47 protein-coding genes, 1 tRNA gene and 1 CRISPR repeat array (2 of these 49 cut by a window edge) are annotated in these 57,671 nt (G+C 65.7%); of the genes, 16 read left to right on the top strand and 32 right to left on the bottom strand.

Annotation, left to right across the window (positions count from 1 at the left end; genetic code table 11):
• Positions 1-357, bottom strand: the 5' portion of a protein-coding gene (locus IB227_RS16450) for a hypothetical protein (RefSeq protein WP_192288277.1). The gene continues 132 nt to the left of window position 1, outside the view; the window shows 357 of its 489 coding nt (coding positions 1-357); the start codon lies at positions 355-357; the stop codon falls past the left edge of the window.
• 87 nt (positions 358-444) lie between these two features.
• Here IB227_RS16450 and IB227_RS16445 point away from each other — a divergent pair, with 87 nt between their 5' ends.
• Positions 445-948: a hypothetical protein gene (locus IB227_RS16445; RefSeq protein WP_192288276.1), complete on the top strand. Its 504-nt coding sequence runs from the start codon at positions 445-447 to the stop codon at positions 946-948.
• Between the two features lie 8 nt (positions 949-956).
• Here the strand turns inward: IB227_RS16445 and IB227_RS16440 are convergent, their stop codons facing one another.
• From IB227_RS16440 to IB227_RS16380, 11 genes are all read right to left on the bottom strand, one after another.
• Positions 957-1,220: a DUF2695 domain-containing protein gene (locus IB227_RS16440; RefSeq protein WP_225591932.1), complete on the bottom strand. Its 264-nt coding sequence runs from the start codon at positions 1,218-1,220 to the stop codon at positions 957-959.
• 492 nt (positions 1,221-1,712) lie between these two features.
• Complete coding sequence (locus IB227_RS16435; RefSeq protein WP_192288275.1) at positions 1,713-2,153, bottom strand: hypothetical protein; 441 nt, start codon at positions 2,151-2,153, stop codon at positions 1,713-1,715.
• Positions 2,154-2,610: 457 nt separating this feature from the next.
• On the bottom strand, positions 2,611-2,922 hold the full coding sequence (locus IB227_RS16425) for a DUF5076 domain-containing protein (protein ID WP_192288273.1): 312 nt from the start codon (positions 2,920-2,922) through the stop codon (positions 2,611-2,613).
• Between the two features lie 59 nt (positions 2,923-2,981).
• Positions 2,982-3,269 (bottom strand): hypothetical protein, encoded by a 288-nt coding sequence (locus IB227_RS16420; RefSeq protein WP_192288272.1) that lies wholly within the window; start codon positions 3,267-3,269, stop codon positions 2,982-2,984.
• A gap of 54 nt (positions 3,270-3,323) precedes the next feature.
• Complete coding sequence (locus IB227_RS16415; RefSeq protein ID WP_192288271.1) at positions 3,324-3,599, bottom strand: hypothetical protein; 276 nt, start codon at positions 3,597-3,599, stop codon at positions 3,324-3,326.
• Positions 3,600-3,991: 392 nt separating this feature from the next.
• Positions 3,992-4,858, bottom strand: coding sequence for a DUF1570 domain-containing protein (locus IB227_RS16410; protein ID WP_192288270.1), 867 nt, complete (start codon positions 4,856-4,858; stop codon positions 3,992-3,994).
• 523 nt (positions 4,859-5,381) lie between these two features.
• The gene (locus IB227_RS16405; RefSeq protein WP_225591931.1) at positions 5,382-5,909 is read right to left on the bottom strand and encodes a demethoxyubiquinone hydroxylase family protein; all 528 of its coding nucleotides are present in this window, start codon (positions 5,907-5,909) and stop codon (positions 5,382-5,384) included.
• A gap of 1,291 nt (positions 5,910-7,200) precedes the next feature.
• Positions 7,201-7,512, bottom strand: coding sequence for a DUF5076 domain-containing protein (locus IB227_RS16395; RefSeq protein ID WP_192288267.1), 312 nt, complete (start codon positions 7,510-7,512; stop codon positions 7,201-7,203).
• A gap of 66 nt (positions 7,513-7,578) precedes the next feature.
• Positions 7,579-7,998 carry a DUF4279 domain-containing protein gene (locus IB227_RS16390; protein WP_192288266.1) on the bottom strand — a complete coding sequence of 140 codons (420 nt, stop codon included), beginning with the start codon at positions 7,996-7,998 and terminating at the stop codon, positions 7,579-7,581.
• A 1,676-nt stretch (positions 7,999-9,674) separates the two neighbouring features.
• On the bottom strand, positions 9,675-9,959 hold the full coding sequence (locus IB227_RS16385) for a hypothetical protein (protein ID WP_192288265.1): 285 nt from the start codon (positions 9,957-9,959) through the stop codon (positions 9,675-9,677).
• A 428-nt stretch (positions 9,960-10,387) separates the two neighbouring features.
• Entirely contained in the window at positions 10,388-10,672 is a 285-nt protein-coding gene (locus IB227_RS16380; protein ID WP_192288264.1) for a hypothetical protein, read from the bottom strand.
• Between the two features lie 512 nt (positions 10,673-11,184).
• On the opposite strand from IB227_RS16380, the gene IB227_RS16375 reads away from it, so the two are divergent.
• Positions 11,185-12,264 carry an integron integrase gene (locus tag IB227_RS16375; RefSeq protein ID WP_192288263.1) on the top strand — a complete coding sequence of 360 codons (1,080 nt, stop codon included), beginning with the start codon at positions 11,185-11,187 and terminating at the stop codon, positions 12,262-12,264.
• Here IB227_RS16375 and IB227_RS16370 read toward each other — a convergent pair.
• Both IB227_RS16370 and ilvD read right to left on the bottom strand, forming a co-directional pair.
• Positions 12,225-12,821: a hypothetical protein gene (locus IB227_RS16370; RefSeq protein WP_192288262.1), complete on the bottom strand. Its 597-nt coding sequence runs from the start codon at positions 12,819-12,821 to the stop codon at positions 12,225-12,227. The two genes, IB227_RS16375 and IB227_RS16370, sit on opposite strands and share 40 nt — an antisense overlap.
• 30 nt (positions 12,822-12,851) lie before the next feature.
• Positions 12,852-14,690, bottom strand: a complete 1,839-nt coding sequence (gene ilvD, locus IB227_RS16365) for a dihydroxy-acid dehydratase (protein WP_192288261.1) — start codon at positions 14,688-14,690, stop codon at positions 12,852-12,854.
• A gap of 340 nt (positions 14,691-15,030) precedes the next feature.
• Here ilvD and IB227_RS16360 point away from each other — a divergent pair, with 340 nt between their 5' ends.
• Complete coding sequence (locus IB227_RS16360) at positions 15,031-15,591, top strand: DUF1190 domain-containing protein (RefSeq protein ID WP_192288260.1); 561 nt, start codon at positions 15,031-15,033, stop codon at positions 15,589-15,591.
• 4 nt (positions 15,592-15,595) lie between these two features.
• Entirely contained in the window at positions 15,596-16,783 is a 1,188-nt protein-coding gene (locus tag IB227_RS16355; RefSeq protein ID WP_192288259.1) for a glutathionylspermidine synthase family protein, read from the top strand.
• A 282-nt stretch (positions 16,784-17,065) separates the two neighbouring features.
• Here the strand turns inward: IB227_RS16355 and IB227_RS16350 are convergent, their stop codons facing one another.
• The 12 genes from IB227_RS16350 to IB227_RS16295 form a co-directional block, all read right to left on the bottom strand.
• A complete protein-coding gene (locus tag IB227_RS16350; RefSeq protein ID WP_192288258.1) occupies positions 17,066-18,364 on the bottom strand; it encodes a DUF58 domain-containing protein in 1,299 nt (432 codons plus the stop codon).
• A 127-nt stretch (positions 18,365-18,491) separates the two neighbouring features.
• Positions 18,492-19,535: a MoxR family ATPase gene (locus tag IB227_RS16345; protein ID WP_132862407.1), complete on the bottom strand. Its 1,044-nt coding sequence runs from the start codon at positions 19,533-19,535 to the stop codon at positions 18,492-18,494.
• Positions 19,532-20,680, bottom strand: a complete 1,149-nt coding sequence (locus IB227_RS16340; RefSeq protein ID WP_192288257.1) for a DUF4350 domain-containing protein — start codon at positions 20,678-20,680, stop codon at positions 19,532-19,534. The genes IB227_RS16345 and IB227_RS16340 overlap by 4 nt, the downstream gene beginning before the upstream one ends.
• A complete protein-coding gene (locus IB227_RS16335; RefSeq protein WP_192288256.1) occupies positions 20,677-22,245 on the bottom strand; it encodes a DUF4129 domain-containing protein in 1,569 nt (522 codons plus the stop codon). The genes IB227_RS16340 and IB227_RS16335 overlap by 4 nt, the downstream gene beginning before the upstream one ends.
• Positions 22,235-23,227: a stage II sporulation protein M gene (locus IB227_RS16330; RefSeq protein WP_132862410.1), complete on the bottom strand. Its 993-nt coding sequence runs from the start codon at positions 23,225-23,227 to the stop codon at positions 22,235-22,237. The genes IB227_RS16335 and IB227_RS16330 overlap by 11 nt, the downstream gene beginning before the upstream one ends.
• The gene (locus tag IB227_RS16325; RefSeq protein WP_132862411.1) at positions 23,224-23,901 is read right to left on the bottom strand and encodes an RDD family protein; all 678 of its coding nucleotides are present in this window, start codon (positions 23,899-23,901) and stop codon (positions 23,224-23,226) included. Before IB227_RS16325 ends, IB227_RS16330 begins: the two co-directional genes overlap by 4 nt.
• Before the next feature lie 199 nt (positions 23,902-24,100).
• Positions 24,101-25,009: a DUF2167 domain-containing protein gene (locus IB227_RS16320; RefSeq protein ID WP_132862412.1), complete on the bottom strand. Its 909-nt coding sequence runs from the start codon at positions 25,007-25,009 to the stop codon at positions 24,101-24,103.
• An 82-nt stretch (positions 25,010-25,091) separates the two neighbouring features.
• The gene (locus IB227_RS16315) at positions 25,092-25,631 is read right to left on the bottom strand and encodes a gamma carbonic anhydrase family protein (RefSeq protein WP_192288255.1); all 540 of its coding nucleotides are present in this window, start codon (positions 25,629-25,631) and stop codon (positions 25,092-25,094) included.
• A 265-nt stretch (positions 25,632-25,896) separates the two neighbouring features.
• Positions 25,897-27,484: a CRISPR direct-repeat array (repeat unit 28 nt; unit sequence TTTCTGAGCTGCCTACGCGGCAGCGAAC).
• 69 nt (positions 27,485-27,553) lie between these two features.
• On the bottom strand, positions 27,554-30,922 hold the full coding sequence (cas3f, locus tag IB227_RS16310; protein ID WP_192288254.1) for a type I-F CRISPR-associated helicase Cas3f: 3,369 nt from the start codon (positions 30,920-30,922) through the stop codon (positions 27,554-27,556).
• A complete protein-coding gene (gene cas1f / locus IB227_RS16305) occupies positions 30,919-31,896 on the bottom strand; it encodes a type I-F CRISPR-associated endonuclease Cas1f (RefSeq protein ID WP_192288253.1) in 978 nt (325 codons plus the stop codon). The genes cas3f and cas1f overlap by 4 nt, the downstream gene beginning before the upstream one ends.
• A gap of 233 nt (positions 31,897-32,129) precedes the next feature.
• Positions 32,130-34,019, bottom strand: coding sequence for a tRNA uridine-5-carboxymethylaminomethyl(34) synthesis enzyme MnmG (gene mnmG / locus IB227_RS16300; RefSeq protein WP_192288252.1), 1,890 nt, complete (start codon positions 34,017-34,019; stop codon positions 32,130-32,132).
• A 500-nt stretch (positions 34,020-34,519) separates the two neighbouring features.
• The gene (locus IB227_RS16295; protein WP_192288251.1) at positions 34,520-35,089 is read right to left on the bottom strand and encodes a hypothetical protein; all 570 of its coding nucleotides are present in this window, start codon (positions 35,087-35,089) and stop codon (positions 34,520-34,522) included.
• Between the two features lie 140 nt (positions 35,090-35,229).
• Here IB227_RS16295 and IB227_RS16290 point away from each other — a divergent pair, with 140 nt between their 5' ends.
• From IB227_RS16290 to IB227_RS16280, 3 genes are read left to right on the top strand one after another with little or no spacing between them, the layout of a single operon-like run.
• Positions 35,230-36,192, top strand: a complete 963-nt coding sequence (locus tag IB227_RS16290; protein ID WP_192288250.1) for a pyridoxal-phosphate dependent enzyme — start codon at positions 35,230-35,232, stop codon at positions 36,190-36,192.
• Positions 36,177-36,794 (top strand): YdcF family protein, encoded by a 618-nt coding sequence (locus tag IB227_RS16285; protein ID WP_165931091.1) that lies wholly within the window; start codon positions 36,177-36,179, stop codon positions 36,792-36,794. The genes IB227_RS16290 and IB227_RS16285 overlap by 16 nt, the downstream gene beginning before the upstream one ends.
• Before the next feature lie 36 nt (positions 36,795-36,830).
• On the top strand, positions 36,831-37,256 hold the full coding sequence (locus tag IB227_RS16280; protein ID WP_192288249.1) for a ketosteroid isomerase-related protein: 426 nt from the start codon (positions 36,831-36,833) through the stop codon (positions 37,254-37,256).
• Positions 37,257-37,331: 75 nt separating this feature from the next.
• On the opposite strand, the gene bioC is transcribed toward IB227_RS16280, so the two are convergent.
• The 5 genes from bioC to bioB all read right to left on the bottom strand — a co-directional run bounded on the left by bioC (position 37,332) and on the right by bioB (position 42,173).
• The gene (bioC, locus tag IB227_RS16275; protein ID WP_132862419.1) at positions 37,332-38,213 is read right to left on the bottom strand and encodes a malonyl-ACP O-methyltransferase BioC; all 882 of its coding nucleotides are present in this window, start codon (positions 38,211-38,213) and stop codon (positions 37,332-37,334) included.
• A 26-nt stretch (positions 38,214-38,239) separates the two neighbouring features.
• Positions 38,240-39,022 (bottom strand): SDR family oxidoreductase, encoded by a 783-nt coding sequence (locus tag IB227_RS16270; RefSeq protein WP_192288248.1) that lies wholly within the window; start codon positions 39,020-39,022, stop codon positions 38,240-38,242.
• A gap of 46 nt (positions 39,023-39,068) precedes the next feature.
• The gene (bioH, locus tag IB227_RS16265; protein ID WP_192288247.1) at positions 39,069-39,836 is read right to left on the bottom strand and encodes a pimeloyl-ACP methyl ester esterase BioH; all 768 of its coding nucleotides are present in this window, start codon (positions 39,834-39,836) and stop codon (positions 39,069-39,071) included.
• 16 nt (positions 39,837-39,852) lie between these two features.
• Positions 39,853-41,064 (bottom strand): 8-amino-7-oxononanoate synthase, encoded by a 1,212-nt coding sequence (gene bioF / locus IB227_RS16260; protein WP_132862422.1) that lies wholly within the window; start codon positions 41,062-41,064, stop codon positions 39,853-39,855.
• Positions 41,065-41,144: 80 nt separating this feature from the next.
• Positions 41,145-42,173 carry a biotin synthase BioB gene (gene bioB, locus IB227_RS16255; protein ID WP_192288246.1) on the bottom strand — a complete coding sequence of 343 codons (1,029 nt, stop codon included), beginning with the start codon at positions 42,171-42,173 and terminating at the stop codon, positions 41,145-41,147.
• 49 nt (positions 42,174-42,222) lie between these two features.
• Between bioB and IB227_RS16250 the strand changes: the two genes are divergently transcribed.
• Complete coding sequence (locus IB227_RS16250; RefSeq protein ID WP_192288245.1) at positions 42,223-42,948, top strand: ComF family protein; 726 nt, start codon at positions 42,223-42,225, stop codon at positions 42,946-42,948.
• Between the two features lie 79 nt (positions 42,949-43,027).
• Positions 43,028-43,594, top strand: a complete 567-nt coding sequence (locus tag IB227_RS16245) for a DUF308 domain-containing protein (RefSeq protein ID WP_192288244.1) — start codon at positions 43,028-43,030, stop codon at positions 43,592-43,594.
• Positions 43,595-43,733: 139 nt separating this feature from the next.
• Here the strand turns inward: IB227_RS16245 and ubiA are convergent, their stop codons facing one another.
• Positions 43,734-44,630 carry a 4-hydroxybenzoate octaprenyltransferase gene (ubiA, locus tag IB227_RS16240; RefSeq protein ID WP_192288243.1) on the bottom strand — a complete coding sequence of 299 codons (897 nt, stop codon included), beginning with the start codon at positions 44,628-44,630 and terminating at the stop codon, positions 43,734-43,736.
• A 126-nt stretch (positions 44,631-44,756) separates the two neighbouring features.
• On the opposite strand from ubiA, the gene IB227_RS16235 reads away from it, so the two are divergent.
• The 7 genes from IB227_RS16235 to IB227_RS16205 all read left to right on the top strand — a co-directional run.
• Positions 44,757-44,833, top strand: a tRNA-Arg gene (locus IB227_RS16235).
• 199 nt (positions 44,834-45,032) lie between these two features.
• Positions 45,033-45,548 carry an RNA polymerase sigma factor gene (locus IB227_RS16230; protein WP_132862589.1) on the top strand — a complete coding sequence of 172 codons (516 nt, stop codon included), beginning with the start codon at positions 45,033-45,035 and terminating at the stop codon, positions 45,546-45,548.
• On the top strand, positions 45,545-46,558 hold the full coding sequence (locus tag IB227_RS16225) for a FecR domain-containing protein (protein ID WP_192288242.1): 1,014 nt from the start codon (positions 45,545-45,547) through the stop codon (positions 46,556-46,558). Before IB227_RS16230 ends, IB227_RS16225 begins: the two co-directional genes overlap by 4 nt.
• A 128-nt stretch (positions 46,559-46,686) precedes the next feature.
• Entirely contained in the window at positions 46,687-49,626 is a 2,940-nt protein-coding gene (locus tag IB227_RS16220; protein ID WP_192288241.1) for a TonB-dependent receptor, read from the top strand.
• An 11-nt stretch (positions 49,627-49,637) separates the two neighbouring features.
• Entirely contained in the window at positions 49,638-51,233 is a 1,596-nt protein-coding gene (locus IB227_RS16215) for an alkaline phosphatase D family protein (protein WP_192288240.1), read from the top strand.
• A gap of 95 nt (positions 51,234-51,328) precedes the next feature.
• Complete coding sequence (locus IB227_RS16210) at positions 51,329-51,892, top strand: flavin reductase family protein (RefSeq protein ID WP_192288239.1); 564 nt, start codon at positions 51,329-51,331, stop codon at positions 51,890-51,892.
• A 618-nt stretch (positions 51,893-52,510) separates the two neighbouring features.
• A protein-coding gene (locus tag IB227_RS16205) for an Ig-like domain-containing protein (RefSeq protein WP_192288238.1) crosses the window boundary here: on the top strand, positions 52,511-57,671 show its 5' portion. Its footprint extends 1,496 nt past the window's final position; only the first 5,161 of its 6,657 coding nucleotides appear in the window; the start codon lies at positions 52,511-52,513; its stop codon lies beyond the right edge, outside the window.

The raw sequence follows: 57,671 nt of genomic DNA, 5'->3' as shown, positions 1-57,671 counted from the left end.
CACGGCGGCCAGGACATCCCAGGAGACGGCGTCCGTGAACGCCTTGCCTAGCCCCTGTTGCTCTGCGAACGGGCGCCAGATCAGATCGCACACCGACGCATCGATGCGTGACTTCGCAGCGGCGGCGATGTGGTTCCATTGCTGGTACGCATCACGATGACGCGTGTGCAGGAACCGCGTCAGCCGGTTCCTGGCCTCGAGGGTGACGTCCTCCCACGCTTGGTCACTGCACAGGCTGAGGGCCTGTGACCAGCCCGAGACCTGCGCGACGGGAAAGGGCAGTGACAGCGGGAGTGGTTGCCCGCAGGACTGGAACCAACGGATGCCTTCGAGTTCCCTTGCGAATGATTCGTCCATGTCGCTGTAAGTACCAAGGCCTCAGCCTATCCGCGCTGCGGGATCGGCCTGAATGAATTGCTAGGCCAAGGCCTATGGATGTGCTGCATGATGGATGCGCAGGGCTTCATCTTTGTCACTCAATGGACGCATGAAAACACCGGGCTTCACACCGACAAAGTCGTTGCCTTCAAGGAGCACGAGCCGGGCAGCCGTATCGCCGTCATGTGCGTCAGCGATCTGTCCGAGCCGGTAATGCAGATGGCTTGCCAGTGGCACCGGCAGAACGTTCGGCACAGTGGCGACATTTGTGACAAGAACCTCATCCACCGCAATGAGGAGCCTGATGGTGTTATCGAGCCCGGGGCCAGTCGCTGCCTCTCTGTCCAGGACGGCCTCGCCTCTGCTGTTGATCATGTCAACGCCGATGATGCGACCAATCAGAATGTGATCCGCGCCCTCAGCCATCTCCTCAAGCGTAGCCTCGAAGGGAAGCCCGGCGAAGGAGGTGGATGGAATCAGCACGGCAAGCAGAACTATCAGTATGCATTTCATGCTTTTCCTCGGCCTGGCTCTGGTATCACGCTGCGCCGCGGAGCGGCGTCGACCTGACTGAGCTGTCAGGCGTCGTCCTCGTCTGGTGGGGTGTAGCCAACGGCGTCCTCCCATTCCGGGCAAACATTGAAGATCACTTCGCAATCGCAGCCCGCGCCGTTCTCCCCAAGCCATTCGAGCGTCGCCTCGACGGGCAGATTGTTCTTCTGCAGGAAGGTACTTGTGAGCGCAAAAGTATGATCACACTCGTAGCCGGTCATGCTCGTACGGTCCAGGTGATCGAAGATGTCCCTGAGGGAAGAGAGAGGGATGGGGGGCGCGTCTGTCATGTGATGTGTCCGATTGCGAGTTGCGAGTTGCGAGTTGCCGGAACCATGTCCGGCCACGAAGCAGCTTCGGCCCGACTGAACTGCCAAGCCTTGGTCCATGAGAAGCATATTTCACCAAGGCGACAGCACGTGTGATGCCCGGGTACAGAGCCTGCCGGCACCGTGAAGCGGCTCGGCTTGAATGAGCTGTCAGGCCGCTGCCCGTGACAACTACCAAACATGGGCCGAGTCCTCTATGTAAAGCGGGAGGTCATTCTCTGCGCACCATTGGCTGAGTTGTGTCTGGAGTGCGGTCCAGTACCCTTTCGTCCAGCTCGGTGCTTTGACGGGCCATTGATCCTGTGATGGCAGATATACAGAGGCAATTCCCATCGGCATCTCCAGGACGAACGAACCTTCGGAGCAGGAACATAGCAGCTCCTCTTTCCAGCGGGGTTGGAATGTAAAGACTGGATCGCTCATGGCGATGACTATTTTTGTCTAACGCCAGAGTTAAGGCGCGTCGTGGAGCGACGTCGGCTTGGATGAATTTTCAGGCTTGGTGTCCATGCGCCCAGCAGTGGCGACGTAAGAGACGAGAGATAGAGGTACTGTTGTCACCGAGAACACAAGAGAGAATGGATTGGAAGACTTGGAAAGCATGATCGCCAAGGCTATCAAGATGCACGACATGAAAATTGTTGTGAGGGGCCACCTGAATGAAAACCTGTTCTTCGCAAGCAGGTAAGTAACAACCAGGGCGACCAAATGCATAGGAAGGACGATGGTCATTACAAAAATGACCATCCATCCGGCGAACTCGCCGGTTACGTTGACGTTTGGTGCAATCATGCCGTTCAGAAGCAGGCCTATAAGCACAAATATGGGTACGACAACAGCGCAGATAAGAAATCGCGCTGTTTGATTCATCGGCGGTTGTTTTGACATATCCATGGAAGTCTAACTATGGAATTAAGCCGACCCGCGAAGCGGGTTCGGCTTGAATGAACTGTCAGGCGGCTAAGGACTGCCAACCTGGAAGTCGAAAGGAACCTTTCGTGTACGAGAAGCCGAATCCGCCGAATAGCGCCACTTTGCCACCGCGGATTGTGCGGCGCTAGGCCAAGCTGAGTGGCCAGATGATGAAAGTACCGTGGAGGAACGAACTGAACCGTCCGGATCGATCTGCAGCTCCCGTGTAACTGTGCGACCACGCAGCTCTGCAATACGAGGTGCTTCTGGCGCCGGGCAATAGATGAGCTCTGGGTCTGACGACATGCATGAGTTGTGGGGCGTGGTAGCGCCCGCCGTTGCCAGTGAAAGGAGCAACCAGTGGAAGTTCATAGCCGCCTAATGCCTGAATTGAGCCGCGCCGCGAAGCGGCGTCGGTTTGAATGACCTATCAGGCCGGTTACCCATGGCCATGACTAAAGGAGCCTTTGGCATCAGAAGTTGGATCGCTCAGCTCATCATGGAGCGATTCCATGATTGCGGAAATGGTGTCAGATGCAGGCTGCCCATACTGCTCTTGAAGCGCATTAGCTATGTGCCGAATGGTGTCTGCAAGGAAAATACCCCATGCAGGGGCCTCATCACGGCCGCTGTCCTGCCAAAGTCCCACCTTGATCGCGCAGTGTTGGCCTTGCTCAGCAATCCAAGCACTGAGCATCTGGATCGCTTTGTCGTCACGTTGCGCTGCAGGTGGGATTACTAGTGGCTTCATAGTGGGTCTAACTCCGGGATTAAGCTGGCGCGCGGAGTGGGATCGACTTGAATGAGCTGTTAGGCATCAAGCCGACACCAGAATGCCAGTGAGTACCTACCCATGTCGATTGATTCCCAATCAGAGGACTCATGGATTGGCATCTTAAGAACGATTGTTTTGAGGTCAGCATGTGTCGGGAACTCTGAAAGAACAACATCCGCCGCCTCCTGCCCCAGCTTGTGAGTGATTTTGAACAGCGGGGAATAGCTTGCGAGCTCGGCGACACCGACGCGGAAGCTGCTACGGTTCATTAGTTCGTCGCCGTCAAAGAGGGCTAAGTCAACGCGCACAGATCTGTCCTTCATGCCTAACTCTGGAGTTAAGCCGACCCGCGAAGCGGCATCGGCTTGAATGAACTGCTAGGCATCGGCCGCAGACTCAAAGTGCTGGTCGAATGCCAGAACAGCCGCCTCAATCGTAGATGAAGCTCCGAACCGGTGATGTGGATCCTGCTCTATCAACAGTTCCAAGAATTGTGCTTCCAGCGATGCCGCGGCACCAGTCGGTGCGTCTGCGTGGAAGAAGTCCTTGCTTTGAACAGTGAATCCACTGCCGATGACCTCAAAGACACGATAAAGAACTGCGCCGCTCTGTACGCGACGCCAGATTGGTATGTAGCGATACAAATGGGTCATATAGGCTGACGGTAAGTTGGTCTGTTGTGTCGCGGGAACGCTTATGCGATGCAAAACTCTGGAATTAGGCCAACCCGCGAAGCGGGTTCGGCTTGAATGCACTGTTAGGCGCCACTAGCGCTGCCGAAGTGGTTGTAACACCCAATGGCAACGATGGCCACTACCAGTGCGATCAATCCAATAGCCTCAATGTCTGGGGCGACCTTGAGGAACTTGCGCCGCAAGCTTGGGACCAATAGGCAGGGCGAAATGGCCAGCAAGCCAGCACAAAGGCTGACGAGGCCTCGCCAAAAGTTGAATTGCCAAGAATCTAGAAGTTGGCCAAGCATCCGTATAGCGCCTAACGCCTGAGTTAAGCCGAGCCGCGAAGCGAATTCGGCTTGAGTGAATTGTTAGGGTCCACGCCCGATACCTGCTTGGCCACTAGCCAAGTCGGCAAGGTGAGCATGCCAGCGAGGTTCGACGACGTCATAAGCACCAACCAGCTGTTTGAATGCTTGTGGAGAGCCGCGCTGCTCTAGCAGGGCTTGGACTGCCACCCGATGAGCTCCGTTGTCACCGTGGAAAAGGTAGTGAACGAGGCTCCAATAGGCAATGTAGTAGTGGTTGACGTTCTCTCCAATAGGCGGGCCAGTGTCCTCGACCAGCTGCTCCAGCGAAGGCAGGCGCCTCTCCTGAAAAGTTGGCGGAGCATTGGGATTTATACGCACGTCCTTGAGCCACCAGATGGGGTACGCGGCCGGATCTGGTCGGCCGAGATCCAAAGAACCATCCAGAAGGGCGCTGGCTCCGAAATAGCTAGCGATGCCCTCATTGAGCCAGCGACGCGGCCTGTAGCCACCAGCCTCTGCAAGAAGTTGGTGCGTGGCCTCATGTAGCATCCAGTGATGCGGATTCTCGCCAGTTCCTGGGTAGGCGTATGAGTAGGGCCGCTTGTAGTAAGCCTCTGCCCACGGTGAGATTCGACTGTGCCGCTTGAACTCGACCTGGTCTTTGTACAGTACTAGGTTGAGCTCAGCCGCGGGCGACCTGGGTGGGAACAGGCGAACGTATGCGTTATAGAGAGACTCAACGGCTATCGATACTGACTTGGTCTCTGTCTCACTCGCCGACGAATGAAGAATGTAGTGGCTCGTGCGAAGAGAGGTGACCGGGATGTAGGTCCGATCAGCCGCAGAACGTTCTTGAGGCTGCGGCGCCTCAGTGCACCCGCTTGCCAGAAAGATCAACGCGATTGCAACCGCCAGAAGCTTTGACATGCGGGCCCTAACTCCGGAATTAAGCCGACCCGCGCAGCGGGTTCGGCTTGAATGAATTGTTAGGCGGCACGCGACGCATCTCTAGTTGTCAATGATTTGGAACATCTGGAGGGCGACGCTGTTGCCGCGGAACAGGCCGAAGAAGGAGTAACCAGGTGCTCCGAGGTGCTTGCCCGATACGCAGGACACGAACCGAAATCGATCGCCTAGGCGGTACGTCGCCTTCATTCTGGTCCAGTCAACTTGAGTTTCCGGAGCTGATACTCCGGTGAACCGGGCATTTGCCAATACTTCATCTTGGCTAAGCGGAACCGAAACTCGGCACTTGGGAAAGCCAACCTCATCTGCGACGTGAGACGGCTCCATCCGTGGCCCCGTAGTGTGTGCGCAGCCAGTAATGAGTGAGAGCGTGGCCGCAATGACCAGAGCTTTCGTCAAAAGTCGCATAGAACCTTCCATGCCACCCAACTCCGGAGTCAAATCGCGCCGCGAAGAGACGTCGGCTTGAATGAATTGTTAGGGCTCACAGCCGCAAGCCCAGCCAAATAACTGCCTCGGTCGAGGCGGACACAATGGGCGTGAGAACCCTGGGCCAGAATATACCAGCTTGGACGTGCCCCAGAGACTGGTCGTGGTGCTGCTGCTCCTCAGCGACAATGGATGAGATTGCTGATACGGCGAAAGGGTCATGGCCCTGCAGCACAACGAGTTGATACTCAAGGTGGCGAAGCACGACACTCTCAACGGCAGTGGTAGTTGCTGCAATAGCACTGCTACCGAGCAAGCCAGTTATGGCCCCGAGTAGGAAGCCGCCCATGCCACAAAGCCAGTAGCTACGGCAACGATGACGGCCACGCCGCTGCAGCTCAGCGCCAAAGATGGCCCGATGCCGTTGTTCATGTGAGCGGAATTCGCGAAGCTCAGCGACCATCTTTGGCGCGGTCAGTCTGGCCATGAGGATCTGACCGGTGTAGATGCCTATGGCGCCATGCTCGCCGGCATGATTGACCTTGATGATGCGGTCGCCAAGATAATTGGCCACAGGTTGCATGATTACTTCCATGTGAGCCCTAACGCCAGGATTAAGCCGAGCCGCGAAGCGGCTTCGGCTTGAATGAATTGTTAGGCGGCAACCGACACGACGGACGCTGCGCCCAATAGTCTGCTCGCTTGGCAAGGTCTTCGGGAAGGCCACGAAAGCATACGTGGGCGCAGTTACCGGCAATACCATCAGCGCAGCCGGAGCGACTACAAGCGAGAACACACGCGTCTTTGGCCTCGCAGCGAGCTGCCGCAGCTTCTAGATAGGCAGCCTCGTCCGCGTTGCGGGCGGGAATGCCAGTGGCCGAACAGTGCGGGGACCATGGCTGCGTAGACGCAACAGATTGGGAGCCGGCGAAGCAAGCGCTAGACAAGCTGCTTAGGAGAAAGATCATCACGAACTTGAGAGTTACCATCGCCGCCTAACGCCAGAGTTAAGCCGAGCCGCGAAGCGGCTTCGGCTTGGAGGAAGTGCTAGGGCGCGTATCAGTCACTCGACAACGCCCGTTGCGACGTGGAACACATAGGAAGGCAATTCGGAGCTGCGAGTGAGTTGCCCCGTGACCTTGACCCGAATGCCGCCTCGATTTGGCGCGAGAGTACCCCAAAGCGCGCCCGAAAAATCAGAGCTACCTCCGCTGCCCTCAAGGCCAAGCCCCAAATCTGGGCAAGCGGGGTCGGAGAGCGTGGTCCCATGGCGGGACATCTTGGCCGTCCCGGAAATTGTGAGAGGAGTTCCCAGGAAGCGATCCGGAGCGCGCGCAACGTTACAGAGGGACTCGGGCATAGGGGCACCAGAGCAAGAAATGAGCGAGCCAAGCAAAAGCGTGACAGCAACTCTCATAGTGTCCCAACTCTTGAATTAAGCCGCGCCGCGAAGCGGCATCGGCATGATTGAACTGTCAGGCGGCTACGGGCTGCCAAACTGGAAGTCGAATGGAACCTTTCGTGCACGGGAAGCCGAATCCGCCGAATATCGCCACTTTGCCACCGCGGATTGTGCGGCGCTAGGCCAAGCTGAGTGGCCAGATGATGAAAGTACCGTGGAGGAACGAACTGAACCGTCCGGATCGATCTGCAGCTCCAGTGTAACTGTGCCACCACGCAGCTCTGCAATACGAGGTGCTTCTGGCGCCGGGCAATAGATGAGCTCTGGGTCTGGCGACATGCATGAGTTGTGGGGCGTGGTAGCGCCCGCCGTTGCCAGTGAAAGGAGCAACCAGTGGAAGTTCATAGCCGCCTAATGCCTGAATTGAGCCGCGCCGCGAAGCGGCGTCGGTTTGAATGACCTATCAGGCCGGTTACCCATGGCCATGACTAAAGGAGCCTTTGGCATCAGAAGTTGGATCGCTCAGCTCATCATGGAGCGATTCCATGATTGCGGAAATGGTGTCAGATGCAGGCTGCCCATACTGCTCTTGAAGCGCATTATCGATGTGTCGAATGGTATCTGCGAGGAAAATACCCCATGCAGGAGCCTCATCACGCCCGTTGTCCTGCCAAAGCCCCACCTTGATCGTGCAGTGCTGGCCATGCTCAGCAATCCAAGCACTGAGCATCTGGATCGCTTTGTCGTCACGTTGCGCTGCAGGTGGGATTACTAGTGGCTTCATAGTGGGTCTAACTCCGGAATTAAGCTGGCGCGCGTAGCGGGGGCGGCTTGAATGAACTGTTAGCGCTCAACCCGTGCACTCGCGACTGTCCGAGTACAGGTAGTAAGTGTCGAGATCTAGTCGCAAACCGTAGAAGGCGAGCCGGGACACGATAGTCTTTGAAACGCGGAGTCCCGCGCCAATGTCATTGAAGTTGCCAACTAGTTGCATGGTGCCGCCTAAGCGATGGCTGACAGCGGCAAAGGCGCTTGAGTTGGCGTCCATTTGAAGAAGAACGTCCTTCAGATGCTCCTCTAAAGCCGCGGTACGCTCGACCCTGGAATAAAGCGACCATTTACCCGTCCGCCGTTCCCGGTGTCGAGAGTCTCGGTCTCCCTTGCGCCAAGCGCGTGTCGGAGTGATGCCAAGCTCAGCAGACACGACCGAAGGGTCAAGGTCGTCGTCGTACACCGCGAAGTAGGCATAGCAGTTGTTGGGATCTGTCATTGAGCGCTAACTCCGGAATTAAGCCGACCCGCTTAGCGGGTTCGGCTTGAATGAATTGTTAGACGCGTACCTAGCGCGAATAGTGGCAGGTGACATTCACTACCCGCTTGGTTGTCCCGAATGAAAAGCTTAGCTCCGGGTGGCCCCCACCAAACTGATAGGGTGGGACCGGATTGGTGAAAAAGTAGGTCCAGCTCCGGTCCGAGTCGCTGATGAAGTCGGGCTTGCCTAGTGTGGCTTGCAGTTGGCTTTGGCTCAAGCCGATGAGCGGCGCAGTGTCACTGGGACACCTCGCATTGGTTGGTGTGGCCATAGGAAGCGCACGCATTGCGCGGAGATCTGTCGCGAGAGATCTTAGAAGGGGCGAGCTCACTGCAGAGCTTGAGTATGAAGTCAGCGTCGCCAGAAAGAAAATATGCAAGATGCGGAGATGCATGTTTCGCGCCCAACTCCGGAATTAAGCCGCACCGCGAAGCGGCGTTGGCTTGAATGAACTGTTAGGCCGCGTCCGGCGGGAGGGTGAGCCAGACATCCCCAACATGAGGATCGCGTCCCAGTGCCTGCCAATACTCTACGATGAGTTCCACCCCGCGCTCACCAGAAGCCGCCAAATCTTGCCGTGGTACCCAGCGCATAGGGAGGTCCGTCCCTTGGACGGGGATTGCACCCGCCTCAATTAGCGCTCTGATGGCTGCACGGACAGCTTGAACCAATGCATCTCCAGCCAGTCCAAAATCCTGCCGCAAAACGGGCACAATCTGCCAAAGGCCAACGGCGTCGAAGGGAAGTTCCGCAGGTACCTGCACAATCCACTGACTCAACGGAGTGCTGAAGTGCCTATGTGTGGGTTCGCTTGAAGCTTGCATAAGCGGCCTAACTCTGGAGTTAAGCCGTGTCGCGAAGCGACGTCGGCTTGAATGAATCGTTAGGCCACAAGCTAGGGGAACTGCACTTGCGAGCCGTACACAACCTCACCAGCTTGGACTCGTAGCTCAACATCCGCAATGCGCTGATAGATCCTGCGCCAGTGCCGCACCCAATACACCAATAGTGGCAGGCCGAACAGAAGGTACGTGACGGCTGCTAGGAAAATAGCCGTAGAAACCTCGCCAGGGCGCCGCCAAAGTGATGCCGCGACCACGAACGCGCTGAAGATAACTCCGCCCACACCTGCAGCAAGAATTGACCGTGAACGCATGGCCGAAACGGCCTTTCGAACATCTGAGAGATCAAGGAGCGATATGCGATCGGAGTTGTCCATGAGGCCTGACTCTGGAACTAAGCCGACTCGCGAAGCGAGTTCGGCTTGAATGAACTGTTAGGTGCGTACTCGCAATTAGCGGAGCTGGGTTTTGCAAGCACAGCACACCTCGGGATTGAACAGCGGAACATCCGGCTCGGGGAATGACTCGCAACTTGGGCAGCGATAAGCTCTGATGCCAAGGTAACAGCATGCCAAAGCTGCGGTTAGGAGGCAGAAGGACAGAAAGGGCGAAAGGGAATTGAGGGAGCACAATAGCGCCGCTACCGCGAACAAGGCGGGCGCAGCACACCCAAGCCAGAGCCCTAAGCGGCGAGACCGTAGGAATGCTTGTTTGATCTGCTGAGGATCTGACATGAGCACGTAACTCTGGAGTTAAGCCGCGTCGCGAAGCGACGTCGGCTTGAATGAAATGTTAGGTGCCATCGGCTACGCCAGAAGGAATTGAAACCGTGATGCTCTCTTGCAAATGTTCCGTGTGCCAGGTACTTGGGCCGCGTGCATGGCCGATGATACAGACTGCATCATGAGCGTCCTTGAGCCAAGAGACAGATAGCTCTACCTCAATCGCCTCTCCAGAGATGTCCAAGGCGCGCACCTTGGCAGGTGCACCCACTAGCGCGAGCAAATCGGGAGCGGGAAGCTTCCCCATTGCCTCCAATTCCTTGATCAATGCGGCGTAAGCGTCTGGTGTTTTCATGGACAGATGATATGGCGCCTAACGCCAGAATTAAGCCGACGCTGCGAAGCCGCGGTCGGCTTGAATGAATTGTTGGGCGGCAGTGATCGTTGAAGCCCCCCTGACCAATGCCGCCCCGCTTGAACAAGCTGATGCGAGCCGATCATGCCACAGCTGGCGGGATCGAGGCTTGTTCGGGAAACCCTGCCGCGTTTTGCAGCCGAAGCCCGATGAAACGATTGTGAGGCGGTGACGAAGCGTAAGGCGAAGTGGCGAACCCGCCGACGCCGGCAAGGGTTGTAGCTGCTGCCCGGAGCCGACTAATGACCTGCCGATGTTTTTGCCGAAGTAGGAACGGCCAGCCAAATCAAACTACTGCCGCCCAACCCCGGAATTAAGCCGCGCCGGGAAACGGCGTCGGCTTGAATGAATTGTTAGGCCCCAGCCGATCAACGCCCGGAGCTAACAGCCTCATGGAGCGCCTGCTCCCACAGGCGAGAAGGGTAGAGATCTTCGCCACGGAACGGGTTGAGCGCAGATGGGTCAATTTGCCAACGCCTAAGAAGCACGAGCAACTCCCTAACGGCCCCTTCCCGTGCTTCTCCCAAGGAAACGGTCAGCTCGCGATTGCGTCCGACAACCGAAGCGAAGCCCGGGACCTGTTCCAGTCCGTGGAAGAACAGCGCCTCATCACCTTCCGAGAAGAACACCGGGCCTACAAACGTAATTTCCATTGGGCCTAACGCCTGAATTAAGCCGACGCTGCGAAGCAGCGGTCGGCTTGAATGAATTGTTGGGCGGCGGTGGTCGTTGAAGCACCCCTGATCAATGCTGCCCCGCTTGAACAAGCTGATGCGGGCCGATCATGCCACAGCTGGAGGGATCGAGGCTTGCCCGGGAAGCCTTGCCGCGCTTTGCAGCCGAAGCCCGATGAAATGATTGCGATGAGGTGTTGAAGCCTAAGGCGAAGTGGCGAACTTGCCGATGCCGGAAAGGCGTTGTGGCTGCTGTCCGGAGCCGACTAATGACTTGCCGATGCTGCTGCCGAAGCAGGAACGGCCAGCCAACTGAAACCACTGCCGCCCAACTCTAAGTAGACCGCCGAACAGCGGTGTAGCGCGAGTATCGCCTGTTCCTGTCGGGGTTCAAACCAATAAATTCCCACATGGAATCAATCAATTAACCCATTCCGGCGGTGCCTTGACGGCCCCAAGCTCGCGGAAAACTACCGCTTTGGAGCCGTGATATGAATTACGCCCCTGTTTCATCCGGCATAACGCAAGGTCAGCCCCCCAGGTTGTTGGAGCAGGTGCGCCGCCAGATCCGGGTCCTGCACTACAGCCGGCGTACCGAGCAGGCCTATGTCGGGTGGATCAGGCGCTTCATTCTGGCCAACGGCAAGCGGCATCCTCGTGAGATGGGGGCGGATGAGGTCGCCGCCTTCCTGACCGCATTGGCGATGGACGGCAACGTGGCCGCGGCGACACAGAACCAGGCCTTGTCCGCGTTGTTGTTCCTGTATCGGCACGTGCTGGGTGTGACGTTGCCGTGGATGGACAATGTGGTCCGGGCCAAGCGGCCCAGGCGTCTGCCAGTAGTGCTCTCCAAGGAGGAGGTGAGTCAGCTTCTCGGCGCGATGCCGGACGGTACCCCCGCGATGATGGCGCGCCTGCTGTACGGAACCGGCATGCGGTTGATGGAATGCCTGCGGCTGCGGATCAAGGACGTGGACTTCGCCCGCGCTGAAATCTGCGTGCGTAGCGGCAAGGGCAACAAGGATCGGCGTGTGCCGCTGCCGATGTCCTTGAAGGCAGCCTTGTTGCGGCAGCGGTGCTGGGCGGTGTCACTGCATGCGTCCGATCTTGCCGGTGGAAGGGGGCAGGTGCATCTGCCGCATGCACTTGCACGCAAGTACCCGAACGCGGATACGGCGCCGGGTTGGCAGTATCTGTTCCCTTCGCGGATGCATTCGCGCGACCCGCGCACGGGGCGTCGCGGCCGGCATCACCTCAGCGAGGAGGTACTGCAGCGGGCGGTGAAGCGTGCGCGGCTGCAGGTGGGCATCCTCAAGCCGGCGACCTGCCACACGCTGCGCCATTCGTTCGCCACGCACCTGCTCGATGCGGGATGCGATATCCGTACCTTGCAGGAACTGCTGGGGCACAAGGACGTGACGACCACGCAGTTGTATACGCATGTGTTGGGGCGCGGCGCCGGCGGTGTCCGCAGCCCGCTGGACCTGTTGCCCGTGCCGCCATCGCAGGCGGAGGGGATGGCGGCCGACGCTCAGCGGCCCCCGATCGGCCTGAAGCGGGCCACGCCATAGCGGTCGCTTTCAAAGGTGTAGTGCGCCGGGTCCACTACGCTGGCGATGCGCGCGCGTGCATGGGCTTCGTCGCTGCGGCCGCAGGCGATCGTGCCGAAGTCCAGCGGTGCATCCAGCACGATGCGCGCCGGGCCGTGCATGCCATCGCAGTGTCCGTGCAGGTGGATCCACAACCGGCCGTCGATCTCGCGCAGCTCGAAGGCGCCGTCGGTCAGGCCGAGATGCTCGCCGGTGTAGACCAGCACTTCCGGTTCGTCCTCGCCGGTCAGCGCAATGTGTTTGCCCGCGATGTCATTCCAGCGCGTCACTTCGCCGGGGCCGCTGTGGAAGGCGGGGCAGTCGTGGATGCGCAGGTGCAGGCTGTCCGGTGGCAGGTCGTCTTCGTCCAGCAGCACGTCATCGGGGTCGATGCGTTCGGCCTGGATGTCGAAGTCCCAGATCAGGGCAGGGATGTGCTCGTCGACGAACGCACCCAGCTGCGCTTCCGTCAGCCGGTAGGGCTGGTCGTTCCAGTGGCAGATCGCGCGGGGCATCAGCGGGGGCGGGGCGGTGTCCATCGCACCAGTCTGCCGCCCCCGCGCGGGGCGTCAACCGTCGAGCAGGGCCTTGTCACGCACGGCGCCCTTGTCGGCGCTGGTGGCGAGCAGGGCATAGGCCTTCAGTGCGGTGCTGACCTTGCGTGGGCGGGCCTGCGCCGGTCTCCAGCCCTTGGCCTCCTGCTCGGTGCGGCGACGGGCCAGCTCAGCGTCGTCCACCAGCAGGTTGATGCCGCGCTGCGGGATGTCGATCAGGATGCGGTCGCCGTCGCGGACCAGGCCAATCGTGCCGCCGCCGGCCGCTTCCGGCGAGCAATGGCCGATGCTCAGACCCGAGGTGCCGCCGGAGAAGCGGCCGTCGGTGAGCAGCGCGCAGGCCTTGCCCAGCCCCTTGGATTTCAGGTAACTGGTCGGGTACAGCATCTCCTGCATGCCCGGGCCGCCCTTCGGCCCTTCGTAGCGGATCACCACCACGTCGCCGGCCTGCACTTCGTTGCCGAGGATGCCCTTGACCGCGGCGTCCTGGCTTTCATAGACGCGGGCGTTGCCTTCGAACACATGGATGGATTCGTCCACGCCGGCGGTCTTGACCACGCAGCCATCGGCGGCGAGGTTGCCGTACAGCACGGCCAGCCCGCCTTCGCTGGAGAAGGCATGCGCCACGTCGCGGATGCAGCCCTCGGCGCGGTCGGTATCCAGCGACGGCCAGCGGGTGGACTGGCTGAAGGCCACCTGGGTCGGGATGCCGGCCGGGCCGGCCTTGTAGAACTGGTGCACCGCCGTGTCCTGGGTCTGGGTGACATCCCAGTCGGCGATGGCCGCGCCCAGCGTGCGGCTGTGCACGGTGGGCACGTCGGTGTGCAGCAGGCCACCGCGTGCCAGTTCGCCGAGGATGGCCATGATGCCGCCGGCGCGATGCACGTCTTCTATGTGGTACTTCTGCGTGTTCGGCGCCACTTTGCACAACTGCGGCACGCGCCGTGACAGGCGGTCGATGTCGCGCTGGTCGAAGGCCACCTCGGCCTCCTGGGCGGCGGCCAGCAGATGCAGGATGGTATTGGTGGAACCGCCCATGGCGATATCCAGCGTCATCGCATTCTCGAAGGCTTCGAACGTCGCGATGCCGCGCGGCAGCACGTTGGCCTCCTCGCCGCCGTACCAGCGGTGGCACAGCTCCACGATCAGGCGGCCGGCGCGCTTGAACAGCGCCTCGCGGTCGCTGTGCGTGGCCACCACGGTGCCGTTGCCCGGCAGCGACAGGCCCAGCGCCTCTGTCAGGCAGTTCATCGAGTTGGCGGTGAACATGCCCGAGCACGAGCCACAGGTGGGGCACGCGCTGCGTTCGATCACGGCCACCTGTTCGTCGCTGATGGCCTCGTTGCCGGCGGCCACCATCGCGTCGATCAGGTCGAGCTTGTGGTCGGCCAGCTTGGTCTTGCCGGCCTCCATCGGGCCGCCGGACACGAACACCACCGGGATGTTCAGGCGCAGGGCGGCCATCAGCATGCCGGGGGTGATCTTGTCGCAGTTGGAAATGCACACCAGCGCATCGGCGCAGTGCGCGTTGGCCATGTACTCCACCGAGTCGGCGATGATCTCGCGGCTGGGCAGCGAATACAGCATGCCGTCGTGGCCCATCGCGATGCCGTCGTCCACGGCAATGGTGTTGAACTCCTTGGCCACGCCGCCGGCCGCCTCGATCTCGCGCGCCACGAGTTGGCCAAGGTCCTTCAGGTGCACGTGGCCGGGCACGAACTGGGTGAAGGAGTTGACCACCGCGATGATGGGTTTGTGGAAATCGCCGTCGGTCATGCCGGTGGCACGCCACAGGGCGCGGGCGCCGGCCATGTTGCGGCCGGCGGTGGAGGTTTTCGAGCGGTATTCAGGCATGGGGGCGAGCAGGTACGGGCTGGCAGAAGCGTGTATGGGCGATTCTGCATCAAGATCCCGGTTGCTGTTGCAACCATCCGGCGGGGTGGAACGGTTGGACGATACCGAGGCGGCGCAGGCGCGCAGGAGCGGCTTCAGCCGCGAAGCCAGGAGCCCTTCCGTATGCCTGACGCCTGCAATTGCAGTCATGCCTTCGACCGGTACCTTCACCAGCTTCGCGGCCGAGGCCGCTCCTAGCCGGGCGCACCTGAAAACCGGTTCAGTTTTGGGACTGTGCCGATTTACGCCTCCCAGGCCGGATCAGGCATCATTCGGAAACAACTTTCACGGGGAATCGACCATGAAGCGATCCAGGACCACCGCGCTGCTGCTGATGAGCGCCGCGCCGCTGCTGTTCACCGCCTGCCAGAAGGAAGAAACGGTGCAGGTCAAGGAAGGGCTGTACACCTCGGTGGAGGCCTGCAGCGAGGCCACGGGCGATCCGTCCAGCTGCCGCCAGGCATTTGCCACCGCGCAGCAGCAGTCGGCCGATGCGGCGCCCAAGTACGCCAGCAAGGAAGAGTGCGCCAAGGAGTACCCGGCCGAGCAGTGCGTGCAGCAGCACACCAGCGCCGGCACCTCGTTCATCGGCCCGATGATGATGGGCTTCTTCATGTCGCAGATGCTCAACAGCGGCCGTGGCGCCGTGGCGGCACCGCCGGCCGCACAGCCGGCCTTCAAGGACAATGCCAATGGGTGGGCCAAGCCGGCCGGTACCGGTGGCCTGAACACCGGCAGCGGCATCGGCGCCGGCAAGGCCGGCCTGGCCCCGGTCACCAGCGAGCCGAACCGTGCCGTGACCGCCAGCCGTGGCGGCTTTGGTGCACGCAGCGGCGGCCGCAGCAACAGCGTCGGCGGTTGATCAGGTGCGGCGTGTAGCAATCGCCGAGCGCGACAACTGGCGAGCACGTGCCGCCGAGGCAGGTTTCCGGTTCCACACCATCGACGGTGCGCCGTACTGGGACGAAAGCGCGTACTACGCCTTCACCCTGCGGCAGATCGAGAACGACCTGGAAGACCCCAGCGCCGAGCTGCATGCGATGGCGCTGGACCTGGTCGGCGAGGTGGTGGCCAGCGAGGCGCTGATGGCGCAGCTGGCCATTCCCGAGCCGTTCCGTGACTGGATCGCCGAGAGCTGGCGCCGCCGCGACCCGCACCTGTACGGCCGGCTGGACTTCGCCTATGACGGCAAGGGCCCGGCCAAGCTGTACGAGCTGAACTACGACACGCCGACCTCGCTGTACGAGGCGTCGTTCTTCCAGTGGCAATGGCTGGAAGACCAGCGCAACCGTGGCGTCCTGCCGCAGCAGGCCGACCAGTTCAACTCCCTCCACGAGACGCTGGTGGAGCGCTTTGCCGAACTGTCGGCGCGCCTGCCGCCGCCGCTGTACTTCAGCGCGGTGCGTGAGTCCGAGGAAGACCAGGGCACGGTGGCCTACCTGCGCGACTGCGCGGCGCAGGCCGGCCTGCATGGCGCAGCCATCGCCATCGAGGACATCGGCCTGTCGGCCGACGGCCGCTTCACCGACCTGGACGACGTGGTGATCGGCAGCCTGTTCAAGCTGTACCCGCTCGAAGACCTGATGCAGGAGGAGTTCGGTGCGGCATTGCCCCGTTCCGGCGTGCAGCTGCTGGAGCCGGCGTGGAAGGCGGTGTTGAGCAACAAGGGCATCCTGCCGCTGTTGTGGGAACGCCATCGTGGCCATCCCAACCTGCTGGAATCGTACTTCGACGATGGCAGTGCCCTGCCGGCCGGCTGGGTGCGCAAGCCGCTGCATTCGCGCGAGGGCGCGAACGTGGCCATGCACCTGAGCGACGGTAGTTGGCAGGAGAGTGAGGGCCCGTACGCGGGGCCGAACATCCGCCAGGCGTTCCACGCGCTGCCCATGTTCGAGGGCAACTATTCGCTGGTCGGCAGCTGGGTGGTGGGTGACCGTGCCTGTGGCATCGGCGTGCGCGAGGACAACAGCCGCATCACCCGCGACAGCGCCCGTTTCCTGCCGCACGCCATCATCGATGACGCGCCGCAGGGGAGCACGCGGATCTACGTCTGACGACGCCCTGGGTAGGAGCGGCCTTGGCCGCGAAGCCGGGGGGCTTCTGCGTGCGGTTGTTCTCGACGGTGGAAGCGTTGTCGGCATAGGCGAAGGAGCGACCCCTCCCCAACCCTCCCCTTGGCTGCGCCAAAGGGAGGGGCGGTCATGCATGGCCTTTCAGCATGCGAGGTGTGCCGCTCTTGCCCCCTCCCTTTGGCGCAGCCAAGGGGAGGGTTGGGGAGGGGTGCTTTTCCGTGCCGGTGACGACACCCGCTTCGCGACCGAAGCCGCTTCTACCGGCTACAGCAGGCCGTCGCGCTTGACCGCCAGGTAACGCTCGACCAGCGCGGCGGGCAGCTCCTCGGCGGTGACGTCCAGCACCATCACGCGGTGGCTGCGCAGGGCTTCGTGGGCGTCGGCACGTTGTTGCAGGTAGCGGGTGATGGCACCGGCCTGGATGGCATCGGACACGGTCTCCACGTCGCGGGCCAGCGCGTCGTCCAGCTCGCTTTCGCGCAGGCTGGCCACGCAGACCAGGTGGCGCTTCTGCAGCAGGCGCACGGCGGCGAGCAGGTCCTCGATGTCCTCGTCGCGGACGTTGGTCACCAGCATCACCAGGGTGCGCCGCGAATGGCGCAGGCTCAGTTCGGTGGCAGCGGCCAGGTAGTCGGTGGCGACCGGCCGCGCCTGCAGGTCGTAGCTGGCGCGCAGCAGCGTGTCGATCGCCCCCAGGCCGCGTTGCGGCGCTACCCAGCGGCTGTCGCCGCCGGTGGCGAACAGGCCCACGCCGTCGCCCTGGCGCAACGCCAGGTAGGACACCACCAGCGCGGCGTTGAGCACATGGTCGAAATGTGACAGGCCACCTTCGTGCGCCATCATCCGGCGACCGGTGTCGATCATCATCACCAGCTGCTGGTTCTTCTCGTCCTGGTACTCGCGCGAGATCAGCTTGCGCGCGCGCGAGGTGGCCTTCCAGTCGATCTGGCGCAGGCTGTCGCCGACGCGGTATTCGCGCATCTGGTGGAAGTCGGTGCCTTCACCACGGCGGCGCTTGAGGTGCGCGCCGACCAGGCGCGAGGCCATTTCCGCGCTGAGCAGGGCCAGCCGGGTGAGCGGGGCGAAGTTGGGGTAGACGCGCACGGTCTGCGGCGGCCCGGCGATGCGTGATTGACGCCACAGGCGCAGCAGCGAATGCAGGCGCAATTGCACGCCGTCGAACACGAACGTGCCGCGGTTGGACGGGGTGAGGTGGTAGCTGAAACGGGTTTCGCTGGCGCGCGGCAGGGTCAGGCGACGCGGCAGGCCCGGCGTTTCCCAGCCATCCGGGACCAGGTCGTACACGTCCACGCGTTGCCGCCCGAATGCATCGATCTGCAGCCAGGTTTCGCGTTCGACGCCCAGGGCGAGCGAGTCGGGAAGTTCACGCCGCACCTGCGGGGTAGGGCGACGCCACAGCAGCAGGGCATCGATCAGGGCCAGCACCGCGATCGCCGCGGCCGTCAGCGTCCATGCCTGCAGCGGCAGGTAATGCAGGGCCACCGGCACACCCAGCAGGCCCCACAGCACCAGCAATGTGATCAGCAGCGGTGACGGTCTCACTGATGGGGTTCCGTGGCGGGGCAGGGGGTGGAAACAGCGGGAGCAACGGCACCCCTCCCCATCCCTCCCCTACGCACTGCGTGCGCAAGGCAGGGGGCAGAGGCGTGCGCGGTGGCCGGGCGTGGGCTCACTTGCGCGGGGCCTCGACCTTGGCGAGCAGGGCGGTGAGTGCGTCGTCGGCGGACTGGCCTTCGATCTGCAGTTCCGGGGCCAGCGTGATGCGGTGGCGCAGGGCCGGCTTGGCGATCTCGCGCACGTCGTCGGGGGTGACGAAATCGCGGCCGGACAGCACCGCCTGGGCGCGTGCGGCGCGCACCAGCGCGATGCTGCCACGCGGGCCGGCGCCCAGCGCGATGCCCGGCCACTTGCGGGTGGCCGCGACGATGCGCACCGCGTAGTCGATCACCTGCGGGTCGACGGTGATCTCGGCCACGGCCTTCTGCAGCGCGACCACGTCGCTGCCGCTGAGCACGCGCGGCACCTGCGACAGGTCGAAGTCGCCGGCGGTGCGGCCGACGGTGATGGCCTGGACCATGCGCTTCTCGTCTTCCAGCTGCGGGTAGTCGATCAGCACCTTCAGCAGGAAGCGGTCCAGCTGCGCCTCGGGCAACGGGTAGGTGCCCTCCTGTTCGACCGGGTTCTGCGTGGCCAGGGTGAGGAACGGCGGGTTCAGCGGGAAGGCCTTGCCCTCGATCGTGACCTGGCCTTCCTGCATCACTTCCAGCAGCGCCGACTGGGTCTTGGCCGGGGCGCGGTTGATTTCATCGGCCAGCAGCAGGTTGGTGAACACCGGGCCGCGGCGGATCTTGAAGCTCTCGGTCTTGGGGTCGTACACCGCGTGGCCGCTGACGTCGCTGGGCATCAGGTCCGGGGTGAACTGCACGCGCGCGTAGTCCAGCTCCAATGCCTGGGCCAGGGCGCGCACCAGCAGCGTCTTGCCCAGGCCGGGCACGCCTTCGATCAGCACGTGGCCACCGGCCAACAGCGCGATCAGGATCTGCTCGAGCACATCGGCCTGGCCGATGAAGGCCTGCCCGACGGCTTCGCGGATGCGCTCGACGCGTTCGATCACCTCGGCGTTGCCCGGTGCAGGCGCGGGTGCCGCGGCAGGTGCGGGCGCGGCGGCGGGAGCCTCGCCGGGAAGGGCGGGCGGAAACGGCGTCTCGTTCATAGCTGGTTTCTCATCTGGATGAGCAGGCGGATGCGTTCACGCAGGGCGTTGTCGTCCCGCGACGGGGGAACCTGCAGCGCGCTCTGCACGCGGGCGAGCGGCCATTGCAGGTGATCGGCGATGGCCTGGGCCTGGGCGTCGCCAACCAGGGCCGCGGCCACCGGTGCGCGGCGGCGCAGGCGGGTCAGGAAGGACTGGCGCACCGCGTCGTACAGCAGCGGTGACTTGCCGTAGCGATGCAGGTGTTCGCCGGAGGCGCGCACGTGCTCCAGCAGCGAGCGGCGGTCGCCGCGCGGGGACGGCTGCAGCGCGCCGAAACGCTGGCTGCGCGCCCACAGCCACGCCAGCAGGGCGAGCAGCAGCGGCAGCCAGACCGGCCAGCCCTGCTTGAGCAGGGTCCGCCACAGCGACGGCATCTGCATCTCGTAGACCAGGTGCGTGGTGCCCTTGCCGTAGTTGGGCGCCAGCACCAGCCGGGCCAGGTCGCGGTGCGGGATGTCGCGCAGGCCTGTTTCATATTCGCCGCGCCCGTTGCGCAGGAAGTCGGTGCTGCCCAGCACGTCGATGCGGCCGGTGCCGTAGCGCAGCCGCGCCCAGGCCAGCGTGGCATCCGTGCCGTCGCCCCAGCGGCGTTCGACCCGGGTGCTGCCATCCACGGTGAAGCGGTTGCCGGAGCAGAACTCCTGGTGCTCCTCCTGGCCGTTCACGCGCCATGGTAGGCAGCGTGCCGGGACCTCGCTGGTCTCCACGCCCAGCTGCTCCAGCAGGCCCGCGTCGTCGCCATCGAGCTCCTCATCGGCCCCGGGCATCTGCAGGACCAGGTGCCCGCCGAACTGCACCCAGTCGAGCAGGCCGCTGACCTGCGGCGGCGAGAGCAGGCGCGGGTCGTCCAGCATCACCACGGTGTCGCCGGGCCGCAGCTTCATGTCGGCCAGGTCGAGCTGGCGCCGCGACTCGGCCTTCTGCCCGTCGCGGCGCAGGGTCTCGCGCAGGGCATACAGTGGGTTGTAGGTGGGCTCGCCGTAGGCGGGCAGGGTGATTTCCTCCTTGCGCCGTTCGACGGCGGAGAACACCCATGCCACCACCAGCGCGCTGACCAGCACGCCGATGCCCGCGATCAGCCCGTAGCGCAGGCGCGCGCTCACGTGCGCCACCCGTACTGCCGGTGCAGTTCACCCATCAATGCCTCGAACTCGTCCTCGCTGGGCAGGCGGCCGGCATAGGCGGCGTACTGCCAGGTGCGCACCATGCGCGCGAACAGGGTGCGGTCGGCTTCCTGCGGCATGCGCCGCGAGGCCCGCAGGCACTGCGCCTCGGTGGCGCCGGGTGGCAACACGATGTCGGCACGCTGGCCCAGCACCTCCACCGACGCGCGGTACAGCAGGGCCAGTGCATGACGCGGCTTGCCTTCGCGCCACAGGCGGCGCGCGCTGCCCAGAATGTCCGGCGGCAGCACTTCGGGCACCAGCAGGGCGTCGTGCTGCACCGGGGTCTGTGCTTCGCGCGTGCGCCGGCCACTGCCACGCAGCCACGGCAACCACCAGCGGGCGGTGAGCGCCAGCACGATCAGCAGTGCGGCCAGCACGATCCACAGGATGCTTTCGCCGATCAGCGCCAGCACCTGCGAGACGAACGTCATGAACGACGGGTCACGCGTCTGGTCGCTGTTGTCCTGCGTGGGCTTGTCCCGTTCCTTGAACACCCACTTGTCCACCGTGCGCTTGGCGCCCAGCTGCGGATCCTCGTAGGCGCGTGCGGCGGCCTGGCGGAAGCCGTCGGTGTCGGCGTCGCCCTGGCCGAACACCGCATGCGGCGTGGCCGGGACGATCGCGTTCGACGGCGCGGCGGTTTCCTTGTGGTTGCTCAGCACCGAGTCGGGCAGGGCGTTGCTCTGCTGCGCGCGCAGCGGCGCGATGCCGACCAGCAGGAACAGCACCATCAATGGCGCCAGTCGGGCCAGACGCTCGCGCAGGCGGCGGAAAGCGATCTCCACGTCCCAGGCTTCCAGCTGGGTGCGGCGGTTGAGGTACAGGCCGAAGCCGGCACCGCTGTAGAACGGGCCGATCAGGGTCATCGCGCCCCAGGCCAGCAGGTTGAAACCGATCCACGCCCACGCGGGCGTTTCGTCGCCGATCAGCGACCAGGACGCACGCAGCGATTCGGGCAGGTCTTCCACCGGCATGAACATGAAGATCAGGGCGATGCCGGCCAGCTGCAGCATGGCCTCGAAGTGCCAGCACACCGAGGTCAGCAGCGTGGCGTGGCCATAGCTGGCACCGCCCAGTGCACGCCGGCGCATGCCGCGTTGCGGGCCATCGCCACCTTCCAGCAGGTCCACCGGCATCAGCAGCGAGCGCGCCGGGCTGAGCCGGCGCCAGCCCAGGTAGGCGCCGATGCCGCGCCAGCCCCAGCGCAGCTGCGCGCGCAGTGTCTCAGCGGTGGTCGGCACCGCGCCGAAGGCACCGCGCGAGATCACGTACAACGGGATCCGCTCGAATGCCGGCTTCAGCCACCACATCACCAACGCCGGCAACCAGAAGTTGTCCAGCCACAGGCCGAGCAGGTTGAGCAGCGCGAACACCGGCAGGGTGACCAGCAGCCAGGGTTTCCAGATGGCCCAGGCATGCCGGCGCACCAGCGCCGTGCCCAGTTCCATCGCCTCCCACTGCGAGCGGGCGCGCAGCACCACGTCGAGCTGGTCAATGCGCATGTGCGCTCCCGCGTCCGCCGCGCCACAGCCAGAGGATCACCAGCGTCCACAGGATGCCGGAGACGGTCAGCTTGCCCCACATCGGCACCCACGCGATCGATGACCAGAACGCCTCGATGAACGCGGCCACCAGCAGCATGAAGGCCACGCCCAGGCACAGCCGGGCGCCGACCCGGCCACCTTCGATCAGGGCATCGATGCGGCGCATGCGCCCCGGTGCCAGCAGGCGCAGGCCCAGCTGCAGGCCGGCGCCGCCGGCGATCACGATGGCGGTCAGCTCGAACGGCGCATGTCCGACCACGAAGCGCCAGAAGGGCTCGCCGAAGCCGGCCTGCTGCAGGTGGCCGGCCACCGCGCCGATGGTGATGCCGTTGAACAGCAGTACCAGGACCGTGCCGATCCCCGCCAACAGGCCACTGGCAAAGGTGCGCAGGCCGATGCTGATGTTGTTCATGATGTAGTGGCCGAACATCGCCCAGTCGGTGCCGCTGTCGCGGCCCAGGTGGTCGGCGGCCGGGTCGTACATCTTTTCCATCTGCGCGATCTGGGTGGTGCTCAACAGCATGTGGACCAGGTCCGGCTTGAGCTGCAGCAGCACGAAGATGCCCACCAGCGGCACCGCGAACAGCGCCAGCGCGGTCCACATCGCGCCGGCCTGGCTGCGCACGGCCAACGGGAAATCGGCGAACAGGAACTCCACCGCGCGCGACCAGCGCGGCGGCGGGGTGCGGTAGAGCAGGTTGTGGCCGTTCTGCGAGAGCTGCTGCAGGCGTTCGACCAGCTGCGGGCTGTAACCGCGGTGGCGGGCCAGCGCCAGCTGCTGGCACAACCGCCGGTAGCGCTGCGGGATGGTCTCATCGCCGGGCAGGTCGGCGTCCACGGTGCCGCGCACGCTGCGGGCATGGCCCCCGCGCCGCTGCAGCCATTGCTCGAACTGCTGCCACTCATGCTGGTAACGGGTGACGAACTGCTCCTGCTTCATCGCCGCCCCAACAACCAGTTGGCCATGGCATACAGGCGCAGCACGCCGGCCGCGCCGCTGGCCTGGCTCAGGCCCGAGGCGATGTCGGCCAGTTCGTTCTGGCGCGGCCCGGACAGGGCCGGCGCGCGGTCGGCGAAGGCGATCAGGGCGATCTGTTCACCGGGTTGCAGCGGCACCGGCGGGGCAAGCACGGTCTCGATCCGCGCCGGCGGCTCGGCCGCGCGTGGCGGGGCATGTACCACCAGCGAGCCGGCGACCAGGTCACCCAGGCGCCGGCCATAGGGGTCGCACAGGCAGCTGATCAGGCCCACCGCGTAGCCGAACGGCAGTGCGTCCACGGTGCGCAGCAGGTTGCGCACGATGGCCGGCATCCAGCCCAGCGGCGCACCGTCATTGGCGACCACGCGCAGGCCGAGCACGCGCTTGCCCAGGGTCTGGCCGAACCAGACTTCCAGCACGATCGGGTAGGCCCAGAACATCAGGAACATCAGGCCCAGGTACAGGCCCTGGCCGAAGTCGCCCAGGGCCAGCAGCACCGGGCTCATCACCATCAACACGCCGAAGCGGACCAGCAGGTCGATCAACCAGGCCAGTGCGCGCGGCACCGGGCCGGCGGCGGGCAACTGCAGCGGCACGCCTTCAGGCGTGATCACTTCGCGATAGGTATCGAGCATGGGCGCGCCCGCGGGCATCACGGCACCGCCTGCGCAGCGTGCTGCGTTGGCCCGGGCTGGCGGGAAGTCCGGTTTCCGGCCCGGACGGATGCCTGTGGCATTCGTGTCTCGACTGCGTCCTGTCAGGGTGCAGACTTTAACTGGCGCCCATGTGAAAGCCCAGCCTGCTGCCCGTGGCGGCAGGCTGGACGGGGGCGGCTCAGCGGACCGTGCCGCCTTCGCGCTTGCCGCTGAACAGCTTGCGGACGCCGGCACCCAGCGCGATCACGCCGATCAGCAACAGCTTCCAGAACTTGGCCAGCAGCAGGCCCACCTTGGCGAACAGGCCGGCCTTGGCGGCCAGGCCACCACCGATCAGCGTGGCCACGCCGTAGGCGGCCACCTTGTCGGTGCTGGCATTGTGGTCGGCGTAGCGCGCGCCTTCGTTGAACTCGGTCATCGGCAGCAGGCGGTCCATGCCGGTGCGCACCGCGGACAGGTCCGACATCGCCGACACCGCATTGAGGCTCAGGTAGCCATAGCGGCCGAGCACGCGGATGTCGTAGTTCAGCGAGTGCGCGGGCTCGTTGTTGAAGGCCAGCTCACGCGCCCAGTACAGCTTCTTGCTGTCGGCGTCGTAGCGCGGCGGCACGGCCCAGCCGATCAGGTCCAGCGAGCCATAGCCGGCCTTCACCCGCTCCGGGTTGGCCTCGCGGATGCTGGTCTGCATGGTCTCCAGCAGTTCGCTGTAGTCGATGTCCTTGGCGTCGCCATCGGACACGTAGCCGTCATCGGAGTAGGTGACCACCACCGCCCAGCTGCCGTCCTCGAGCAGGCCGGGGCTGCGCGGCACGATCAGGCCGAGCACGCTGTCATCGGGCGGGTTGCCCCACATGTCTTCCAGCACGCGGCGGGCATCGGCCTTTTCCAGGTACTGGAACTCATCGCCGAGGTTGAAATGCGCCTTGGCCGCCGGCACCGCGATCGGGCCGGTATGGAAGTCCAGCGACTTCACGAACTGCTCGGCGCTCATGCCCTGCTCTTCCTGGGCGGCGGCGGTAGCGGGCAGCAGGCACAACAGCGACGCTGCGGCCAGCAGGCCGAGCGCGACGGATTTGATCGACTTCATTTCTTGATCCTTCAAGGGGGCGTCCCCACGCCCAGGGCGCGCAGTTTGCGCGCCATCGCAACTGACGGCAATGGGCCGTTGGTCAGCCCTGCATGCCGCGGTACTGGTCCTTGACCTTGACGTAGTGGTCAGCCGAGTAGTGTAGGCCCTCGATGTCCTTTTCGCTGAGCTGGCGCATCAACCGCGCCGGGTTGCCCGCCCACAGCTCGCCGCTGCGCACCACCTTGCCCGGGCCGACCACCGCACCGGCGGCGATGAAGGCGTTGGCCTCGATCACCGCGCCATCGAGGATGCACGCGCCCATGCCGATCAGGCAGTAATCGCCGATGGTGCAGGCATGGATGATGCAGCCATGGCCCACGGTGACGCCTTCGCCGATCAGGGTCGGGTAGCCGCCCTTGTTGTAGGGGCTGTCATGACTGACGTGGATGATCGTGCCGTCCTGCACGTTGGTGCGCGCACCGATGCGGATGTGGTTCACGTCGCCACGGATCACCGCGCCCGGCCAGACCGAGGCGTCATCACCGATTTCCACGTCACCGATGATGGTGCAGGCCGGGTCCACGTAAACGCGCTCGCCGATGACGGGCATCTTGTCCAGGAAGGGGCGCAGGGCGGTCATGGGGAAAGCCGGCAAGGGGGGGAGGGAATGATAAGGGGTAAGGGGAGGGACGGCAGCAAAGGCGATGCGGAATGCGCTTGGGCACCCGCGGCAGACCGGTTCCCGGCATTCATGCGCATGGGCGGCGGAGTGCACAGCAGGACTTTCGACGGCGATTGACGATTCCCGCTGCGAATCTGGCGAGAGCGAGCTGGCGCGGAGCGCGGGCCTGTTGAGCCGTCTGTGCAGCCAGGCCCAAGGCCGTCGTATCCTTCGGCATTGATATCTTCTGGGCTGCCTACGCGGCAGCGAACCAGCGCCAGTGGGCCGGCCGCTGGATCGACAATTTCTGAGCTGCCTACGCGGCAGCGAACCAGCCAGAACGGCCAGGCCATCAAGGCGGAGTTTTCTGAGCTGCCTACGCGGCAGCGAACGCCGAGATCGACAAGATCAGGTCGAAGTCCATTTTCTGAGCTGCCTACGTGGCAGCGAACTCGACAAGGCCGCGACTGCACAGGTGCGTCAGTTTCTGAGCTGCCTACGCGGCAGCGAACCGACCGAGCAAGCGAGCTGGAAGAAGCCCAGCTTTCTGAGCTGCCTACGCGGCAGCGAACACCCATCGGGTGAGCCGCAATACGCTCAAGGTTTTCTGAGCTGCCTACGCGGCAGCGAACACCCAATCAGGCTACGTCCTGTACGACGGCAATTTCTGAGCTGCCTACGCGGCAGCGAACACCCTCCCGCCGAAGGGCAGGGAGCGCATGGTTTTCTGAGCTGCCTACGCGGCAGCGAACCACAGGATCACGTAGGTACGACGGATCGCATATTTCTGAGCTGCCTACGCGGCAGCGAACCCGACAGTGACGGTGGTGTCGTACTTTCCCTTTTTCTGAGCTGCCTACGCGGCAGCGAACCGCGAGCCTGAAGGAAACGCTGATGCGCAAGTTTTCTGAGCTGCCTACGCGGCAGCGAACTAGCCACGCTGCACCAGGCGCGCGTCCACCTCTTTCTGAGCTGCCTACGCGGCAGCGAACGTTCATCTCTGCATCCCTCGGCCTCGGGGTGATTTCTGAGCTGCCTACGCGGCAGCGAACTTCACTCTGGCCCCCTGTGGGCAGTCTGTTACTTTCTGAGCTGCCTACGCGGCAGCGAACTACAACATCGGCGACGTGAAGCTCACGGAGCATTTCTGAGCTGCCTACGCGGCAGCGAACGCAACGATTGGTGTGGATGTGCCGCCGGTGCTTTTCTGAGCTGCCTACGCGGCAGCGAACAGACGGGCGGCCCATGTCGCACCTATGTCGATTTTCTGAGCTGCCTACGCGGCAGCGAACAGATGCCGCGACTGGTTCAAGGCCAGATCCTGTTTCTGAGCTGCCTACGCGGCAGCGAACACCTGTTCGGTAGTCCTGATGCAGCGAGCAAGTTTCTGAGCTGCCTACGCGGCAGCGAACAGGGCGAGCTGGGCAGCCGCAGCTGCAGCATCTTTCTGAGCTGCCTACGCGGCAGCGAACGAACAGCGCGGCCTTGGCGTAGAACTCATTGATTTCTGAGCTGCCTACGCGGCAGCGAACGAAAAAGCCGCGATCCGCAAGCAGCGCCAGATTTTCTGAGCTGCCTACGCGGCAGCGAACTATCCGTCTGGCGAATTCGCCATCTTCATGAATTTCTGAGCTGCCTACGCGGCAGCGAACGATCGCGACCGCTTTCGCGGATCAACTCACCATTTCTGAGCTGCCTACGCGGCAGCGAACGCTGGTGGGCATCGCTGCACAGCGAGCGCAGTTTTCTGAGCTGCCTACGCGGCAGCGAACGCATTTACGGCAGCGGGTATCAGCTCGTCATGTTTCTGAGCTGCCTACGCGGCAGCTCAGAAAATTTAGGCGTGGAGCGCGGATCGTTCAGTTTGCTGCCGCGTAGGCAGCTGGGGCAGGGATGCCCACTCACAACTTGGTGCAAAACCCCAACAGCGGATGCCACCGCCAGCCCGTCGGGCTGTCAGGAACCTCCACCGTGGTGAAGCGTTGGGCGCAGTGGTCCAGGGAGTCGCCGGAATGGGCGGCCTGGTCTTCCAGCAATGCCATCAGGTCAAACCTTCCCCAAGGGCTGATGCCGGGACCCACGTGGAGCGTGACATCGGTGCGCAGGCTCTGGTCGATCAGGATCCGCTGGGAATCGGCGTGCCGGCTGGCCGCTTCCTCGACACGATGCAGGCGCAGCCGTTCGCCATCCTCTTCGGGCAGGAACACCAGCGTGGTCATCTGCAGCGTCTGCTGACGGAAGGGTTGCTGTTGGGGGAGCACGCCGATCAATGCGGCGTGGGGGTACTTCCAGCCCACGAAGGCCTGGTCCTGGTCGATCGCAGCCAATGGCCCGTCCGTTAGTGGGCGTTGCGGCAACATGCTCAGTGCGGTGCGTGCCTGCTCCAGGTCGCTGAGGCTCAGACGCGTCTTCCATTCATTGGAGGGCCGGGGCTGGATGCGGGGCAAGGCGTTGAGGGGATCAAGCTCGGCCGGCTGCAACAGATCGGCAAGCCGATGGCTGCTCAGCTGCAGGCGTTTCCGGCCTGGGTCGAGCCCTGCCTTCTCGTAACCGGGCCGCAGGAAGGCAGGTTGATCGGCCGGCGTATTGGCGAAGTGGCGCAGGTTGGCATCAAACACCAGCAGGTTCGGTTCCGCCGGTGGTTGGCCGCGATGGCGCTGCACGCGCCCGGCCAACTGGATCAGCGAGCGCAGGGAGGAAGGCTCGGCTACTGCCCAATCCGCATCCCAGTCACGGCCCACTTCGCAGACGGGCGAAGCCAGTACGACAAAAATGTGCCGAGGCTCCGGGTGGGCATCCAGTGCACTGCGGATGGCGGGTTGCTGGAAAACCGCATTGGCGTCGCCGCGGCGATTGAACGCAGCGTCCAGCATGGCTTCGATCGCAGAGCGCTGCAGCAGCGGGAAGCGGGCGTGGTAGACGCATAGATGGATGCGGACGCCCTCCGGCGCACCTAGTGCGTACAGCGCCTGGGCGACCTCAAACAGCGGACCAATGTTGGCCATGCGTACAAGGCCAAAGCTGACCTGTTTGCCGCTGACGGGATCCACTTGATGGTGCCCCTGATGCAGCCTCAGGCAGGCATCGCGAACATGCGGTGCGAATTCGGTGTGCTGCTGCTCGCGCCGTTTTGCCTTGATGGCCAGCGGCAGCAGTTGTGCGCGGCGTAGTGGCACAGCCTTGCGCAGCTGGGTTGCCCGTCGTTCGACAAATTGCAGGTGTTGGTACTCGAACGTCTTGCCATCCACCTGGGCCACCTGTACGCCGAACTCGTCGGCCCACAAGCAGGGGATATCGGCGTCGATGTTGGCCGTGCCGGGTTCACCCCGGTTCTGCCGATACAAGCGCCGACCCGCGCAATAGGCCAGGTACATGCCGGTGACCAATGAGGGCGGCAACGTGGCCGAGGACAACACCACGCGAGTGCCGAGCATGCCTGCCCAGTGCACCAACCGGGCAAGGGCAGGCATGTCGTTGAGGTCGTAGTCGTCCAGCTCGTCCAGCACCAGGTCCGCGCTCATCAGGCGCAGCATGGGTGCGATCTGGCGCCCCGCGCGTAGCGACTCGGTTGCCGGCACCATGTGGTCCACCGTGCACACCAGTAGCGGCGCGGACAGCAGGTTGCGAATGTCGGGGTCGTGCAGGGCACGCGAAAGCAGGGGATGTTGGCTGGTGTTGCCTTCATAGAGGATGTGGCTGTCTCCCTCGATCAGGTCCTGGATGGACGCCGAGCCGGAAGCCTCCGCCTGCTGCTCGTGGTACTCGAACAATGCCCGGCTTGCCGAGCCGCCCGCGCGGATGGCCAGTTCATCGTCCCGTAGATGCAGATCGTTGCGATAGCTATGGCCTGTCTGCAAGGTGAGGGTGCGCAGGCCCAAGGCGTAGGTGGCGCGCATGCCGCGCTGCGGGTCACTGAGGGCATACAGAATGCGCGCGTTGGCCAAGGTCTTCCCACAGCCGGTGGAAGCCATGTTGATGATGAATCCGCCGCGTTTCCGGCATTCCTCGCGCAGCCCTGCTGCCGCATCGGCGGCTTTGTCCTGCCAGGCGAATCTTGGATGTGCACTGCGCTTGCGCAGGCCACGGTGGTTGGCCAGACACGGCAAGTGCCGCTCGAAGCCCGGCAGGGCGTGGGCGACCAGACCTGCATCGCGGGTGACGCCGAGCAGGTGTTCCAGCAAGGTCTGTTTGAGCTTGCCTTGTTTGTCGGTGTTGGCATGCAAGGGACTGTCGGTGTGGACCTGCACGCGCTCGGGTGCGTCCGATGAAAGGCTGGAATAGTGATGATCGGCCAGCATCAAGCTCAGGCGCGCAAGGTGCATCACATAGGGGTTGTCCAGCCATCGACGGTCTTGATCGGGCAGCGCCTGAAGCCCTCCGGCGACACGGGCGGCCTGGCGTCGCCATTGCTTGTCGACCACGGGCAACGGAGCGGCCGCTTGCCAGTACGGCAGTGCCTCCGCGTCGGTATGTGCATGTGGAAGCTCATTCCACGCATGCCTGACCAGCGCCAGGGGCTCCTTGAGCCAGCGCTCATCCCAGTGGCTGGCACGCCGCCCAAGCCATTGCTGCGTCCCTTCGGCATTGAACGAGGGAATGACGGGGAGACGATGGTGGCTGACCACCAGCCAGGCCACCGCAGCTGCCAGCGGCGGAAGTTGCGGGAATGGACAGTCCTGGCGTGCGTCGAGTCCATCGCGCTGGTAGCGGCCGGGGGCCAACCATTCCTGATCGTCACCATTTTCGCCCTCCGCCAGGCGCTGCAGCCAACCGGCGTCGTCATCGTCACCAACGAAGGCCTGGAACATTCGCAGCGACACCCATTCGTGCCGGTACAGGTTGCGCTCCATCCGCTGCCCACGCAGGCGTTGCTGGAAGGCCGTGCTGGCCTTTCCCAGGTCGTGCAGCAGTGCGGCCAGCTGAGCCAGCAGCCGGATGGGTTGTGCGGTGTGCCAATCGTTCTCGTCGCCGGCGCGCAGGATGTTGCGCCGGGTGGTGTTGGTGGGGGCCGCACCGTCGGCGTTGAAGCGGCGGGCATCGCCCACCACCCATAGCAGCTCGCTGTGATCGCGTCCGCGTATCCAGTGGCAGGCGACGGCGGTGTTCTTGCGTGCCGTCCTGCGCAGCAACCGCCGCAGCGTGTCGAGCCCGTCCTGGGTGATGGCGGTCTGCCATGTGCGGTCGCCGCGCCGTTCAGCGAACTGGTCGAGGATGCGCCGTGTTTCAGACAGCGCCCGCTTTTCGCATTGCGAAACCAGCAGGATGTTCAACGTTTCACCTGTGTGGCTGTCGTGGTGGCGATGGCCTTGAGGCTGTCGATGATGAAATCCAGTGATTCACTGCGGGTCATTGCCTCGATGCAGTAGCGGCGGAATGCCTGCTCATCATCGCCGCGCATTGCCGAAAGAAAGGCATGGGGAAGGATGCAGGCGTCCTTGACCAGGTCAGCGGCGTCGAACACCAGGCCGCCACGACGTGTCTTCCCATGCAGCACCGCAAGGCCGTGCGGCAGTCCCAGCACCCAGCAGGCGGTGGCTCCCAGGCCGTAGGCGAGGTAGTTGCCATGGTCCAGGAAGCGATTGGCCGGATCGGTGCCGGTACCGCGTTTGGCACGACTGAAAGTGCCGTAGCCGACGGTGTCCACGGCGAGCTTGAACAGGGCTTTGCTCAGGCGGGCCTCTTCCGTCAGCAGGGCGGTGGTGTCCTGCGCAACTTCGATGGTGCGTCGAGAAGACTGCAGCAGGGCATCCAGCCGCGCGGTATCGACCGCGAAGCCGGCCTCGCGCAATGCGCGTTGTTGCCACTGCAACGACAACCGTTGTAGACGCAGTTGCTGCAACTGTTTGGCAGCCATCAGCCGAAGGTCGTCATCGAACCAGAACTTCACCCAGGCCTGGAGGTACTCGGTGGGCCGGTACTCGCTCTGCGGCGAGAACCAGGCGATGTCGACATCGATCTCATTGGCGCTGAAGAGCGGGGTACCACCGCCGCCGCAGAAGCCGACCAGTACCCCGGCCCGGGCCAGTTCGCGCATCGCTGCCTGGGTGACGGAGGTTCCGGTGCCCAGCAATACCGTTGTGGTGTTGGCGATGGGGATGTTCCAGTACAGCGACTGTTTCCCAGCGTCGGTGACGTACTCGACGCGACCACCGTTGACCAGCACCCGGCAGTGCTGCAGGTAGTAGATGTTGGCCCGCTTTGAATGCAGGATTGTCTTCAGGTCTGAAGACGGCAACTGTTCCATGTTGTCCCCCGAATTGACGCAGTCATGGTGCCCATGGCTGTGTCGCATATGGCGAGACTGTAGCGGGTAAGGCGGCCGGGAGGTGAACCGGGCGGCTGGAAGGCAACCCCTCCCCAGCCCTCCCCTTGGCTGCGCCAAAGGGAGGGAGCGGAACGCGGCCATCCACGGTCAGTGCGTCGTGGCCGGTCCTTGGTGCTGCGGGAGGTAGCGGGGGAGGAGGGGCGCAACGCCCCTCAAGCCACCTTGCCGCGCCGTGCCCGTTCCAGGTGTACCAGCAGCAGCGAGATCGCCGCCGGGGTCATGCCCGGGATGCGCTGTGCCTGGCCGATGGTCTGCGGGCGCACGCGTTCGAGCTTCTGCAATGCTTCGGCGGACAGGCCGCGCACGGAGGCGAAGTCGAAGCCTTCGGCGATCACGGTGTTCTCGTGGCGCTGCTGGCGCTCGATCTCCTCGCGCTGGCGGTCCAGGTAGCCGGCGTACTTGACGCTGATCTCCACCTGCTCGGCCACGCGTGCGTCGTCCACGCCCGGACCCAGCGAGGGCACCTGCATCAGCTTGGCGTAGTCCAGTTCCGGGCGCTTGATCAGGTCCAGCACGTTGGTTTCGCGGCTCACCGCCACGCCGGTGGCCTGCGCCACTTCGCGGCCCAGGGCATTGGCCGGCGTCGCCCACAGGGCGCGCAGGCGCGCGCTTTCGTTGCTCACCGCTTCCTGCTTGGCCTGGAACGCCGACCAGCGACGCGCATCGACCAGGCCCAGCTCGCGGCCGGTCGGGGTCAGGCGTACGTCGGCGTTGTCCTCGCGCAGCTGCAGCCGGTATTCGGCGCGGCTGGTGAACATGCGGTACGGCTCGCTGGTGCCGTGGGTGATCAGGTCATCCACCAGCACGCCGATATAAGCCTCGTCGCGGCGTGGGCACCAGCCGTCGCGGCCCTGCACGAACAGCGCGGCGTTGATGCCGGCCAGCAGGCCCTGCGCGCCGGCTTCCTCGTAGCCGGTGGTGCCGTTGATCTGCCCGGCGAAGAACAGGCCGGCGACCTGGCGGGTCTCCAGCGTGTTCTTCAGCCCGCGCGGGTCGAAGAAGTCGTACTCGATGGCGTAGCCGGGGCGGGTGATGTGCGCGTTCTCGAAGCCACGGATGCTGCGCACCAGCTCCAGCTGCACGTCGAACGGCAGCGAGGTGGAGATGCCGTTGGGGTAGATCTCCACCACGTCCAGACCCTCGGGCTCGACGAAGATCTGGTGGCTGTCCTTCTCGGCGAAGCGCACCACCTTGTCCTCGATGGACGGGCAGTAGCGCGGGCCGATGCCCTCGATCTGGCCGCTGTACAGCGGCGAGCGGTGCAGCGCGTTGCGGATGATCTCGTGGGTGCGCTCGCTGGTGTGGGTGATCCAGCAGCTGACCTGGCGCGGATGCTCGCGCACGTCGCCCAGGTAGGACATCACCGGCAGCGGGTCATCGCCGGGCTGTTCCTCCATCGCGCTGTAATCCAGCGAGCGACCGTCGATGCGCGGCGGCGTGCCGGTCTTCAGGCGGTCGATGGCGAACGGACGCTCGCGCAGGCGCGCGGCCAGCGTGGTGGCCGGCGGGTCGCCCATGCGGCCGGCGGTGTACTGGGTCTGGCCGATGTGGATCTTGCCGGCCAGGAAGGTGCCGGCGGTCAGCACCACGGCGGCGGCATGGAAGGTCAGCCCGGTCTGGGTGATGGCGCCGCGCACGGCGTCGCCTTCGATCACCAGGTCATCCACCGCCGCCTGGAACACGGTCAGGTTGGGCTGCGACTCGACGATGCCGCGGATCGCCATGCGGTACAGGTTGCGGTCGGCCTGGCAGCGGGTGGCGCGCACGGCCGGGCCCTTGGAGGCATTGAGGGTGCGCCACTGGATGCCGGCGCGGTCGGCGGCATGCGCCATGGCACCGCCCAGGGCGTCGATCTCCTTGACCAGGTGGCCCTTGCCGATGCCGCCGATGGCCGGGTTGCAGCTCATCGCGCCGACGGTCTCGACGTTGTGGGTCAGCAGCAGGGTGCGGGCGCCGCCGCGGGCCGCGGCCAGTGCGGCCTCGGTGCCGGCGTGGCCGCCGCCGATGACGATGACGTCGTAACGGTAGAAGGAGTCGCTCATGGGCGTGAGATTGGTCGAGAAGTGTGAAGTCCGTTGCCGGGCATGCCTCCGGTGCCAGGGCGGCCCGGTTGCTGATTTTACCGCCAACGAAAATTCTTGAGACGAAGGCCTAAAGTTGGCACGCAACCTGCAGCTAATACATTGCACCCAACGTGGCATGCGACACAGGCGCAACAAGGTCGGAATTGGAACAGGGGCCGACCGAAGCGCACGTTGGGGTAGCAGGGGCCGGTAGTCGGGGGACTACCGGCTCTGGTATCCGACAATGCCTTGCAAGGCATTGAAAGCAGCAAGGCAGTAAAGACGAAGCCCCGGCCTAGGCCGGGGCTTCGTCTTTTTTTAGGCGCCGATGCCCGACAGGGCCGGAACAGGGGGGATCCAGATTTCCTGGCGGACATCGACATTGAAGCGGTTGGGCGGGACCGGTTTAGGTCAGTTTGCGACGCAACCGGTCACCCGTGGGACAAAGGATGCCTGCATTTTCCGCAAATGCAACCTTTTTATCTCTCCACATTCCTGACTTCGCGTGGAAGGCGGTTCTGTGACGGCTGTCGGGCCGGCATTGGCCGGGACTGCATGGCCGGCCGGGACGGCATGGCCTGGGCACGCGGAACCGCGCGTGGCTCGGTCATCGCGCGGGGCTGCGGACGCTGCAGGCGGTCCATGTCCCGCCAGGGCGACTTGCTGCCACCGCCGTTGGCCGGCGGCATCGGACGGGTCGGCGGGTTGGGGCGGTTGTCACCCGGACGCGGCGGACGCGGACGGTTGTCGCCATGGCCATGGCCGTTGCCCGGCGGGGGCGGCCGGTGGCCGTGCGGCGGACGCTGCGGGTACGGGCGGTAGTACGGGCGATGGACCGGGTAGCCACCCCCGTAGTAGCCGCTGCCGTAACCGTAATAGCCGGAGCCATAGCCGCCGTAGGCACCGTAAGGGTAGCCATACGGATAGCTGTACTGCACCGACGGCGAGCCATGGTAGTAGCCGCCACCGCTGCCGCCGACGTAGTCATACGTGGCGCAGCCGGACAGGGCCAGCAACAGGCCGGTGGAAACAATCAGGCGCTTGATCATGTGTCGTCCCCCCCAATGGGTATGGCGCCAGCTTCGTGCTGGTGGATTGAATCGGCCCTTAATCGGTACCGATTTGGCTGAACACATTCCATGCGCGAATGAGATGGTCCAAGGCAGCGAGCCTACGCTAACCTTCCACCATGAACGAACATTCCTTGCCCGGGTTCGCTGACGTACTGGCCGCCGCGGCGCGTATCGCGTCGCACGCGACGGTCACGCCGGTACTGCGTTCGCGCGAACTGGACGGGCTGGCCGGTGCAAGCCTGCACTTCAAGGGCGAGCACCTGCAGCGCGGGGGCGCATTCAAGTTCCGCGGCGCCTGCAATGCGGTGTGGTCGCTGGATGCCGAGCAGGCGCAGCGTGGCGTGGTCACCCATTCTTCCGGCAACCACGGGGCCGCGCTGGCACTGGCGGCACGTTCGCGTGGCATCCCCTGCCACGTGGTGGTGCCCGAGGGCGCGGTGGCGACCAAGCTGGCCAACATCGTGCGCAATGGCGCCACGTTGTGGCGCTGCGCGCCGAACCAAGCCGCGCGCGAGGTCGAGTGCGCGCGCGTGCAGCGCGAGACCGGGGCGACGCTGGTGCACCCGTATGCCGACGCCAAGGTGATCGCCGGGCAGGGCACGGCGGCGTTGGAGCTGGTGCGGCAGGCCGGGGCGACGCTGGACGTGCTGGTGGTGCCGGTGGGCGGCGGTGGGCTGGCCGCAGGGACGTTGTTGGCCCTGCAGCAACTGCTGCCCGACTGCGAGCTGGTGCTGGCCGAGCCGGCCGGTGCCGCCGATACCGCGCGTTCCCTGGCCGCCGGCGAACGACTGCTGGACTTCGTGCCGGACACGGTCTGCGATGGCCTGCGCGGCGCGCTGGGCGCACCGAATTTCGAACTGCTCAACCAGCGCGCCGAGGTGATCACCGTCGATGACGTGGACACCGTGACCGCGATGCGGCGGGTCTGGCAGGTGATGAAGCAGGTGGTCGAGCCGTCATCGGCGATCACCCTGGCCGCGGTGCTGGCACAGCCGGAGCGTTTCGCCGGGCGCAACGTGGGGTTGATCTTCAGCGGCGGCAACGTGGATCTGGATGCGTTGCCGTGGGGGAAGGAATGAGCAGCAAGGGACGCACCGGCCTGGTGGGTTGGTTGTGGCGGTTCGGGGTGTTGCTGGCGTTGTGGTTGCTGGGCGTGGCGGCATGGATCATCTGGGTGGGTGACCGCGACCAGGCCGCGCCGGCCGATGCGATCATCGTGCTGGGCGCGGCGGCGTATGACGCCAAGCCTTCGCCGGTGTTCGAGGAGCGCATCCGCCACGGGCTGGACCTGTACCGGCAGGGCTATGCGCCCAAGCTGATCTTCACCGGCGGGTTTGGCGGGTCACGCGCGCGCTTCTCCGAGTCGCAGGTGGCGCGCCGCTACGCGCTCAAGCAGAAGATCCCAGCCGAGGACATCCTGATCGAGACCCGCTCGCGGACCACTCGGCAGAACCTGGTCGAGGCGCGCCGGGTGATGGCGCAGAACGACATGCACCGGGTGATCGTGGTCAGCGACCCGCTGCACATGGCGCGCGCGCTGCGCCTGTCGCACGAACTGGGCATCGACGCGTTGGCCTCCTCCACGCCGAGCACGCGCTTCCGCAGCTTCCACACCAGCTGGCGCTTCCTGGCACAGGAAATCTATTTCTTCCACCGCGACCTGTTCGTCAAGGGCGCCTGAGGCGCGACGGCGGCGCACGACACGCAGGGGTTCTGCATGAGCAACGACGATACTTCCCGCCAGCAGGCGATCGCGCTGGTGCGCGGCTACTACGATGCCTTCAACCGCGGCGATTGGGCCGGCATGCTGGAACGGCTGGCCGACGACGTGGCGCATGACCTGAACCAGGGCGCGCGCGAGGTCGGTCGCCAGGCATTTGCCATGTTCCTGCAACGCATGGAAGCCAGCTACCGCGAACAACTGCGCGATGTGGTGGTGATGGCGAGCGAGGATGGCCTGCGGGTGGCGGCCGAGTACGTGGTGCATGGCCAATACCACCACACCGACGACGGCCTGCCGCCGGCGCAGGGGCAACGCTATGTGCTGCCGGGCGGTGCGTTCTTCGACGTGCGTGATGGGCGGATCAGCCGCGTGAGCAATTACTACAACCTGCAGGACTGGATCACGCAGGTCAGCGCCTGATCCGACGCTGAGGCGGTATCGGCTTCGCGGCCGGGGCTGCTCCTGCGCGATGCCGCCTTGCGCGCGGGGCCGCGCCTACTGCTTGCGGCGGATCGGGATGGCCGAGACCGGCACGGCGGCGACGTCGTGGCCGTGTTCGCGGATGGGGGCGCCCGGTTCCGGTGCCCAGGCATGGGCGTAGATGACTTCCCAGCTGCTGGGCAGCTTGCCGTCGGCGCCGCGCAGCGGCTCGTAGGCCTGGCTGGCGGCGGCGAAGCGGCTGCGGCCGGTCAGCGTGTGGCGGCGGTTGCTCATCGCGTTGGTCGCGCCGATCGCCTTGAGCTCGCGCATCAGCGCCGGCAGGTCGTCGTAGGTCAGGGTGAACAGGTCGCGGTCCAGCACCGGGTCGCGGAAGCCGGCCATCATCAGCGCATCACCGAACTGGGCGATCTGCACGAAGCGGCTGACGTGCGCGGTGTCGTCGGCCTGTGCGAAGGCTTCGCGCAGTTCCACCAGCGTGTCCGGGCCGAAGGTGGAGCACACCAGCAGGCCGCCGGGCTTGAGCACGCGGCGGAAGCCGGCGAACACCGCCGGCAGGTCTTCCACCCACTGCAGGCACAGGTTGCTGAAGATCACGTCCACGCTGTTGTCGGCCAGCGGCAGGGCGCGCGCGTCGGCGCACACCCGCGAGAACGGGCGCCACCAGCCGGCCTGCTGCTTTGCCTCGACCAGCATCGGCAGGGCCAGGTCCAGCGCGATCACCTGCGCCTTGGGCCAGCGCTTCTTCATCACCGCGGTGGCGTGGGCCGGACCGCTGCCCACGTCCAGCACCACCTGCGGTTGCTTGTCGGCCAGGTAGTCCAGGGATTCCAGCAACCGCTTGGCCACCTCCTGCTGCAGTGCCGCCGCGGCGTGGTAGCTGGAGGCGGCGCGCGAGAAGGCGCGGCGGACGTGCTTGGGATCGAACAGGGAAGACATGGCGGGTACGTCGGTAAGGTCGGGAGTCAGAAGGTGCCGGGGTAGGCGCCGCCGTCGATCAGCAGGTTCTGCCCGGTGATGTAGCCGGCATGCACGCTGCACAGGAACGCGCAGGTGGCACCGAATTCGTCGGCAGTGCCGAAGCGGCCGGCGGGGATGCTGCCCTGGCGGCGCGCGGAGACGTCCGCCAGCGGCTGCCCTTGCTTGTCTGCGCTGGCCTGCAGGATGCCGCGCAGGCGGTCGGTGTCGAAGGCGCCGGGCAGCAGGTTGTTGACGGTGACATTGCGGGCCAGGTGGGTGCGGGCGATGCCGGCGATGAAACCGGTCAGGCCCGAGCGTGCGCCGTTGGACAGGCCGAGCACGTCGATGGGGGCCTTCACCGAGCTGGAGGTGATGTTGACCACGCGGCCGTAGCCGCGCGCGGCCATCGCATCGACGGTGGCGCGGATCAGTTCGATCGGGGTGAGCATGTTGGCGTCCAGCGCGGCCAGCCAGGTGTCCCGGTCCCAGTCACGGAAATCCCCGGCGGGTGGGCCGCCGGCGTTGGTGACCAGGATGTCGACCTGCGGGCACGCCGCCAGCGCCGTGGCACGGCCCTGCGCGGTGGTGATGTCGGTGGCGACGGTGACCACCTGCGCGGCACCGGGCAGGGCGCGCAGGTCCGCTGCAGCCGCTTCCAGTGCGTCGGCACCGCGCGCAACGATGACCACGTTGACGCCTTCGGCCGCCAATGCGCGTGCGCAACCCAGGCCCAGGCCTTTGCTGGCGCCACAGACCAGGGCCCAGCGGCCGGCGATTCCAAGATCCATGCTTATTCCTCGTGCGACGCGGGGAGCGACATGATCGGACAAATGCTCACGCGCAGCCTGCAACGAAGTGTTGCAGCAGCCCGGCGACCTGGTCGGCGTGGCCCAGGAACGGCGCGTGGCCACCGCCTTCGATGCTGTGCGCGAGGTGCAGGCCGGCCGGCGCCAACGCAGCGGCGGCGTGCATCGCGTGGGCCGGCACCAACCGGTCGCGCTGGCCGCCGATCCACAGGCCGGGCTTGTGCAGGCTGGGGAGCGCGCCGCGCAGGTCGCTGCGCTCGAGCAGGGCCAGGCCTTCGTGCAGGGCGCGCGGCGCCGGCTCGCCGCGGGCGACCAGGGCCTCGCGCAGGGTGCGCAGCTCGCTGCGGCCGTGCTGGGAACCCATCACGTCCAGCGCGAGGAAGCGCTCCAGCGTGCCACGGTAGTCCTGTTCCAGGTCACGCCCGAACTGTTCGAACACGCTGGCCTGGACCGCATCGGGCCAGTCGTCGCCGCGCACGAAGCGTGGCGTGGCGGCCAGCATGGCCAGTCCGCGCACCTGCGGCAGGGTGGCGGCGGCATGCAGGGCCACCAGCCCGCCCAGCGACCAGCCGCACCACACCGCGGGCGGGGTGGCGGCGGCGATGGCGTTGACCAGGTAGGGCAGCCGCAACGGAGTGGCGTCGTCACGGCTGTGGCCATGGCCGGGCAGGTCGACAATGTGCAGCTCGAACTGCCCCGCCAGCCGTTCGACCAGCGGTGCGAAGATGCCGCCATGCAATGCCCAGCCGTGGATCAGGACCAGTGCCGGTCCGCTGCCGGTGACTTCGATATGCATGGGGCGTACAACCTGCTCAGGCGCCGACGGTGTTCAATGATTTCTGGTAGAGCACCAGGTCGCGGGCCTTGGCGATGGCTTCCAGCAGCGCCTTGACCTGGTCCACGGTGTGCAGTGCCGACAGCGTCACGCGCAGCCGCGCCTTGCCTTCGGGCACGGTCGGCGGGCGGATCGCGCTGACCAGGAAGCCGGATTGTTCCAGCGTCGCCGACAGCGCCATCACCGTGGCCTCGTCGCCGCACAGCAGCGGCTGGATCGGGGTTTCCGACGGCATCAGTTCCAGTCCGTGGCGGCGCGCGCCCTCACGGAAGGTGGTGATCAGCTCGGTGAGCTTGTCGCGGCGCCAATGGTCGCGGCGCGCCAGCTTGACCGCCGCCAGCGAGGCGGCGGCCTGCGCCGGTGGCAGCGCGGTGGTGTAGATGTACGGGCGCGCGGTCTCGGCCAGGTGCTGGATCAGCGCATCCTCGCCCAGCACCACTGCACCGTGGCCGCCGAGCGCCTTGCCCAGCGTGGCCAGCTGCAGCGGCACTTCGTTCACGCCCAGCCCGGCGTCGGCCACGCAGCCGCGGCCGTGTTCGCCGACCACGCCGATGCCATGTGCGTCGTCGACGTAGAACAGAGCTTCCTGCATGCGTGCCACCAGCGCCAGCGAACGCAGTGGGGCGATGTCGCCATCCATGCTGAAGACGCCGTCGCTGATCAGCATGGCGGCGCCGTCGGCGGCGTTCTTGAGCTGGCGCATCGCGCCTTCGCTGTCCAGGTGCGGGTAACGGCGCAGCCGGCAACCGGCCAGGCGGGTGGCGTCGAGCAGGCTGGCGTGGTTGAGCCGGTCCTGCACGCAGACGTCGGTCTCCTCGCTCAACAGCGCCTGCTGCACGGCCAGGTTGGCCATGAAGCCGCTGTCGAACAGCAGCGCACGCGGGTAGCCGAGCCAGTCGGCCATCTCCCGTTCCAGCTGCTGGTGCAGGCTGTGGTGGCCGCAGACCAGGTGCGAGGCGGTGCTGCCCACGCCCTCGCGCGAGGCCGCGTCCTGCAGCGCGGCGATGACCTCGAACTGTTGGGCCAGGCCGAGGTAATCGTTGCTGCAGAAGCCGGTCAGCCAGCGGCCATCGACCTCCAGGCGCACGCCATCACGCCGGCCGACGGTGCGGCGGGTGCGGATGCGGCTCTGCGCGAGACGCAGCTTGCGCTGGTCCTGAATGCGGTCGTGGATGTCGGGACGGGCCATGGCATCGGTTCATGGTCGGACGGCCGGTTAGCGTAACCGGTTGCCCGCGAGAATTCCCGGAGGCGGTCGCCAGCCGGGGCTCAGGCGCTGTGGGCGCAGGCCGGGGCGATGTCCAGGTGCACCGTGCCGGGGTGGTCGTGGTCGTCCGCGTCCACGCTCACCTGCATCGGCCGGATGCCGAGGCGGGCGAACAGGGCTTGGTCGCGCTCGGTGTCCGGGTTGCCGGTGGTCAGCAGCTTCTCGCCGTAGAAGATGGAGTTGGCACCAGCCAGGAAGCACAGCGCCTGCAGTTCATCACTCATGCTCTCGCGGCCGGCCGACAGGCGCACCATCGAGCGCGGCATGGCGATGCGGGCCACGGCGATCATGCGCACGAACTCGAACGGGTCCAGCTCGGCACTGCCGTGCAGCGGGGTGCCGGCCACCTGCACCAGCCGGTTGATCGGCACCGAGTCCGGGTGCGCCGGCAGGTTGGCCAGGGCCAGCAGCAGGCCGGCGCGGTGCTCGCGGGTCTCGCCCATGCCGACGATGCCGCCGCAGCAGGTCTTCAGCCCGGCATTGCGCACGTGCTCCAGCGTGTCCAGGCGGTCCTGGTACTGGCGGGTATGGATGATCGAGTCGTAGTAATCCGGCGCGGTGTCCAGGTTGTGGTTGTAGTAGTCCAGCCCGGCGTCCTTCAGTGCCTGCGCCTGGTGGCCTTCCAGCATGCCCAGGGTGGCGCAGGTCTCCAGGCCGAGCGCCTTCACTTCCTGGATCATCGCCGCGACCTTGGGGATGTCGCGGTCCTTGGGCGAGCGCCAGGCCGCGCCCATGCAGAAGCGCGAGGCGCCGGCCTGCTTGGCGGCGCGGGCGCGGGCGACCACGCTGTCGGTGTCCATCAGCTTCTGCGCGTCCACGCCGGTGTCGTAGCGCTGCGCCTGCGGGCAGTAGGCGCAGTCTTCCGGGCAGCCGCCGGTCTTGACCGACAGCAGCGTGGAGACCTGCACCTCGGCCGGGTCGAAATGGGCGCGGTGCACGCTGGCGGCCCGGTGCAGCAGTTCGGGGAACGGCAGCTCGAACAGGGCCAGCAGCTCTTCGCGTTTCCAGTCGTGGCGGATGACAGCGGACATCGGTGTTACCTGACGGTGGTGACTACAGAAGCGGCGCAGTCTGGTGAGCATGCGCGAAGCTGTCAACCTGAACATGATATCGATGGTTTACAGGATGGCCGGAGGGCTGTCCCGCGGGGTGTTCCCGCCGCAGTGCCTGGTGTGCGGCGAGGCCGGTGCCGGCGGGCGCGACCTGTGCCGCGCCTGCGCCGGGGACCTGCCGTGGCAGGGCGCGGCCTGCCTGCGTTGCGCGCTGCCCCTGTCGGCCGGTGACGCCGGGCAGGTCTGCGGGTTCTGCCGGCAGCAGCGGCCGGTGCTGGAGCAGGTGCACGCGGCATTCCTGTACGCCAGCCCGGTCGATGGGCTGCTGCGGCGCTTCAAGTTCCATCGCGACCTGCCGGCCGGCCGCCTGCTGGCCGGGTTGATGGCCGAGCGCTTGTCCGGCGTGGCGCGGCCACAGGCGCTGCTGCCGGTACCGCTGCACCGTGCGCGGTACCGGCAGCGCGGCTATGACCAGGCGCGCGAGCTGGCCCGGCCCCTGGCCCGGGCGCTGGGCATCCCGCTTTGCGATGGGCTGCGCCGGACGCGCGCGACCATGCCGCAGTCGGAGCTGGATGCCGACCAGCGGCGGCGCAACCTGCGCGCGGCCTTCCTCGCCAGGCCGGGCTTGCCGGCGCACGTGGCATTGCTGGATGACGTGATGACCACCGGCACCACGCTGCAGGCGGCGGCGCTTGCCCTGCGCCGTGCCGGCGTGACCCGGGTGGACGCCTGGATCTGCGCGCGGGTGCCGTGATCGCGCCATGACAGCGCCGGTGGCATAAAGTCAGTGCCGAGGGGGTATCAACTTTCGTGCATCACATGAGGAGATGGCTATGGGCGGTTCCCCGGTGTTTCCCGCAGGTTCGTTGTTCAGTGCGCTGACGCGCAACTGGTGGGTGGTGCTGCTGTTCGGGCTGCTGGCGGTGGTGTTTGGCGTGCTGACGCTGATGTCGCCGGTGCGCACGGCGGCCCTGCTGGCGTGGTGGCTGGGCGTGATGGCGGTGGTCGAGGGCGTGGTGGTGCTGGTCGGCCTGGTCAGCGGCGCGGCGCCGGTGTCCCGGGGCTGGGCGGTGTTCTATGCCCTGGTATCGATCGCCTTCGGCGTGCTGGCCATCCTCAACCCGTTGGCCACGGCCAGCGTGTTGCTGCTGTTCCTGGCCGGCTGGCTGATCGTCGGTGGCATCTATCGCATCGTGTTCGCCATCCGCGTGCGCAAGCACATCCGCGGCGAGTGGATGTTGGTACTCAGTGGCCTGCTGGCGGTCGCGCTGGGCGTGATGTTCGCGCTCAACCCCTTGTCGGGGCTGATGGTGACCTCGTTGTGGATCGGTGCGCTGGCCCTGGTGTACGGGGTGCTGCAGGTGATCGCGGCGTTCCGGTTGCGCGCGCTGAAAGCCTGAGCGGCGCAGGTGAGGCCTGGGCCGCGAAGCCGGCGATGGTGCCGGGGCGGGAAGAGCCGGAACCCGTTGCAGGGTGTCGGCCTCGCGCCTGGAGGCGCTGCTGCGTAGATGGAAGAAGGCCCGCATTGCGGGCCTTCTGCTATCGGTTGAGGTACTGGCTGGCGACGATGCCGGCGAACAACACCGCGCCGACCCAGTTGTTGTGCAGGAAGGCCTTGAAGCAGGGCTCGCGCTCGCGGTTGCGGCACAGCCAGAACTCGTAGACCACCATTGCCAGGGCCACCGCCAGGGTGGCCCAGTACGCGCTGCCGAGCGCCGCGCGCTGCCCGACCAGGGCCATCGCGCCGAAGAACAGGGCGTACAGGATGCCCTGGATGACCAGGTCCAGCTCGCCGAACAGGATGGCCGTGGAGCGCGAGCCGACCTTCAGGTCGTCGTCGCGGTCGACCATGGCGTACCAGGTGTCGTAGGCGGTGGACCAGAGGATGTTGGCGCCGTACAGCACCCAGCCCAGCGGCGGCACTTCGCCCTGCACCGCGGCGAACGCCATCGGGATGCCCCAGCCGAAGGCCATGCCCAGGTAGACCTGCGGCAGGTGGGTGTAGCGCTTCAGGTAGGGATAGCTGGCGGCCAGGAACACACCGATGAAGCTCAGGCCGATGGTCAGCGCATTCATCGTCAGCACCAGCGCGAACGCCGCCAGCATCAGCCCGGCGAACAGGGCCAACGCCTCGCGGCCGGAGACCGCCCCGGTGGCCAGCGGCCGCTCCTTGGTGCGCTTGACGTGCGGGTCCAGCCAGCGGTCGGCGTAGTCGTTGATCACGCAGCCGGCCGAGCGGGTCAGCCAGACGCCAGCGGTGAACACGAACAACGTCCACAGCGGGGGCAGGCCGTCGGCGGCCAGCCACAGCGCCCACCAGGTGGGCCACAGCAGCAGCAGGGTGCCGATCGGGCGATCGGCGCGCATCAGCTTCCAGTAGTGCCCGAACCGCGACGGGGTGCCGGCGGCGGGCGGATTTCGGGGGAGACGGCTCATGCGTAAAGGGTACCAGTTGGGCCCGGGCGGGCCCCAGCGCGACGACGAAGCTGAGTGGGGGAAGACCTGCGGCCACTTTGTCGTTAGAATGCGCCTCCGCCCGGCGATCCGGGTCGGGTCTACTCTGCGCCCGTAGCTCAGCCGGATAGAGTAGTGGCTTCCGAAGCCATTGGTCGGGGGTTCGAATCCCTCCGGGCGCGCCAGATTCACTTCCGGGAACCTCCCGGAATGCCCAGGAACCCCGGAGCGATCCGGGGTTTCTGCTTTTCCGCGCCGTGCCGGTGCAGCCGGTCAGGTGGATGCAGGCCAGCGACGGGCAGGGCAGGCGCGCCCGATGGCGTGCAATGCCGCTGTCATCATCGGCCGCGATGATGCGCCGCTTCTGTGCCTCGGTGGGCGGTCGTGAGCAGCGTACGGATCTGGGAGAAGAGCTATGCGCTGCGCCGCAGGCTGCTGCGTGGCTTCTTCCTCCGCCGGGGCTCGCACGCCGCCGATGCCGAGGACCTGGCCCAGGAGGTCTACCTGCGGCTGCTGCGCAGCACCGGCGACAACGCCGAGGCCATCGCCAACCCCGAAGCCTACCTGTATACCGTCGCGGCCAACCTGGCGCGCGAGCAGGCGCGTTCGCGCAGCCTGCAGCCGGCCCTGGAGGACGTGGACCTGCTGGCCGAGGTACTGAAGAGCGAAGAGGACCTGGAAGGCGACTTCGAGCGCATGCAGCGCTGGAGCGACGTGCGCAGCACCATCGCGCAGTTGCCCGAGGTCACCCGCCAGGTCATGGAGCTGCATTACCGCGAAGGCCTGGAATGCAGCCGGATCGGCACCGAGCTGGGCGTGTCCGTGCACATGGTGCGCAAACACATCGGCAAGGGCCTGGAGGCCTGCAGGAAAGCCTTGTGCATCACGGAGGAAGCATGAGCCAGGCGTCATCGCGGGCCGATGCCGAAGATCCTGGCCAGCAGGCGCTGGACTGGTTCCTGCGCCATCGCCAGGGGGAGCTGGATGCCGCCCAGGAAGCCGCCTTCCTGGCCTGGCTGCAGCATTCGCCCGAACACGTGCGCGCCTACCTGCGCGCGCTGAACCTGCACCGCCAGGTGGGCGCGGCGATGGCGCCGACACCGGCACGTGCGGGAACTGGCCGCGCGCAGGGCAATGTCGTGCCCTTGTTCACCGTCGCGCCGCGGCATCGCCAGCCGCAGCGCACACCGCGCCGGTGGCGTTGGCGCGCGCTGGCCGGCGCGGCCTGCCTGCTGCTGGCAGTGGGCGGGCTGGCCCCGCACCTCTGGCCGCAGCCGACGCGCTTCAGTGCCGGGCACGGCCAGTTGCGCGACATCGTGCTGGCCGATGGCAGCAAGCTGCGGCTCAACGCGGACAGCACCGTGCAGGTGCGCATGGGTTGGTTCGGGCGGCAGGTCGAACTGCTGCACGGCGAAGCCAGTTTCGATGTCGTCGCCGACCGCCGGCCGTTCGAGGTGAACGTGGCGGGGCTGCGCATCCGCGACATCGGCACGGTGTTCGACGTGGCGCGCCGCCTGCAGGGCACCCGCGTCGGCGTGGTGTCGGGTGAAGTGGAGATATGGAGCGGGGGCAGGGACACACGGCGGCTGGCGCAGCTGGATGCCGGGCGCGTGGTGCTGGTCGAGGACGCCAGCCAGGCGGTGCAGTCGCTCGACATGCCGGCGTCGATGCTGCTGGATTGGCAGCAGCGCAAGGTCTCCTTCCTGGACGAGCGCCTGGACGAGGTGGCCGCCGCCTTCAACCGGCACAACCAGGTGCAGGTGCAGGTCACCGATACGCGCGCCGCGGCGATGCGCCTGTCCGGCAGCCTGGAAGCCCACCGCATCGATGCGCTGCAGGCGTTCCTGGCGCGTGACCCGCGCTTCGTGGTCGAACGTGACGGTGACACGGTGCGCGTATCCAGCCGCTGATCGATGGCTGTCAAAAAAAATTCATCGAATCCGCGTTCTCCATTCCCGCGCTTTCCCGCTCATTCCTGGAATAGGCCGTCTTCGTTTTCGACGACGGCGCAACTGCCTACCTCCTCCCAGGAATCGTGATGCGCAACAAGCTCTACCTCTCGGTTGTCCTCGCACTCTCCCCCTGCTTTGCCAGCCATGCCGCCGCGCCCGCTGCGCAGGGGCTGGAGGCGCGCCTGGCCGCACCGATCGCGGCACAGCCACTGAACCGCGCGCTGGAGCAGCTCTCGCGCAGCTCCGGAGTGCAGTTCCTGTACGCGGCCGCCGGCACGCCACGCATGGCCGGTGCGGTGGCACCGGGCGCGACGGTCAGGCAGGCGCTGGACACGCTGCTGGAGGGCACCGGGCTGGGCTACACGGTGATGGAAGGCAACGTCATCGCCATCGACCCGGCACCGGCGCCGGCCCCGCGAGCACCAGCCGCGCCGCCGCCCAGGCCGCGCGAGAGCGTCCCGGCCGCCGCCGCCACGCTGGGCACGGTCAAGGTGATCGCCGCCCACGAGGTCATCGACCAGAAGAAGCACTCGCCGGTGATCAAGGATTCGGTGATCTACGATGAGATGGACAGCTACGGCGACGAGACGCTCGCCGAAAGCCTGATGGCGGCGCCGGGGCTGAGTGCGGTGGAGGACGCCGGCGAGCCGCGCTACGTCACCGTGCGCGGCGTGCAGGCCAACCTCAACTACACCACCATCGACGGCATCGCCATTGCCAGCGTCGGCGGCAGCGGCTCGGGCGAGCGCATGAACAACCTGCAGCTGATCCCCAGCGACATCGGCACCCGCACCGACATCTACAAGAGCTTCAGCGCCGAGCAGGCGCCGGACGCGATCGGCGGCGTCATCGACATCATCAGCCGCAGTGCGTTCGATCGCTCCGGCAAGTATGTGTTCGCCGACGTTGCCGGCATCTACTCCACTGCCCAGACCCATGTCGACCGCAGTGCCGGCGGTGACCACAAGACGCTCGGCCACTTCGGCAAAAGCGCCAAGCTGGTGTTCTCCGACCAGTTCGGCGCCGATGACCAGTTCGGCATCGTCGCGGTGGCACGCTACGAGCAGCGCTCGCGCAACAGCACCAAGCGCTGGGTGGAGTCGAACTACTACTTCAACGACGCGGGCAAGTACCTGACCGACGGCAGCACCGACCCGACCGAACTCAAGGGTTGGAACGGGTTGCGCGCGCCCGGCAACTTCAGCACCGGCACCTACACCAACTTCATCACCAACTTCGGTGGCTCGGCCAAGCTGGAGTGGAAGCCCTCGCAGGACCCGTTCTACGCCTCGTTGCTGCTGTACTCGTACCGGTTCTACGAGAACTCGACGATGAACAAGACCGACCTGTACTCCAACGCCAAGTTCCCGATCCGGGACCAGACCGCCGAGGGCGGCACCACGCAGATCAACAGCATCTACATCAAGAACCGGCACGACCGCTGGGACCGCAGCAACCGTGGTGCGATCGCCAACTTCAGCTGGGACCTGGGCCAGGACACCCGGCTGACCCTGCGCGGCGGCCATACCGAGGAAACCTTCAACAACACCCAGACCTACTGGGGCGTGCGTGCCTATCCCAGCAACCTGTTCGTGGACTATGCCAACGACAAGCATGGCTTCCCCAATGCAGTGGGCGTGTCCGACCCCAGCCTGCTGACCAGCTCGGCGTTCAAGCTCAACCCGGCGCAGGCGTACATCTCGCCGCGCGATGCCAAGGAGACGATCGACAACCTGCGCGTCGACTTCACCCACAACATCGGTGCCGATGCGCGTGGCTTCGGGCTGGCCGCCGGCGCCGAGTACCGGCACCTGAACATCTGGCAGGACATCGACTTCGACTACTACAAGACCAGCGCCACGCTCAACGACTACCTGTACCCGGGCGCGACGCTGCTGGGCACGGTGCCGGGCTTCCCGTTGATCGACAACCCCAAGTGGACCGATGAACTGCTGCCGACGCTGGGCAACAACGACGCGGCCTACCCGAACGCCGACTTCACCAGTGACTACAAGTACGTGGAGGACATCGCCAATGCCTATGTCTCGGCGCATTACGCCTGGGACCGGCTGCTGCTGATCGGCGGCCTGCGCTACGACGACACCTCGTTCGACGCCTACAGCCCGTACAGCGCCAACGGCGGCACCACGTATACCGCGGATTTCCGCAGGAGCAGCGGCGGCTACAGCAACCTGCTGCCGTCGCTCAACGCCACCTTCAGCCTGGGCGAGGACCAGCGACTGCGATTCTCGGCCAGCCAGACGCTGGGCCGGCCGACGCCGAGCAACATCGCCCAGGCCACCAGCAGCAGCTGCAGCGACGACGAGGACGGGCGTGGCTTCTGCACCATCAAGCAGGGCAATGCCGGGCTGGACCCGCGCCGGGCCACCAACATCGACCTGGCCTGGGACATGTACTTCAACGGCAACAACGGCATCGTCTCGGTGGCGTTGTTCGACAAGGTGATCAAGGACGACATCTACACCTTGACCACCTTCCAGGACATCGGTGACACCACCTACCGGGTGACCCAGCCGATGAACACCGACGAATCGAAGCTGCGCGGCGTGGAGTTCGCCGTGGCCAACCGCAACCTGCGCTGGGGTCGCCAGCGCTTGGACATGTTCTTCAATGCCACCCGCCTGGACGGGCAGACCAACTACAAGATCAGTGACGGCACCGAACGCCGCCTGGACCGCCTGCTGTACCAGCCGGACTGGTCGCTCAACGGTTCGGTGATCTGGCGCATGCCCTGGCAGAAGGCGCAGCTGCGTGTCTCCGGCACCTACCGCACGCGCATGCTGGTGGACTTCGGTGACACGCAGTGGCTGGACTCGTACTACGACCCGTACATGACCTTCAACCTGGCCTTCAGCCACAAGGTCAGCAAGCACTTCACGCTCAAGTACGAAGCCAAGAACCTGTTCAACACGCAGCCGACCTACAGCACCGGGCCGGACGGGCGCTTCCGTACCGAGATCGACGACTACGGCCGCTTCTACTACTTCCACATCATCTACAACTGAGCAGGCACGCCATGGACAAGATCAACCGCAGGCGCTTCCTGGCGCTTTCCGGGCTGGCCACGGCCGGCGCATGGATGGGTACCGCCGCCGCCCTGGCCGCCGAGCTCGATGCCAAGGCCTTGAACCCGCGCAACCTGCTCGCCACGCCACGCTTTGCCGGCACGCCGTTCACCCTGGGCGTGGCTTCGGGCGACCCCGCGCCGGATGGCATGGTGCTGTGGACGCGGCTGGCCACCGAGCCGCTGCAGTACGGCGGGGGCATGCCGGCGCGGCCGTTGATCGTGGACTGGCAGCTGGCCGATGACGCGGGCATGCGCCGGGTGCTGCGCAGCGGTTCGGCGCTGGCGCATCCGGAACTGGGCCACTCGGTGCACGTGGAGCTGGAAGGGCTCGCACCGGGACGGCCGTACTGGTACCGCTTCAGTATTGCGGGCCACGCCAGTGCGACCGGCTGCACCCGCACGCTGCCGTCACCCACGGCCGAGGTGGACCGGGTCCGCTTCGCGGTGGCCGGTTGCCAGCACTACGAAGAGGGCCACTACACCGCCTGGCGCTGCATCGCCGAGGAGCCGCTGGACTTCGTCTTCCACTACGGCGACTACATCTACGAAGGCGAGAGCCAGCCCGGCGTGCGCCGCATGAACGGGCAGCCATTCACCAACCTGCGCAACCACGTGGGCCCGCAGACCTACACGCTGGATGATTACCGGCGCCGCTACGCGCAATACCACAGCGATGCCGACCTGCAGGCGGCACATGCGGCCGCGCCGTGGTTCGTCACCTTCGATGACCACGAGGTGGACAACAACTGGGCCGGCGCGGAGGATCAGGACGGAACGCTAGGCGAACTGTTCCTGCTGCGCCGTGCACAGGCCTTCCAGGCCTATTACGAGAACATGCCGTTGCGACGCAGTGCCTTCCCGCGGGATGGCCACATGCAGATGTACCGGCGCGCACGCTACGGCACGCTGATGGACCTGCACCTGCTCGATACCCGCCAGTACCGCAGCCGCCAGGTCGACATGACGCAGCGTGCCCTGGTGGAATCGCCGGAACGCAGCATCGTGGGCGCGGCGCAGGAACGCTGGCTGTTCGATGGCCTGTCCGACGCCACGCCGCGTTGGCACACGATTGCCCACCAGGTGTCGCTGGGCAACTACCTGCGCGAGAAGGACGGGGTGCTGGTGTCTTCCGACGACCAGTGGTCCGGCTACCTGGACAGCCGCCGGCGCCTGCTTGATCACATCCAGCGGGTGGGGTTCGGCAATGTCGTCACCGCCTGTGGCGATGCGCACCGCCACTACGCCAGCGACCTGGTGCAGGACAACGCCGACAGCGGGGTGATCTCCAGCGAGTTCCTGGCCACCTCGATCACCTCCGGTGCCGACGGCCAGGGCGAGGATGCGCTGGCGCGCAACCTGCTGCAGCACAGCCCACACCTGAAGGCGACCACCGACAAACGCGGCTACGTGCTGTGTGATGTCACCCGTGACCATTGGATCGGCGACATGAAGACGCTGGACCAGGTGATGCAGCCCGGCGGCAAGCTGGAAAGCTGGCGACGCTATGCCATCGCCCACGGCCGTCCGGGCCTGCAGCCCGCCTGATCGTTCGCGCCCGGCCGTCGCGTGTCGACGGCGGTCGGCGCGTTGGCAGGGCGGCGTGCGTGGCGGCATGATGGGGCCACCACAGGAGCGCGCTGATGCCATCGCCTCGCCAGAAGCAGGATTTCCCGGTCCAGAACGTGCGCCGCTACCTGGAGCCCGGCCCCATCGTGCTGGTCTCCTCGCACTGGCAGGGGCGTTCCAACGTCATGACGCTGGGTTGGCACACGGTGCTGGAGTTCTCGCCTTCACTGGTCGGGTTGATGATCTCCCGCGGCAACCACAGTTTCGAGATGATCCGCCGCAGCCGCGAGTGCGTGATCAATGTGCCGACCGAGGCGTTGGTGGACAGCGTGGTACGCGTGGGCAACAGCAGCGGCGCGCAGGTCGACAAGTTCGCCGCGTATGGCCTGGCGACGGCGCAGGCCAGCATCGTTCGCGCTCCGCTGGTCGCGGCATGCCACGCGCATTTCGAGTGCCGGCAGCGCGATGACGCGCTGGTGGAGCGCTACAACTTCTTCATCTTCGAAGTCGTCAAGGCGCATGTGGCGCCTTCCCCGCGCCATCCGCGGACGCTGCACTACACCGGCGACGGCGCATTCATGGTGGCCGGCAAGGTCATCAGCCGGCGCGCGATGTTCAGGCCTGACATGCTGCCGTGATGCGCGCCCGGGCAGTCTCCGTCCCGGTAACTTCATGTTTAGAATCAATGATTTGAGTTGGTGTCCCGGCCGTGCTGCACAGGGTTGCTGCGCATCCGGCCGGCCCCGGGCAACCGCGGCCGGCTGCATCCAGGCGTTCGACTGTCCGCCGCGACATCCGGTGCAGCGCAGGGGCCGGGCGCCGGCGCTGATCACGGCGCGACCACACCGCTGACGGCAGCATGCGCCTCCGCTGGGCGCCAAGACACTCGAAACAGCGCCAGCACAAGGAAAAAGCTGCCGGTGTGGGCATCGCCACCGCAGCGCACAGGGCGCTCCAGCCCCGAAAAAACCGCGTTCTCGCTACGTCGTGAAATTTCCTTCATCTGGCGATGAGGGGGCTTCGCTAATATTTCGTTCGAAACTGTGACGTAGGTTCGTCATAAATTGTGACGTGTGGCGTTTAAAGACATTGCATCTGATATTCGGATGTGATTGCGGCGCAAAGGCTTGCGCCGCCCCGGATCCGTGCCAGGGGAGCCGTCAGGCATGGGTCGGGCAACGCCGCGTCGGGGGAAGTGGGGCTTTTCTGCTTTCGGATCGCCGCTCCAGCGTGCACGGGGGGAGCGCGTTTATTGCATGGGCCTGGCGGGCCCATTGGAGCTGCGTGTGTTTGCCAAGCCAGTTGTTTCCAGCATCGGTCGCGTCATGCGTCCGGGGGTGTTCGCACTCGTCGGGCTGTTGCTCGCTCCCCTGGGAGTGCACGCGCAGAACGTCCGCAATGAAGCCACGGTGGCCCCGCCCAGTGGCGTGACCAACGTCGGCACCACCTGCACCACGCTCGCCGGGCAATCGACGCCGGCCAACTCCGTGGCCTTCAGCAACGGCGTGTGCACGGCCGCCGATACCGACCCGCTCACGCGCGAGTCGGACCTGTCCATCATCAAGACCCAGAGCACCGATGGCGGTGCGACGTTCGTTTCCAGCACGGCGACGGTGAACCAGGGCGCGGTGATCCGCTTCCGCCTGGAAATCCGCAACATCGGGCCGAGCGCGGTGACGTCGGCGAGTTTCGCCGACGTGGTGCCGGGCAACTTCACCTCGGTGAGCGTGCTGAGTGCCGTCCCGGCGGCTGCGTGTTCGGCCGGCGCATCGGCCAATACGGTCAGCGGCACCTTCACCGGTGCCAAGGATGCGACCTGCACGGTGACCCTGCAGGCCACCGCGACGACCGGGACGTCCGGCGTGGGCGTGGTCAACACCGGCACGGTCACCGCACCTGCCGGCACCTCCGACCCGACCCCGGGCAACAACAGCAGCGCGGTGACGACGATCATCACCTCGCCGCAACTGAGCCTGGAAAAGTCCGCCAGTTCCACCACCTTCGCGATTGGAACACCGGCCAGCTACACGTTGACGTTGACCAACGTCGGCAGCGGCGCGACCACGGCGCCGGCGGTCATCACCGATTCGGTGCCTGCGGGCCTCAGTATCGGCACCCTGCCGCCGGGCTGCGTTGCCAGCGGGCAGACGGTGACGTGTACGGTTGCCGCAGGCATGGCGATCGGCGCCGGCAATGCGGTGAGTTTCGTCATCCCGGTGACGCCCACCGCTGCGGCGGCCTCCCGTGTGACCAACGTGGCGAATGTGACCGGCGGCGGTGATGCGAGTTGCCCGTCGGACGAGCGCTGCCAAGGCACCGCCATCGTCGACATCCCGAATCCGAAGCTGACCTCGACCAAGACGGTGACCTCGACCGGCCCGTATGGCGTGGGTGATGTGATCAGCTATTCGGTGGTCGCGACCAACAGCGGCAACGCCACGCTGACCAACGTGGTGGTCACCGACACCAAGCTGTCGCCGTCGAGCACCTCCTGCGCGACGCTGGCACCGGGCGCGAGCTGCACCCTGACCGGTTCGTACACCGTGCTGCAGGCCGATGCCGATGCGGGCAAGGTCATCAACACCGCCGCGATCACGACCGATACCCCGGGCGCTTGCGCCACCGCCGGCGACTGTGCACCGACGGTAACCACGCCGATCACGCAGACGCCGAAGCTGACCTCGACCAAGACGGTGACCTCGACCGGCCCGTATGGCGTGGGCGATGCGATCAGCTATTCGGTGGTCGCCACCAACAGCGGCAACATGACGCTGGCCAACGTGGTGGTCACCGACACCAAGCTGTCGCCGTCGAGCATCACCTGCGCGACGCTGGCACCCGGCGCGAGCTGCACCCTGACCGGGTCGTACACGGTGCTCCAGTCCGACATCAATGCCGGCCAGGTCATCAACACCGCCGCGATCACGACCGATACGCCCGGTGCCTGCGCCGTGGCGGCGGATTGTGCACCGACGGTGACCACGCCGATCACGCAGACGCCGAAGCTGACCTCGACCAAGACGGTCACCTCGACCGGCCCGTATGGCGTGGGAGATGTGATCAGCTATTCGGTGGTGGCCACCAACAGCGGCAACATGACGCTGGCCAACGTCGTGGTCACCGACACCAAGCTGTCGCCGTCGAGCACCACCTGCGCGACGCTGGCACCGGGCGCGAGCTGCACCTTGACCGGCTCGTACACGGTGATCCAGTCCGATATCAATGCCGGCCAGGTGGTCAACACCGCTACCGTCAGCACTGACACTCCGGGCGCCTGCGCCACCGCCGGCGACTGTGCACCGACGGTGACCACGCCGATCACGCAGACGCCGAAGCTGACCTCGACCAAGACCGTGACCTCGACCGGTCCGTATGGCGTGGGCGATGCGATCACGTATGCCGTCGTTGCGACCAACAGCGGCAACATGACCTTGGCCAACGTCGTGGTCACCGACACCAAGCTGTCGCCGTCGAGCATCACCTGCGCGACGCTGGCACCCGGCGCGAGCTGCACCCTGACCGGGTCGTACACGGTGCTCCAGTCCGACATCAATGCCGGCCAGGTCATCAACACCGCCGCGATCACGACCGATACCCCGGGTGCCTGCGCCACCGCCGGCGACTGTGCGCCGACGGTGACCACGCCGATCACCCAGACGCCGAAGCTGACCTCGACCAAGACGGTGACCTCGACCGGTCCGTATGGCGTGGGCGATGCGATCAGCTATTCGGTGGTCGCCACCAACAGCGGCAACACGACGCTGACCAACGTGGTGGTCACCGACACCAAGCTGTCGCCGTCGAGCACCACCTGTGCGACGCTGGCACCGGGCGCGAGCTGCACGTTGAGCGGTTCCTATACCGTGCTGCAGGCCGATGCCGATGCAGGCAAGGTGATCAACACCGCCGCGATCACGACCGATACGCCCGGTGCCTGCGCCGTGGCAGCGGATTGTGCGCCGACGGTGACCACGCCGATCACCCAGACGCCGAAGCTGACCTCGACCAAGACGGTGACCTCGACCGGCCCGTATGGCGTGGGTGATGCGATCAGCTATTCGGTGGTCGCCACCAACAGCGGCAACACGACGCTGACCAACGTGGTGGTTACCGACACCAAGCTGTCGCCGTCGAGCACCACCTGCGCGACGCTGGCACCGGGCGCGAGCTGCACGCTGAGCGGTTCTTACACCGTACTCCAGACCGACGTGGACGCCGGCCAGGTCATCAACACCGCCACCATCGGCACCGACACCCCGGGCGCCTGCGCCACCGCCGGCGACTGTGCACCGACGGTGACCACGCCGATCACCCAGACGCCGAAGTTGACCTCGACCAAGACGGTGACCTCGACCGGTCCGTATGGCGTGGGTGATGCGATCAGCTATTCGGTGGTCGCCACCAACAGCGGCAACACGACGCTGACCAACGTGGTGGTCACCGACACCAAGCTGTCGCCGTCGAGCACCACCTGTGCGACGCTGGCGCCGGGCGCGAGCTGCACCCTGAGCGGTTCTTACATCGTGCTCCAGGCTGACGTGGACGCCGGCCAGGTCATCAACACCGCCACCATCGGCACCGACACCCCGGGCGCCTGCGCCACCGCCGGTGACTGTGCACCGACGGTGACCACGCCGATCACCCAGACGCCGAAGTTGACCTCGACCAAGACGGTGACCTCGACCGGTCCGTATGGCGTGGGCGATGCGATCAGCTACTCGGTGGTGGCCACCAACGCCGGCAACATGACCCTGGTCAACGTGCTCGTGGCCGACAGCAAGCTCACCCCGTCCAGCATCGGCTGCACGACGCTGGCGCCGGGTGCGACCTGCACCCTGTCCGGTACGTACACCGTGACCCAGACCGATGTGGATGCCGGCAAGGTGATCAACACCGCGCTGGTCACCACCGGTACGCGCGATGCCTGTGCCACCGCGGCGGACTGCGCGCCGACGGTGACCACGCCGGTCGTTCAGAACGCATCGCTGAGCATCGACAAGACCGCCCAGCAGGCCACCTATGCGGTGGTGGGCGAGGTCATCACCTACCAGTACGCGGTGACCAATACCGGCAACGTGACCATCAGCGGCCTGCGCGTGGCCGATGACCGGATCGCCACGGTCAACTGCCCGGTGACGTCGCTGGCACCCGCTGCAAGCACGGTCTGCACGGCCAGCTACACCGTCACCCAGGCCGACGTGACTGCAGGCACGGTGACCAACATCGCCACCGCCAACGGCACGCCGACCGGCGGTACGTTGGTGCCGCCGATCGACACGGTGACCATCACCCTGAAGGCACACCCGATCACCGCCAGCGACGATGCGGCGACCACGCCGCAGAACACGCCGGTGACGGTGTCGGTGCTGGGCAATGACCGCCTCGACGGCCAACCGGTGGATCCGACGACGGTCACGGTGACCCAAGTCAGCACGCCGGCCAATGGCAATGCGGTGATCAACGCCGACGGCACGGTGACCTACACGCCGGCACCGGGTTTCGCCGGGACCGATACGTTCACCTACCGGATCTGCGAGAACGGCAATCCGGCCAACTGCGCGACGGCGACGGTGACCATCACCGTGCTGCCGAACGAAATCGAGGCCAAGGACGACGCCGATACCACCGAGCCCAACACCCCGGTCACCACGCCGGTGACCGGCAACGACACCACCACCGGCATCCCGCTGGACCCGGGCAGCGTCACCGTGGTCACGCCGCCGGCCAATGGCAGCGTCGTGGTCCATCCGGACGGCTCGGTGACCTACACGCCGAACCCGAACTTCACCGGCACGGATACCTACGTCTACCGGGTGTGCGACACCTCCAGGCCGACCGCGTCCTGCGACACGGCCACCGTCGTCATCGTCGTGAAGCCGAACCGCATCGAGGCCATCGACGACACGGGCAGGACCGAGGTCGACACGCCGGTGAGCGTCAACGTGATCGGCAACGACACCACCACCCAGGTGCCGCTGGATCCGGCGTCGGTGACGGTGCTGACCCCGCCGGGCAATGGCACGGTGAGCTGTGCCGCCGGCAGCTGCGTGTACACGCCGAATCCGGGCTTCGTGGGCCAGGACAGCTTCGTGTACCGGGTCTGCGACCTGTCGGTGCCAACCCCGGTCTGCGACACCGCCACGGTGAACCTGACCGTCGAGGGCAGCACCCAGGTGCGTGTCACCAAGCAGGCCAACCCACGCGACGTGAAGGTCGGTGACCTGGTCCGCTACACCGTGACGCTGGAAAACATCGGCAGCGTCGACGTCGTGGACGGCACGCTGGTCGATACGCCGCCGGCCGGCTTCACCCTGGTCGAGGGCTCGCTGGAAGTGGCCGACCGTGACGGCGTCGGCCGCCAGGTCGGCAGCCATCCGATCCGCGTGGACCAGATCGACATCGCCAGTGGTGGCCGTG

It is taken from the genome of Stenotrophomonas sp. STM01 (genome assembly GCF_014852135.1).
GTDB lineage: Bacteria > Pseudomonadota > Gammaproteobacteria > Xanthomonadales > Xanthomonadaceae > Stenotrophomonas > Stenotrophomonas capsici.
This window is presented reverse-complemented; position numbering and strand designations above follow the sequence as displayed.

Bases quoted from the DNA above. Each gene is read 5' to 3' on its own strand.
- IB227_RS16325 (WP_132862411.1), bottom strand. From the start codon at position 23,901: ATGCTCGATACCTATCGCGAAGTGATCACGCCTGAAGGCGTGCCGCTG.
- IB227_RS16405 (WP_225591931.1), bottom strand. From the start codon at position 5,909: ATGCAACCTGTGGCCAATTATCTTGGCGACCGCATCATCAAGGTCAAT.
- IB227_RS16415 (WP_192288271.1), bottom strand. From the start codon at position 3,599: ATGACCCATTTGTATCGCTACATACCAATCTGGCGTCGCGTACAGAGC.
- IB227_RS16290 (WP_192288250.1), top strand. From the start codon at position 35,230: ATGAACGAACATTCCTTGCCCGGGTTCGCTGACGTACTGGCCGCCGCG.
- IB227_RS16445 (WP_192288276.1), top strand. From the start codon at position 445: ATGATGGATGCGCAGGGCTTCATCTTTGTCACTCAATGGACGCATGAA.
- IB227_RS16335 (WP_192288256.1), bottom strand. From the start codon at position 22,245: ATGCGCATTGACCAGCTCGACGTGGTGCTGCGCGCCCGCTCGCAGTGG.
- IB227_RS16270 (WP_192288248.1), bottom strand. From the start codon at position 39,022: ATGGATCTTGGAATCGCCGGCCGCTGGGCCCTGGTCTGTGGCGCCAGC.
- ilvD (WP_192288261.1), bottom strand. From the start codon at position 14,690: ATGCCTGAATACCGCTCGAAAACCTCCACCGCCGGCCGCAACATGGCC.
- bioC (WP_132862419.1), bottom strand. From the start codon at position 38,213: ATGTCTTCCCTGTTCGATCCCAAGCACGTCCGCCGCGCCTTCTCGCGC.
- IB227_RS16220 (WP_192288241.1), top strand. From the start codon at position 46,687: ATGCGCAACAAGCTCTACCTCTCGGTTGTCCTCGCACTCTCCCCCTGC.
- IB227_RS16225 (WP_192288242.1), top strand. From the start codon at position 45,545: ATGAGCCAGGCGTCATCGCGGGCCGATGCCGAAGATCCTGGCCAGCAG.
- IB227_RS16390 (WP_192288266.1), bottom strand. From the start codon at position 7,998: ATGACAGATCCCAACAACTGCTATGCCTACTTCGCGGTGTACGACGAC.
- bioB (WP_192288246.1), bottom strand. From the start codon at position 42,173: ATGTCCGCTGTCATCCGCCACGACTGGAAACGCGAAGAGCTGCTGGCC.
- cas1f (WP_192288253.1), bottom strand. From the start codon at position 31,896: ATGGAACAGTTGCCGTCTTCAGACCTGAAGACAATCCTGCATTCAAAG.
- IB227_RS16215 (WP_192288240.1), top strand. From the start codon at position 49,638: ATGGACAAGATCAACCGCAGGCGCTTCCTGGCGCTTTCCGGGCTGGCC.
- IB227_RS16315 (WP_192288255.1), bottom strand. From the start codon at position 25,631: ATGACCGCCCTGCGCCCCTTCCTGGACAAGATGCCCGTCATCGGCGAG.
- IB227_RS16330 (WP_132862410.1), bottom strand. From the start codon at position 23,227: ATGAAGCAGGAGCAGTTCGTCACCCGTTACCAGCATGAGTGGCAGCAG.
- IB227_RS16380 (WP_192288264.1), bottom strand. From the start codon at position 10,672: ATGGAAATTACGTTTGTAGGCCCGGTGTTCTTCTCGGAAGGTGATGAG.
- IB227_RS16360 (WP_192288260.1), top strand. From the start codon at position 15,031: ATGAAGCGATCCAGGACCACCGCGCTGCTGCTGATGAGCGCCGCGCCG.
- bioF (WP_132862422.1), bottom strand. From the start codon at position 41,064: ATGGCCCGTCCCGACATCCACGACCGCATTCAGGACCAGCGCAAGCTG.
- IB227_RS16420 (WP_192288272.1), bottom strand. From the start codon at position 3,269: ATGAAGGACAGATCTGTGCGCGTTGACTTAGCCCTCTTTGACGGCGAC.
- bioH (WP_192288247.1), bottom strand. From the start codon at position 39,836: ATGCATATCGAAGTCACCGGCAGCGGACCGGCACTGGTCCTGATCCAC.
- ubiA (WP_192288243.1), bottom strand. From the start codon at position 44,630: ATGAGCCGTCTCCCCCGAAATCCGCCCGCCGCCGGCACCCCGTCGCGG.
- IB227_RS16250 (WP_192288245.1), top strand. From the start codon at position 42,223: ATGCGCGAAGCTGTCAACCTGAACATGATATCGATGGTTTACAGGATG.
- IB227_RS16280 (WP_192288249.1), top strand. From the start codon at position 36,831: ATGAGCAACGACGATACTTCCCGCCAGCAGGCGATCGCGCTGGTGCGC.
- IB227_RS16385 (WP_192288265.1), bottom strand. From the start codon at position 9,959: ATGAAAACACCAGACGCTTACGCCGCATTGATCAAGGAATTGGAGGCA.
- IB227_RS16425 (WP_192288273.1), bottom strand. From the start codon at position 2,922: ATGAAGCCACTAGTAATCCCACCTGCAGCGCAACGTGACGACAAAGCG.
- IB227_RS16395 (WP_192288267.1), bottom strand. From the start codon at position 7,512: ATGAAGCCACTAGTAATCCCACCTGCAGCGCAACGTGACGACAAAGCG.
- IB227_RS16435 (WP_192288275.1), bottom strand. From the start codon at position 2,153: ATGGATATGTCAAAACAACCGCCGATGAATCAAACAGCGCGATTTCTT.
- IB227_RS16370 (WP_192288262.1), bottom strand. From the start codon at position 12,821: ATGGACACCGCCCCGCCCCCGCTGATGCCCCGCGCGATCTGCCACTGG.
- IB227_RS16375 (WP_192288263.1), top strand. From the start codon at position 11,185: ATGAATTACGCCCCTGTTTCATCCGGCATAACGCAAGGTCAGCCCCCC.
- IB227_RS16410 (WP_192288270.1), bottom strand. From the start codon at position 4,858: ATGTCAAAGCTTCTGGCGGTTGCAATCGCGTTGATCTTTCTGGCAAGC.
- IB227_RS16320 (WP_132862412.1), bottom strand. From the start codon at position 25,009: ATGAAGTCGATCAAATCCGTCGCGCTCGGCCTGCTGGCCGCAGCGTCG.
- IB227_RS16440 (WP_225591932.1), bottom strand. From the start codon at position 1,220: ATGACAGACGCGCCCCCCATCCCTCTCTCTTCCCTCAGGGACATCTTC.
- IB227_RS16245 (WP_192288244.1), top strand. From the start codon at position 43,028: ATGGGCGGTTCCCCGGTGTTTCCCGCAGGTTCGTTGTTCAGTGCGCTG.
- IB227_RS16295 (WP_192288251.1), bottom strand. From the start codon at position 35,089: ATGATCAAGCGCCTGATTGTTTCCACCGGCCTGTTGCTGGCCCTGTCC.
- IB227_RS16345 (WP_132862407.1), bottom strand. From the start codon at position 19,535: ATGAACGAGACGCCGTTTCCGCCCGCCCTTCCCGGCGAGGCTCCCGCC.
- IB227_RS16210 (WP_192288239.1), top strand. From the start codon at position 51,329: ATGCCATCGCCTCGCCAGAAGCAGGATTTCCCGGTCCAGAACGTGCGC.
- mnmG (WP_192288252.1), bottom strand. From the start codon at position 34,019: ATGAGCGACTCCTTCTACCGTTACGACGTCATCGTCATCGGCGGCGGC.